The organism is Paenibacillus salivarius (genome assembly GCF_051307165.1).
Lineage (GTDB): Bacteria > Bacillota > Bacilli > Paenibacillales > Paenibacillaceae > Fontibacillus.
In genome coordinates, this window is record NZ_CP195592.1 from 4,940,001 (window position 1) to 4,997,671 (window position 57,671).

Consider the following 57,671-nt stretch of genomic DNA (forward strand, 5'->3'; position numbering starts at 1 on the left):
TACCGAACCCGTAAATTCTGGATTTCTCGTCCCCGTCCGTCGGGAACCGCCGGGCCAAGTCAAGAATATCCTGCCATGTCATGCCGTCATGAGGCAGTTCGACGCCGTGCTTTTTGAACAAGTCCGCATTGTAAAATATCGTATTCCCGTAAAAAGTCGGGCTTAATCCATAGAGCTTCCCGCCGCCTTTTTCTTTTAGCATTTCAATAAGCGCAGGATAAATGTTGTCGATTTTATATTTGTCCTGTTCGATGAGGGAATCCAATTCCATCAGCTTGCCGTCTCCCGCCATTTTTGCGTAATTGTCGGTCCCCAGCATCACGACATCCGGTTGTTCCTTATCGATAAAATCGCGAACCGCCTTGTTATAATCGATAACTTCTCCGTTATTTCCGCTATAGATGGAATTCGTGCTGACGATTTCCACATCGATATCCGGGTGCTGCATGGCAAACAAATCACCATACTGGCTGAAAAAATAACTTTCGTCATAAAACATGACTTTGAGCGACCGCTGTACATTTGCTTCCTTCTTCGGTCCGGCGGTACAGCCCGTTAAAAGCACCGTGCCTGCGATTGCCGCTAAGGTTAACTTGCGAATCATTTTTCCCTTGAACATAAAATCCCTCCAAATTAATGACTGTCTACTCCTTGCCGGATGTTCCGTCCTCTTTCTTGTTCGCCTGCTCCTTCACCAGCTTATCCAGCAGCGCCTGACCTTCCTGCTCGATCGTCTGCAGTGCCTCGTCGATGGATTTGCTCTTCTTTTCCACAAGTCCAAGTTCTCTGGAACTGAGCTCGTAATATTGCATGTAGAAATCGCTCGGAATTTTGTCCGCATTTTTCGGAGCGTTATCAAACACCGGTTTCAACTTATAAAAAGGCTCAAGGCTTACGCCGTTATATTCCCTTGACGCGCCCATCCGGCTTAGCAAGCCGTCGTTCAGCGTTCTGGACTTAATTTTGGCGAATTCGTCGCCGCTCACAAATTTGATGAACTCCCACGCGGCATCCGCATTCGGCGAACCCGCCCGGATCGAGAAAATCCGGTTCATATACGCATCCCGTGTTTGATCCGGCGTCGCCGGATCGACCGGCCCTGCCACGATACCGATCTGGAACGGCTTGTAATCCTTGATTGAGCTTGAGGCTTCTTTCAGGTTTTGCAGCATATACGGGCCGTTAACGGTCATTGCCATCCGCCCCATCAAAAACGGCTGGGACTTATAATATTCTTCCATTGTGCCCCCCTGGAACCCGCCGTCCTTCGGACTATACAGGGCGTTCGATTCCAGGCCGTCCAGCGCTAACTTATAGGCCCTTTTCCAAGCGTCCGTGTTTACCGTAATTTTCATCGTATCCGGATTAATCGATTGGAGCCCTTCGGTACCTGCGATTCTGGAGGCCAGATTTTCCAGGGTCGTCCCCCCGTATTGCTCTCCGAACCCGTAGACCCGGGTCTTCTCATCCCCGTCGGTAGGAAATCTGCGGGCCAAATCCAGCACGCCTTGCCAGGTAATTCCGTCCTGCGGCACTTCAATTCCGTATTTGGCAAACAAATCCGCATTGTAAAAGAGCGCATTGCCATAGAAGGAAGGGGCCAATCCGTACAGTTTCCCGCCGCCTTTTTCCTTGAGCATGTCGATCAAGCCCGGATAAATCGTGTCCGTGTTGTACTTGTCCCCGCTGATAAGCGAATCCAATTCCAACAGTCGGCCGTCATTCACAAAGGTTTCATAGTTGCTTGAATCCAGCATCAGGATGTCCGGCTGTTCCTTCTCGACAAAATCCTTATATGCCTTCTCGTAGTCTGTCACTTCTCCGTTATAGATGCTCTGAGTGCTTACGACTTCGATCTCCACATTCGGATTTCTCATCGTGAATAGGTCGCCGTACAATTGATAGAAATAACCTTCATCCGAAAACATCACTTTCAAAGTTTGCTGTTCGTTGCTTTCCTTTTTGGCCGGACCGGCACTGCAGCCCGCAATCAGCAGCATGCTGACCGCCAGAAGCAGCGAAATACGCCGCGCCAGCTTCGATTGGATCTTCATCATGACCTCCCAAAGATTAAATAAATTAATATGCTCTAGACGTATAACGCAGGAAGCAACTGGAAAGTTACAAAAATTTGCGCAGGGGTGGTTTCGGCTCTCTACATCGAGGCGTCCAATGCGGCTTGTCCCGCCTTTTGAATCGCCCTCAAGGCCTCCTCTAATGTCTTGTCACCTTCCCGGACTTTTTCGATTTCCCTGTTACGAATTTCCTCAAAAAGGGAATAAAAGGATGAGGGAATCCGATCAGAGCGCGTCCCCGACAGGTTAAGCTTGGGTTTCAGACGATAGAACGCATCCAAGGAAATTCCGGCATAATCCCTTTTTCCGTCCATACGCGACGGTAAACTGTACAGCGTTTTGGATCTGATTTTGGCATATTGGCCCCCGTTAACGAATTTGAAAAACTCCCAGGCGGCTTCGCTATTCTCCGAACCTGCACGGATTGCAACGATCTCATCCAGCGTGATCTCTCTGGTGGCACCGGGGTTGGCCGGGTCCACTGGGCCGGACACGATGCCGATTTCAAAAGAAGGGCTTTTCGTAAGTACGTCTTGAGCTTCCTTCCATCTTTGCAAAAGCAATGCCCCATTTACCGTCAATGCGCTGCGACCCGTCAAAAACGGATCGTTTTGGATCGACTCGGCTACCGTGCGGCTTTGAGCAGTCTCATCCCCCTGTGCCGGATTATAAAGCGCACCCGAAGCATCGGCTTTCAACGCAAGCTCATACACGTTAAACCAGGCTTCCGTGTCGATGGTCACCTGCATCGAGTCCGGATTTATGTAAGTTAATCCTTCGGAAAGCGAAAACAGGAGTACCATATAGTCGAAAGACATCGCATAGTCTCCTCCAAAGCCGTAGTTTCGTGAAGAACCCTCCCCCTCCGCGGGAAACCTCATCGCAAGGTCCATAATCTCCTGCCAGGTCATATTGTCATGAGGCGGTTCGACGCCATGTTTTTCGAATAGATTCTTGTTGTAATAGACGGCGCTCCCGTAAAAGAAGGGATTCAATCCGTACAGTTTGCCGCTTCCCAACTCCCGCAAGGTCTCCTCAAGCCCCGGAAGAACCCCCTCCAGGCTATATTTGTCACTCTCCAACAGCGGGTCAAGCTCCATCAACTGACCAGCTTCGGCAAAGCTCCGGAAATCCGATGTCCCTAAAAATAAAACATCCGGCCGTTCCGTTTCTACCAATTCCTTCAGAGCCTCCTCGTACGTTTTTCCGCCCAAATCGGCTTTCAACTTCCGGGTCGATACGACTTCAATATGCACATTTCCCTGACTCATGGTGAACAAGTCGCCATACTTTCGATAGAAACCGTCTTCATCCGAATACAATACCTTCAAGCTCACCGCCGGATGATCCGCTTCATTCACCGGAGTTGCCGTACAACCTGCAGCCAGAAAACAGATGATCAGGACTAGCGCGACAAATCGGAACATTTCCCCCTTCACGAGCCACTACCTCCAAAAATTGGATTCTTCTTCACATCAACTACGTTTGATAGAAATGGAAAGTTACGGTTCTCATCCCCGTCACATAATTCCAGAAAACAACTGAAAGTTACAAAAAAATAATTGACCAGTTATCAAAACTCATTTATATTTGTAACATATTAACTCAACTTTCGCACCTTGAAAATTAGTGTTAAGCCTTGATATGACTAGGATTTCTTATTGAAAAATCTCGTTCTTGACAGAAAAACACCTTTCCGTTTGGTAAAATGGAAGTAGCTAAACAAACCATTCCAAACAGAAAGGTGCGTAACTCTATGGTACAACACAACTTCCTGTCTGAAAAGGGCCAAGAACGAATCTCGACTTTATTTTCCGCTTTGCAAATCGGACAACTGTTGCGCAAAGCCGGCATTTCCAAGTCGTTCGGATTGTCCAGTCTTGCCATCTTTCAGCTGATCTTTACGCTCGTGTTTGAAGGGCGCAATTGGTTTCGTCTTCTGCATAGCGACCGCCGCCAGTCGTTGCCTGGCAAAGATGTAGTCTATCGATTCTTAAACCATCCACGCTTTGCCTGGCGACGATTTTTGCATGCCTTGAGTCTGAAGGTCGTTCAGCATTTTGATTCCTTAACCTCTTCGTCCCGCGTTCGGACGTTCATCATTGATGATTCGGTTCTTCGCAGGGATCGCAGCAAGAAAGCCGAGTTGCTTGCCCGCATCTTCGATCATACGACGGGGAGATATGCTCGCGGCTACAACATGCTCACGCTCGGATGGTCGGATGGCTTCAGCTTTGCGCCCATCGATTTTGTCATGCTCAGCTCGGCCAAGCTGACGAATCGCTTTTGCGAGATGAAGGAACGTCTGTCCAAGCGTACCCAAGGCTACAAACGCCGCATCGAGGCGCTTTCACGCAAACCGGATGCCGTGGCGGCTCTGCTTGATCGAGCGATTCAGGCTGGATTTAGCGCTGACTTTGTCCTGATGGACAGTTGGTTTACCCAAGCGCCTCTGTTGCGTGAACTGATGGCGAAAGGTCTGCATGTCATTGGGATGGTCAAGGCGATGAAACAACGATACCGGTTCGACGGAAAAAGCCTGACGCTCCATGAACTGTATGCCCTGTTGCCAAAGCAGAAAAACAAAGAAATCCTTGGCTCGGTCATCGTTCAAACCGCCTGCGGTTTGCCGATCAAATTGGTCTTTGTGCAAAACCGCCATCGGCGGCGGGATTGGCTGGTTCTGCTCAGCACCGATTTGGCGTTGGAAGAGGCTGAAATCGTTCGCATCTACGGCATGCGTTGGAGCATTGAGACGTTCTTCAAATTTGCCAAATCGTACCTGAAGCTGGGAACGGAGTTTCAAGGTCGTTCGTTTGATATGCTCATCAGCCACACCACGATCGTGTTTACCCGTTATCTCGTAATGGAATGGGAACGCCGTCACAACAACGACGCGCGGTCGTTGGGCGGTCTGTTTTTCCTGTTTTCCGACGAAGTTCGAGACCTGGATCTCAAAACGGCTTTGCAGCATCTGATCGCATTTTTCATGGCGTTCACGGAAGCGAAATCCAAACGGGATCAGTCTGCCGTTGTATGTCAACTCCAGCAATGGATTGCGAGTTTGCCCAATTATATCAAGGCTTTGTTCGGAAAATTAAGCTGCGAAAGTTGAGATATTAACATTTTTTGTACTTAGTAGGTTCTTTTAATTAATGAGCAAAGGTGATTTGTATGACCTGTACAACCCCGATTCTCGAGCAGTTGGACAACTTCATGCAGCAAGAGCAAATCAACTTACGAAAATTGGCTCAACGCGCCGATCTGAACGCGGGCACGCTGAGCTCGATTTTTAATCACCAAAAAAGACTCACCGTCGACCATCTCGATCGCCTTACTTCGGTCATGAGTTTGCCGGAGGGTCATTTTTACGAACAGTACGTAGAAGATTTCTTGTTGAACACGACACCGGATTGGCGCAGAATCCGGCCTTTTTTGTACCGTTGCGCGGCTCTCGGCAAAGCGGATCTCATCCGCAAGGTCGTCGGGCTGCTGCTCGACCATCTCATGTATTCCCCGCTCTTGTTCGACCTTGCGGAGGAATTTTACCAGAACGGCAACCACGAGGCCGCAGCCATCCTGTTCGAAAACGTCGCCGCAAGCGAGAAGCACCAGCATTCGGAACGGCTGGCCTTTTGCCATTACCGGATGTTCCTGATTAAGCAGGGCGATGATTTGGAGCAGAACCGGTATGCCGCGATTCAGTTTGAGCCGTATGTGGATCGGCTGGATGAGTTTGATCAGTTGGATGCGCTGCGGAGTTTGTTGATTACTTACCGGACTATACGCGATTGGAATAGAGTGGAGAAAATTTCATTAAGGTTAAATTACCTTGCTACAATCGTTTATAATAATTTCCATTCCAAAAAAAGGAAAGAGGGCAAGCCTCTTAGACAGCTTGGCAGACCCCTGTTTTTTTATATAGCACATAGTAAACTCTTACTGGCGGCCTCTTATTATGAAAACGAACATTATGAACAAGCCTTGAAGCATGTTTATGAAGTCACTAATCTGGACTGGGTAAAGGAAAAAGATGAACATACCCAGCATTGGAAAGTTTTATTTCTAAGATGGGCTAAGGCAAATATCTTGTTAACAAGGCTCATGGCTGGCGAAACGAACATTCTTGAAGAATACGTAAGTTTCTTTGAACCAATTGAAGATGAAATTATTACAGGATTGTGGAATATAACTAAAGCAGCTAATAAGTTTGATTTAGACATTGATCATCATCTTTACAAATTTGAACAACATATCATGTCATATAAGAAAGAGTTAAGAAATACAATCATTAATGGAATTAATGTAGATTATAAGCGGATTGGTTTGATGTATGAATTGTCTATGTACTTTTTAAGGAGAGGGAGATATGACAGAGGATTTCGGGAATTAGTAGACGGATTGGGAGAATCTGCTATAATGAATGATGAGAGCTCGATCCTGAGGTTTATGCGGTTATTCGAAACATATAGGGAGTTTGCGTCGCCGCTATATCAGGAAGAGTATCACCTATTAGCGAAAATAGGAGGCTAAAGTATGAAGAAAAAAATCAAGCAGTTGTATGTATTGGGTTTCTTGTTGGCCTTTGTACTAGTTTCATCCCCCGTAATTAAATTATTTGATTTTCATGCTGGCGGTTAAATACACAATAACTCACCTACCAAGATACATAGTATGTTAATTTCTTGACCATGAAGAACAGCCCCCACCGGGTAGATAGTATATCTGTCCGGTGGGGGTTTCCTATTGTAAATAATCAGAAAATGTGTATGAAAATTCGACCATAACATGCCACAAAACCGCTGTATTACTGATTCTGTACGAAAAATCATACAGAAAATGCCCTAAATCAGGAAAAACACCTGAATGTGTATGATTTATCGTACAGAAATGCTCAGAAAACGTCCAAAGCTTAATTTATGTATGAAAAATCATATAGGATCCAATCCTGAAGGTTGGAACTGACTAAAAAAATCCCCGAAGCTCCGCTTCGAGGATTTAGTTCTGAATTGGCATTAGCTCAAATTGCCTGGGACCGATTTGGAGACACGGCCCGTGTTCACCTTGGCAGCTTGGGCTGCGGAGCGGATAACTTTCATTCCTTTCACCTCCTTACATAATGAAAAGCAAATTCTTAGACTTCGGTCGTTTCGTTTTGCAGCCATATCGTTCTCAGCGTTTGTTTGATTTGGCGTTTCTCGTAAGAACAAGGTCTCTGGCCGGTGCGCATGCGGTATAGCGGGCAATGATTGCCTTGGCAGGCCGGGCGGAAAAAACAGGCTTGGCAATTCGAATCCGTTTCTTCGCCGGAAGTAGTCCAGAGCGCCAGCTTGTCGTAATCAAGGTCCAGCGTGCCGTCCCGATGAATGAAGCCCAGCCGATTGTTATCCTGTTCCAGGGCCACCGAGCATTTGTACAGCCGGCCATCCGAACCGATCACCAGGGAATTCGGCTTCGCTGCATAGCATACCGCCCCCGTAGGGAGCAAAATATCGGAGATAAAAGAACTGACGGTGAGCCCCGCCGCGATTGCCCGTTCGTTGAATTCCCAAATTTTGATGTCCTTGGTCCGGTCGTCGCACACTGGAAGGGTCAAGTCGTTTTCGCCGCCCATGCAGCCGACGGGACGGAAATACACTTTAAAACGGGGATCATTGCCGAACAAATCCCGCAAAACAGGAATAAACGCGGTAACGGCGTCCAGATTGCTGTTGTCAAAATTAACGCGCAGGTTGATTTCGAAGGGGCGGTCTACCTCTTTTAACGTTAATAGATTGTTTACGATCGTTTGGTAGGTACCTCCCCCGCCGTGTAGACCGCGCCGAGCGTCATGCACTTCGCCTTCGCCGTCCAGGGTGACCATGAAGCGTTCCACGTTCAAGTCAAGCATCTGTTCGAAACGCTCCCGGGTCAAATAGTAGCCGTTGGTGGACATTTCGGCACCGTATACGGCCCCGCTCCGCTCACAGGATGCCATAAACGAACGGGAAAGCCGTTCGATAATATGCGGAACAAGCAGCGGCTCTCCCCCATGCCAGCTGATCGTCAGCCGTTTCATGGTTTTGGCCCGCTCGTCAATATAAGCTTCCAGCCCCTCGATCACTTCCGGGCGCATCGAAGCCCGCGGGAAGTATTCATAGCAATAGTTGCAGCGGAAATTGCAGGCCTCGGTCACGAGAAGAACGAGGTGCATGGAATCCTGTGCGTGCATCGATTGGTGTAAAAATAATGCCCGTCTCAGCTCATCGGTGCTTTCATGAACGAGAAAACCGTGCTCGACCAGTCCGGCATACAGCGGCGGGGCAGGATCAGGTGCAGGCGTCCCGGCCTTTAACCATTCAAGTACCTGATTTCGCTCTTCCGGAGAAAATGAGGCGATCGCGCCTGTATAGCTGTTATACAGCACCAATCCGCCGTCATCACTCTCGCTCTGCGCGTTAAAACGCGAAGGCTTCCGCAGCAATCCGTGTTGATTCATCGATTTTTCCCATCCTTTTGTTCAATTCGGGTGTTCACCATAACATCATGCAGGGAAAACAACCCGCGGTTCAATGACGACGGTCACTCTCCTCGCACAAAAAAATCCCCGGACAGACGCCACAATGACTGCGCCTACCCGGGGACGGTGAAATGTTCTATTCGATTTGGCCGATATGATTATGCCGGCCTACTGGCCGTTTAACAATTTGATGAACTCGTCTTCGTCCTCGATGACCGGGATGCCGAGCTGCTGGGCTTTGGCCAGCTTGCTGCCGGCTTTCTCGCCGGCAATGACGAGATCGGTCTTCTTCGACACGCTGCCGGTGACTTTGGCGCCAAGGGCTTCAAGCCGGGCCGTCGCCTCGTCGCGGCCGAGCTGGTGCAAGGTGCCCGTCAGGACGACCGTCTTGCCGGAGAAGAAGGAGTCGGTAACCGGGGCCGCCGGTGCTTCAGGCGCTTTCGCTTCGACGCCGAGCGAAAGCATTTTGTTGATGGCGGCCTGCATGAACGGATCGGCGAAGAACGAGACGATGCTTTCGGCGACGATCAGTCCGATGTCCGGCAGCTCCGTGAGCTCCTCCACGGTAGCGGACATGATCCGGGACAGATCGCGGAAATGATCGGCCAGCACCTTGGTGGTCGATTTGCCGGTGTTCGGGATGCCGAGCGCGAACAGGAAGCTGGCGAGATCCCGCCCTTTGCTCTCCTCGATCGCGCGGAGCAAATTGTTCGCCTTTTTCTCGCCGAAGCGGTCCAGCTTGATCAGATCCTCGAAGGTGAGCGTATACAGCTCCGCCGCCTCGCGGACGTTCAGCTCGTCGTAGAGCTGTTCGGCCGTTTTTTCGCTGAACGTTTCGATGTCCATCGCGTCGCGGGAAGCAAAATGCGTAATCCGGCTGACGATTTGCGGCTTGCATTCAAACCGGTTGTTGCAGAACAGATGCGCGCCGCGCTGCTCAAGCGGGAATCCGCAGGACGGACAATTCACGGGATAAACAATCTCCCCGCCGTCTTGCTCCTCCGTCACTTTACCGAGAATTTCCGGAATGACGTCGTTGGAGCGGCGTATAAAGACGCGGGTGCCGAGCGCGAATTTCAGGTTTTTGCGTTCGATATCCCCGATATTATTGAGCGTGCAATTTTGGACCGTAACCCCGGCCAGCTCGACAGCCTCCACTTTAGCCAATGGCGTGATTTTGCCGGTGCGGCCGACGTTCCAGGAAACCGATTCCAGCACGGTCGTCGTTTCTTCGGCCTCGAATTTGAACGCGACCGCCCAGCGCGGGAATTTGTCGGTATACCCGAGCGCCTCGCGGGTGCGCATATCGGTAAGCTTGATAACCGCCCCGTCGATCAGGTAATCGAGGGTGGAGCGTTTTTCCACGATCTCGTGAAGCGTCTCGATCACTTTATCAAAGCTGTCGTGGTACGTCACATAAGGATTCACCTTGAAACGGTTGTCCTTGAGGAAGGCCATCATTTCCCGATGATCGGAGAAGCGGATGTTGTCCGAATACCCCACATTATAGAAAAAAGCGCTCAGCTTCCGCTCCGCGGTCGTCCGCGGATTCAGGTTGCGCAGAGCCCCGGCAGCGGCGTTACGGGCATTTTTGAGCGGCTCGGCGGCCGTCTCGTTATACTTGGCAAGAACGGAAAGGTTCATAATGCCCTCGCCTTGCACCTCGATTGTCCCATCCTTGTAAGGAATGGTGAGCGGGACGGATTTGATCGTCTTGACCTGGGCGAGAATGCCTTCGCCGACGGCACCGTTCCCCCGCGTGGAAGCTTGAACCAGCTCCCCGTCCGTATAGGTCAGATTCAGCGTCAGGCCGTCGAACTTCAGTTCCACGACGTACGTGGGCGCCGGGAGAGGGTTGCCTGGATTTTTGGAGTTGTAATCCGCGATCAGCTTCAAAGCCCGGTTGTTCCAGTTCAACAGCTGCTCCTCGTTCTGCGCCTTATCAAGGCTCCAAAGCGGAGCCAAATGCCGGTGCGGCTTGAAGCCCTCGAGCAATTCGCCGCCCACCCTTTGCGTCGGAGAACCCGGCAGCGTTGTTCCCGTCTCCGCTTCCAGGGCGACCAGTTCATCGTACAACAGGTCATACTCCTTGTCGCTTACCAGCGGTTGGTCCAACGTGTAATAGTGGTAATTAAACTGATTCAGCTGCTCGATCAGCTGCTCCATGCGCTGCATTTTATCCATGCGGGGACAACCCTCCTTTGTATGTATGGAAACGGAAGGGCTAGACGTGCCAGTTATCGTGGCTGTGCTCTTCCGTTTCAGTTTTGCGGTTTTTGGATGCGTTCCGATTGATGCGATCGTTTTGACGCGGCAGTTTGGTGGATCAATAAGGGTAAATTTAGGCCTTATTCTCGCCATTTAGCGCTCGCGGTCAAAAATAACGCCTAAAAATGGTCTTATTTGCTTAAATTGATGCGAAAACCAACCAATTTGGCGCATTCGGGCCAGAATAGCGGTAAAAATGGTCCTTATTTCAGTGCCATAAACTCAAACAGGCCGAATAAGAACCAAAAAGGGCGCTATTTGTGCGGTGCGGCACCATTGTGCTGAAGTTGAGTTACTTGGGCGATTGGTGCCGTACCGTGTATGGTAAGTAACTTAACTGGTGCTATAGCGTCGTTTGGTGCGTGATTAGATGACTGGTGCAACTCCGTGCAAGATGAGTAACTTAGATGATTAATGTGACAACGCGGCTTGGTTAGTTACTCCAGCTAATGTTGCCACACTCCTAGGACAAGTTACTTGGATCATTGGTGCGACAGCGTCGCTTGGTGAGTTACTGAGACGGCCTGGCGCGACGCCGTGCAAGGCGAGCGGATGGCTCCCAACGGAGCAATAGGGACCCGGCTTACTCCACTTTGGTGATCGGGGCGAAGCCTGCGAGCAGGCGTTTCACGCCGACCGGCGCCGGAAAAGCGATCTGCAGCTCCGTGTCGTTACCGGAGCCTTTGACCGCCACGACGGTGCCGATCCCCCATTTGCCGTGCGACACCTTGTCGCCGGCCTGGAATGCGCCGCCGGTGCCTCCGGCTCCCGGCGTCTTTTTGACAGGCGCGCCGGCTGCGCCCGGAGCGCCCACGGTTACCGTGACGCCGCTGCTGCCGGCGCCACCGGTGCTGCGGCCGCCTGCGGCCGGCCGCGGAGTTTCGGCCACGCTGCCGCGGTGGCCGAAGTTGCTGCCGCCGCTGGCGCCGAAGCCGCGGCGGCCGTACACGCCGCCGATGCCCGCACCGCGGCGGTAACGATCACGGGCGACGCCCGTGTCTTCCTTGAGATCCTCCGGGATCTCGTCAAGGAAGCGGGACGGCGCGTTCGCCGTGGTCCGACCGAACAGCGTGCGCATCTGCGCGCAGCTGAGGTAGAGCTTCTCTTCCGCGCGCGTGATGCCTACATAAGCGAGGCGACGTTCCTCCTCCAGCTCTTCATTATCCAGGAAGGCCCGGCTGTGAGGGAACACGCCTTCCTCCATCCCGATGATGAAAACGACCGGGAACTCCAGCCCCTTGGCACTGTGCATCGTCATCAGCACGACCGCGTCGTCGTTCGCTTTTTCCGCGTCGCCGTTATCGTTCATGCTGTCGATGTCCGCAATCAGCGCCAGATCCGTGAGAAAGGATACTAACGACTTATCTTCATTATTATTCTCAAATTCCATCGTTACTGACAGGAACTCGTCGATATTTTCCAGGCGGGCGCGCGACTCAAGCGTATTCTCGTTCTGCAGCTCCAGCCGGTATTGCGTCATTTCCAGCAACTTTTCGGTCAGCTCGGTGACGGACAAAAACTCCACCATCTGATGCAGCGCAGCGATCATATCATAAAACTCCACCAGCGCATTGCGCGTCCGGCCTGCAAAGCCGAGATCGTCGACCGTCTGCAGCACTTTGTAAATCGACGTCCCGCGTTCCGCCGCCGCATCCGCCAGCTTTCCGACCGTCGTGTCGCCGATGCCTCTTTTCGGCACGTTAATGATCCGCGTCAGGCTGATATCGTCATCCGGGTTCGACAACAGGCGCAAATAGCCGAGCAAATCCTTGATTTCTTTACGATCATAGAACTTGATGCCGCCGACGATTTGATAAGGAATATCCGACTTGATCAAAATTTCCTCGATCACCCGGGACTGGGCATTGGTACGGTACAAAATCGCGTGATCGCGATAGGCTCTGCCGTTTTTCACATGTTGCGAAATTTCCGAAGTGATAAAATACCCTTCATCATGCTCCGAATCCGCCCGGTACACCTGAATTTTATCGCCGTCACCTTTGTCGGTCCAAAGGTTTTTCGGCTTGCGGCCGGTATTCCGGCCGATCACGCCGTTGGCGGCATTCAAAATCGTCGAGGTCGAACGGTAGTTTTGCTCCAGCATGATCGTGGTCGCTTCGGGATAATCTTTTTCAAAGTTGAGAATATTGCTGATATCCGCGCCGCGCCACCGGTAAATCGACTGGTCGCTATCGCCCACCACGCAGATGCGGTGATGCTTGTCCGCCAGCATGCGGCACAGCATGTACTGCGCCCGGTTCGTATCCTGGTATTCGTCGACGTGGATGTATGAGAACTTTTTCTGATAAAAATCGAGCACCTGCGGCTCATTGTTGAACAGCTCGATCGTCTTCATAATCAGGTCGTCAAAATCAAGCGAGTTGTTGTTGCGCAGCTTTCTCTGATAGAGGTCATAGACTTTGGCAACGATGCCCTCAAAATAATCTCCAACCTTCTGCTCATACTGCTTCGGCGTGACAAGCTCGTTCTTCGCCGTGCTGATCATCGACTGAACCGCCTTCGGCTCGAACTTCTTGGTGTCGATGTTCAATTCTTTCATGCAGTTGCGAATGACGGAAAGCTGGTCCCCGGAATCAAGAATGGAAAAATTCGACGTAAATCCGATCCGCTCGATATCTCTGCGGAGAATGCGCACGCACATGGAGTGGAAGGTGGACACCCAAATGTCCCGCCCTTCCGAACCGCCCACGAGCCGGGACACCCGGTCCTGCATTTCGCGGGCCGCTTTATTCGTAAACGTGATGGCCAAAATCGCCCACGGCGGCGCTTTCCGCGTCGCGATCAGGTAAGCGATCCGGTGCGTCAGCACGCGGGTCTTACCGCTGCCTGCGCCGGCCATGATGAGCAGCGGGCCTTCCGTCGTTTCGACGGCTTTGCGCTGCTCCGGGTTAAGACGGGCCACCGCCTCTTGTATATTCACAGGTTGCATAGAAATGCTCCTCTCTCATTGCTCGGGTACTTTTCTTTTTATGGATAACGGGAAAAGCTCCCGTTAATTTCGACTTGTTTGTGTTCATCTTCCAATTAAGCGGAAAACTTCCCGCTAATTTCTCGAATTTGGGCTGATGTCCAGGAATTCTGCTGAATTAGATGGATGTTTTCCCGTTATTTCGCATGCTGCGGGACTTACGAGAAAAATAGCTGGAGAATTCCCGGTAAACATGGGCGATAGGCCGCGGATGATGCATGTATGGGCACTTGAGTACATTGTAACTTTGGCGGTTCAGCAGTTGAGTACTTTCAGCACTTCGGCGCTTCATCACACTTAGTAACTTTGGCACTTCGACAACTCTGACTCACTGAGACTGTTGGCTCTCAGGTCTCAGGTTTGTAACTTTGGCACTTTGAGTACTTTAAGCATCTTTGTCACTAAAACCCTGCAGCCCTTCGGTACTTCGGCAATTCGCCCTAATCCCCCGTCCCTACGCAATGACTCAACAGCTAACGCTTACCATGGGCGTTAATTCGTCGAAAAGCAGCTATTTGGTTTTCTAACGCTTGCCTTAGCGGTTGTTGTTCCATTTAGGCCTTTTTTTGACCAATGATGGGGAAATAAGAGCGCCTATAACCGTTAGATTTCAAAAACCGCCGATTTGGAGCAATTAGCGGCTGTGGCAAGCGTTACGCGGATGTGCCAGGGAACTCGAAAAGACGATCGCGGCCATGGAGCGGTCAGGCCCTTCCCGACAAATGCCCCTTTACCGCCTGGACGGTGTCGAGCGCACTCTGAAGGTTGCTGTAGATGACGTTACCGACGACAATCGTATCGCAAACCGCAGAGGCCCGTCTGGCCATCTCGGCATCCGCAATGCCCCCGCCGTAAAAAAGCTGCGCGGCGCCAAGCGATCTGCGCACATCCGCGACCAGCTCCATATCGCCGAACATGCCGCTATATTCAACGTAAACGATAGGCATCCTTAGAAGCTTGTCCGCGACCTGCGCATAAGCGGAGGCGGCGGAAGGCTCGAGCCCGGTAACCGCATCCGTTAGCTTCGCCACAGTGGAATCGGGGTTCAGCACAATATACCCTTCCGGCACCAGCATGTCCCATGGAATCATGTATCCGTACTGTTCGACCGCGCGGGCGTGATGCCCGATCAACCAATCCGTTCGTGCCGTATTCAGCACCATCGGGATCAGATACAGATCGAACCCCGGCACTACGGCTTCCAGATCGGAAACCTCCAGCACGCACGGGATTTCAAACTGGCGAACGCGGGACAGTAACTCCACCGTATTGTCATAAGTCACTCCGCTGGAGCCGCCGACGATGACGGCATCGCTTCCTGACATGCATACGGCTTCCAACGCTTCATCGCTAAGGCTTTTGTCCGGATCCAATTTGAACACATGCCGCCAGGACTGCAAACACTGCTTCAACACCGATTCCCCCATGCTATTGTTCTGTCTGTTCGGTTCGGGCCACCCCGATCCGTCACGAAAAACGGGGCCACTCTTTTATGCCCCGCGTGTTCTTGCTTGTATTTTACGAACGGTTTATCTCATAGCCACTTCTAGTCTAAGTTACTGTAAGAATGCTGTCAATGTTCGCATCGGAGGGGAACAGAATCTTCCTGCAAACGCAAAAGATCCCCCTCTTCACAACAGAGGAGGCTCTTTTGTTACAACCCCAAAATATTCAATAGACTAGCCCTTCCCGCATCTTCTTCACCCAGAAAATCCGTGTAGAAACCGTAGACGCCCATGCGTTTGAATTTAAGCACCTTTTCTTTGTCGTTAATCGTGTGCACGTACGACGGGATGCCGATCTTCGCCAATTCGGAAACCAAGTTTTCGTTTGCCCGGGTCTCCGACATGGTGATGGCGGCCAGGCTTTTTTCCTTGGCAAACCGGATCACCTTCTCGTCGGAATCATGCGTCTGATACAGCGTATAAATAACCGACTTGAACGGGTATATCGCTTCAATCGCATCCCACATCGACTCATAGTAAATTTGCGGCACAATCCGGTCCAGCAGGGCCGGGTCGCGCTTCTTGGCGGTATCCGCAATAATATTGAAGATTTCGTCGATCTCCTCCGGCTCGATCTGCTTCGTATCGGTGACCAGATACATATCCGGATGCTGCTCCATTAAGTCGAGAATATCTTCCCAACTGAGCGGCTCGTACTGCCCCTTGATTTTAGCCGCCTTAAATTCTTCAAATGTCCACACCGCCGGATGCGTGGCCGGATCCATCGCGTCTTCCTGCCCCATCATTTTGGTGAAGCTTTCTCCCCATTCATGGCGGGCAATGAGCTGGCCGTCCTTGCTGAGCAGAAGGTCCGCTTCGAAAACCCTGAGGCCTTTTTCATAGTTTGCGGTAAAAGCTTCATAGCTGTTGGAATACGTGAGATCCCCGATTCCTCCCATCGCATGCGCTATCATCCGGTGGGCCAAAAATCCTTCGCGCGGAAACCGGTCCTGCGGCCGGTATAGTGTCGTGACGAGCAGAATCACAAGCGCAAGAAGGAGAAGCGAGCTATAGAGCAGTTTCTTTTTATTAATACGCATTTTTGTTTATAAACCCGTTAACCATCGTTTTAAATATAATTTTGATGTCCAGCAGGATGGACCAGTTCTCGATGTAAAAAATATCATGCTCTATCCGCTCCTCTATCGATGTATCCCCACGTAAGCCATGGGCTTGCGCATATCCGGTAATGCCGGGACGGACATGGTGCTTGACCATGTATTTCGGAACCTCCTCGCGGAATTGTTCCACGAAGTACGGACGCTCCGGACGCGGTCCCACCACGCTCATATGACCGGCAAGCACATTGAAAAATTGCGGCAGTTCGTCGAGGCTTGTTTTGCGAAGGAAAGTACCGAATTTGGTTCGCCTCGGATCGTTTTCGGTCGTCCAGCCCGTATCCTCCATTCCTTCGGGTAAGGCCCGCATCGAGCGGAACTTGTACATATGGAACCGGCGCCGGTTGAGACCGACCCGCTCCTGTTTGAAAATAACCGGACCTTTGGAAGTCAGCTTGACCCCGATCGCGATCAGCAGCATCAGCGGCGAAGTGATCACAATGGCAAAGGAGCTGAACACGATATCGAACAGCCGCTTCGCAAGCCGATTCCCGGCCAGATCCAGCGGAATGTCGCGGACATTGATCATCGGCATGCCGGCAAAGTTGTCGAACACCGGGCGGGCCGGTAAATAATCGAAAAAGTCCGGGATGATCAGCGTACGGACACCGGCTTTTTCACAAATGGCAATGATTCTTGCGTACTTGGAATGTGCCGTTAGCGGCAGCGCAAGTACCACTTCATCAATCAACTTGGATTCCAGAATTTCTTGCAGCTGATCCACGGTCCCGTGAATCGGTTTGTATCTGGATCTTTCCTCTGGCCCCCATTCCCGGTGGTCATCGAGAAAGCCGACGATTTCGTAACCGAGCTCCGGATATTGACGGAGGTTATCGTGGAACTTCTGCCCAAGCGATCCCGCGCCTAAAATAAGCACAAACTGCTTGTTGAAGCCCTTTTTACGAAGCTGTTTAAGCGAGCTCTTGAGGAAATACCGGTAGACCATAATGAACAACAGGTTGAAAATCATATATATCGCCAGATACATCCGCGAAATATCGACCTGTTTGACGAAGAACATTGCGCCAAGCAGGATAAACAAGCTCAGAAAATGCACCTGAGCCAGTTTCAGCACTTCGTCGGAAAACCTCTTTTTCCGTTTGGGAGAATAAAGAGAGATCAGAATCCCGACAAAGACGGCAATGGCCCCGTACACGATACTCCAAAATGCGTAAATCTCCACCGGTAAAGGCTGCTCGTAGCGAATCAAGCCGCTCTCGAATTTAAGCCACCAGGCGAAGAGGAAAGAGATCTGGATGACCACGAAATCCGCCAAAATATACAGTTGCGTCAAAAATCGCTGATTTTTGCGAATCATGATCTCACCTCCACATTCGTACCGGATTGGCCTGCGGGTTGAGGCGTTTTTGTTGCGCCGCCCCGCGGAAGAAGTTTGTTTTTGGCCAAGGATATAGTAAATTTGAGCGCAATTCCGCAATAGACCGCCGCATTGGTGATCCAGGAATATTTCCGCTTATAGTGCTTGCGGTGAAACACCCACATGGCGCGGTGGAATTCGTAAATGATCTTGAACGGCTTTCGGCGGCTGCTGGCCCCTTTATAATGAACAATGTATGTGGCCGGATGGTAATGAATGCCCCACCCCGCCTGCTTGATCCGATAGCACCAGTCGATATCCTCGCCGTACATAAAAAAGGTTTCGTCCAGGCGGCCCACTTGCCGGATCGTCTCCTGCCGCACCAGCATAAACGCGCCGACAAGGCAATCGATCGGATATGTCTCATTCGGATCCTTGTACCCAAGCTGATACTGGTTAAAACGCGGATTGGCAGGAAACAGTTTGGAAAATCCGAAAGCATAGTAAAAAGATGCCGACGGCGTCGGAAACCCGCGTCTGCACGCCTTATCCAGCGTCCCGTCCGGTAAAATGATTTTGCAGCCCGCCGCTCCGAGGTCTGGATGCCCATCCATATAGGCAATCATCGTTTGAAACGTATCCTTTTGCACGATCGTATCCGAGTTGAGCAGCAGGACATAGCGGCCTTGGGCGATTTCCATCGCCTGGTTATTTGCCTTCGCAAAACCGGTGTTGTCATTGTTGGCGATGAGGCGAACCTGCGGGAAGCTTTCCTGTATCGCTTGTACAGAGTCGTCCTTTGACGCATTGTCAACGACAATGACCTCGTACGAATAGACCGTCTCCGAACCGTACACCGATTCCAGGCAGTCCACCGTCAAACGGCATGTATTGTAACTGACAATGATGATGCTCAAGTCCATTTTCGCTAAGGCTCCTTATTTATTGCTCCTGACAAAACTAGTAATCTATCGACATTATAGCATATCGGGATTGGGAGATGGAGGTAAAAGCAAGGGAATGGATGGGAGTAGAAATATGAATAGCTATAAATATCCTATTATTGACAATTATAGTATTTTAAAATAGAATTAAGAAAATTGTTACATTCAACCCACTTAACTTTCTCCCTTTCATTCCCCTAACCGTCGTACTTAAAACTCTCTTTCCTGTATTCTTCGTAATCAAGTCCTGTTAGAACAACTCTATAATTATGCCTTCATCTTCAGGAATTGATAATATGGCACAAATGAAGGAGGTGGCATGTCCGTCCGAAAAAAAACGCTGCGAAAGTGTCATGAAGGATGCATTGTCGGAGCATGAGGTATTTTCAATTTTATAATCAAAGGAGGATCACCAATGGGAGTTCAAGGGACAATTCAACGGACAAGTTCAAGGATGAGGACATTTCTCGTAGGTGCAGGCACTGTATTGATCATGATGGCATGTTCTTTGCTTCTATCTGAAAGCGCTTCCGCTCATGGGAGCGTTGAGGGCAGCCGGGCGGAATTGTGCGCAACGGGCGAAAACGTCAATTGTGGGAGAGTCATGTACGAGCCATTTAGCGTAGAGGGGCGGGGAGACTTTCCCGAATTCGGCGTCCCTGACGGACAAATCGCCAGCGGCGGAAAGTTCTTCGAATTGGACGAGCAGAGCCAGACGCGCTGGACGAAAGTCGATTTGCAAGGCGGGGATTATACCTTCCATTGGAAGATCGTGGCCAACCACAGCACGAACACCTGGGATTACTATATTACGAGAAAAGGCTGGGACCCTAACTCCCCGTTAAAACGGGAAGATTTGGAGCTGTTCTGCAGATACATCGATGACGGCGCCATCCCGCCGAACGATGTATACCATGAGTGCTCCATTCCGAATGACCGCGAAGGATACTATGTCATCGTCGCGGTATGGGATATTGCCGACACGCCAAATGCATTCTATCAAGTTATTGATGCGAACCTGAGCCGGAACCCATCGGCACCCGAGGTTCCCGAGCCGGGATTCCCTGGGGATCCGAATCGTTTTGGGGAGTACCTGATCTGGAACTCGATCCGCATTTACAATGAAGGCGAAGTTGTTTTCCATAACGGACTGTTCTGGGAAGCTTTGTGGTGGACCCAAGGACAGGAACCGGGGACTACCGGACAATGGGGTCCGTGGAGACTGATCGGGGAGACACCGCCGGAGTGAGACGTATTAATTATTGCGTTGGCAGAAACAAGGGATCGGCTGCAACCGATCCCTCTACAATTTATTTCGATTCGTAGTATTCTACCTCATGCTGTTTCATTTTTTCACGAAGTTCCGCCCGCTTCACCCGCAGTTCAGGCAGCTTCCTCCAATAATCCAACCAGGCGGCCAGCACCTTCGGTTCTTTCAATAACATAAAGCCGTGAACAGCAATCTCATATGCCAAGAACTGCGGCAAGCTTTTCAACCACCGCCATCCAGTCAAATTTTTATATATCATTTTATAACGGTTGATGAATGAATGCTTGCGGACGAACAAGGGGATCGAGCTTCTGCCGCCCTTCTTCCAGCCTCGTTTGTGAAAGCCGACAGCCTCAGCGCAATAATACGCCTTCCACCCCAACAGTCCCGCTCTCCAGGCGACATCCACATCTTCTTTATACGCAAAAAAATCCTCGTCAAAAAACTCGCCTTGAAGCGAAATATTATCGATCATTCTTCTAGAGTACATAGCCGCTGCGCCCGATACGCCAAATACCTCAGCGGATTGGTTCCATTGGTGCACCGGTTCGCCCGCCCCCCTATCGAAGGCTCTCCAAATCCGATTCATGACCAGACCGGTACTGTCAATGACTTCAGGGGCACTTTGAAAGACAAGCTTCCCTGTTGCACTCCCAATCTCACGGTTTAATTCCATGACTTCGACCAATAACTGAATATATCGGGAATCCAGAATGACATCAGGATTCAGCACTAAAACATAATCGGAATCAGACTCCCTTATGGCTTGATTGTGAGCCGGAGCAAACCCGGTATTCGCCTGGTTTTCAATCAGACAGATTACGGCTTTAGTCCTTGCGCGATAGGAACGCACTCGTTCTAATGTATCATCGGATGAAGCATTATCCACAACGATAATTTCTTTAACTTGATAACTCTGTAAACAAACAGCTTCAAGACACGCCTCTATATCTTTGGCGCTGTTATAGGTAACGATCTGAACGCTAACCGTTGGAGACATGGGCAAACATCCTTTGCATGGCTACTTGATTCCAAAGAAAAGAGCACCATTATTCAACAGTGCCCTAAACTGCCCTTATTATATCAAACAAGTATTAGCATCTCCATAAAGTGAATCCATTTATTTTTCAAATAGGTACTCCATCAAAAAATCCCGAAGTCCCTCCCGCCAGGGTCTCAAATCCGTAAATCCGTTCGTCCGGATCGATAAATGCTCCATCCTTGAATTGCGGGGCCGAGGCGCAGGTAAAGGGAATTCTTCGGTCGTGCATGGACGGACATTTACCGAATAACTCCTCCCCGTAATGGACTGAGCCTCTGCAAAAATCGCTTCAGCAAACTCATACCAGGTGCATGCTTGGGTATTGGAAGCGTGGTAGATTCCGTATTTTTCCGTCACGACTAATTCCAAAAGGAACTTTGCCAAATCAACGGTATAGGTAGGAGATCCATGCTGATCGTTCACCACTTTGATTTCCGGTCTTTCCTCGGCAAGGCGCAGCATGGTTTTAACAAAGTTTTTGCCATGCAAGCCATACACCCAGGAGGTCCTTACAATAAAATATGAAGAAGACAAGCTTTGAACCATAATCTCGCCTGCGCGCTTCGATTTCCCGTAAATCGTCTGCGGGTTGGTATTGTCGTATTCGTGATAAGGGTCCTCTGAGGAACCGTCAAAGACGTAATCGGTGCTGATGTAACAAAACTTAGCCCCGACTCGTTCGCTGGCAAGCACCATGTTTCGTGTTCCCACGGCATTAACCTTATACGCTGCGTCCACCTCTTGTTCTGCCAGGTCAACTGCCGTAAAAGCAGCACAGTGGATAACCGCATCCGGTTTATATTCGTTTAATGTCGTTAAACAAGCAGATTGATCCGTGATATCCAACGTATCCCGATCACAGGCAATTACCGTATGTCCTGTCTCCCGAAAAAGAGACACCACATCCGTCCCCAACTGTCCGGCTGCCCCGGTCACCAACACTTTCATCCCTTTTGATCACCCAGCCGTTCGCCATATTGCTTTGCATAATACTCTTGATAAACCCCTGATTGAATTCGAGTCCACCAGTCTTTGTTGTCCAAATACCATTGAATCGTCTCTTTAATCCCGGTCTCAAAGGAATGCTTCGGCTTCCAGCCAAGCTCGGTCATCGTCTTGGTCGGATCGATTCCGTAACGGCGGTCATGGCCCGGGCGGTCCTTAACATGGGTAATAAGGGTTTCCGGCTTTCCGAGTTCATGCAAAATCGTTTTGACAATCTGCATATTGGTACGTTCATTGTTTCCACCGATATTGTAGACCTCACCATTTTGTCCCTGATGGATTACAAGGTCAATCGCACTGCAATGATCCTCGACGTATAGCCAGTCGCGAATATTCAATCCGTCACCGTACACAGGGAGCTGCTCATCGGCCAATGCTTTGGAGATCATTAATGGAATTAATTTTTCCGGAAATTGATACGGGCCATAGTTATTCGAGCAGCGGGTAATGTTGACAGGCAGGCCGAATGTTTCATGGTAGGCCCGGACCAACAGGTCCCCGCCTGCTTTACTTGCTGAGTATGGGCTGTTCGGTGCCAGTGGCGTCTCTTCCGTGAACAGGCCGGTTTCCCCGAGTGTGCCGTATACTTCATCTGTAGAAACTTGAACAAACTTTTTGATGTTATACTTTCGTGCAGCGTCCAACAAAACCTGAGTTCCGAGCACATTTGTCTTTACAAAAATATCAGGTTCAAGGATACTGCGGTCCACATGGGACTCGGCAGCAAAGTTGACGACCACGTCAACTCCCTGACCGATCAAATCATCGATTGCTTTTGCGTCCCTAATGTCCGCCTTTACGAACGTGTGATTCGGATTGCTTTCGATCGATTTCAGGTTTTCAAGGTTCCCGGCGTAGGTCAGCGCGTCCACATTAATAATTTGGTAATCCGGATGCTGTTGAAGCATATATAATACAAAGTTACTGCCGATAAACCCGGCACCGCCGGTGACGAGTAATTTCATGAATGTGTGTCCTCCCAGTCAAAGTTCATTTCTGCTTCCGCCAATGTCGGATGCTTCCGATCCTTATCCGAAAGCAACGGCTCATTTACCGGCCAATCAATATTCAAAGCCGGGTCATTCCATTGTATTCCCCGATCATGTTCCGGGGAGTAGTATTCATCTACTTTATAGAGTACCTGAGTATTCGGCACTAATGTGCAGAAGCCGTGAGCAAAGCCTTTAGGCACCAGCAGTTGACGCTTGTTGTATTCACTCAGGATCACCCCAACCCATTGACCGAAGGTAGGGGAGTTGCGTCGGATGTCCAAGATAACGTCATAGATTGCCCCGGTTAATACCCGGACTAGCTTAGTCTGAGCCTTCGGATTTAATTGGTAGTGCAATCCACGTAAGACACCCGGTTCAGCGGACAAGGATTGATTGTCTTGAATAAAATTATAGTGAATACCGAGTTTATGGAGTAATTCCTCATTATAACTTTCCATAAAAAAACCCCGGTGGTCCCCATGAACCACCGGTTCAAGAATAGCTGCACCTTCCAATTTCAGAGGAGTTAATTTCATAATCCAATACCCTCACTCTCAATGTAGATTATAGTTTGAGTTTGCCAAACTCTTCACCAAACACTATGTCTTTAGCCATTTCATTAGCACGAGCCAAAGAAGCATGTGTACCCGCATCCGTCCACCAACCTTGAAGTATATCAAAGGTCAGTTGACCATTCTTAATATATGCATTATTTACATCAGTGATCTCTAATTCACCGCGTGCTGATGGCTTTAGTGTCTTAACAATTTCAAACACCTTATGATCAAACATATATATCCCTGTAACTGCATAATTGGACTTCGGCTGTTGTGGCTTCTCTTCAATAGAAACAATCCGATTTCCATCTAATTCCGGTACACCAAACCGCTTAGGATCAGGAACCTTTTGAATTAATATTTTTGCTCCATTCTCTTGTTTTTGGAAATTGGATACATACGGAGTTATATCATCAGCAAAAACGTTATCTCCTAAGATAACGACCATTTGGTCATCACCAACAAAGTGCTCCGCTAAATCAAGAGCTTGGGCAATCCCACCGGCCTCATCCTGTACTTTATAAGTAAACATCACTCCCATCTCTCGACCGCTACCCAAGAGATTGACTACATCTCCCATGTGCTCTTTACCCGTAACGATAAGAATATCTTTAATACCTGCCTGTTTGAGCTTAAACACACTATGAAAAATCATTGGATACTTGCCTACTGGCAATAGATGCTTATTCGTTACTTTGGTCAAAGGATAGAGACGTGAACCTGTACCACCTGCTAGAATTATGCCCTTCATATTAATATCTCCTTATCAATCAAATTTGAATTCATTTTACATGAAGGCTGCTCCAGCATTGCAGCCAATTGATTGCGTCTTCTTCAGTAAGTCGGTTGCCCATTGGGATGGTTCAATATTCCAATACAACAAGTGCCTGAGCATGATAACTTTGCCAATGGGTTCTGTAAAGTATTTTATTTGATTTTGTGGAAATGTAGGAGGATAGTGTAATCCCCGTCCTCTTTCAAAGCAATCCCCTCATGACATACTTCTTTATATCTTTTTCACGTCTTTAAATACCCATTTCTTAGTCAGAGTAAAGTTAAATATAGGAACTATAATAATTGAAGAAAACTGGGCTAATAAGTACCACATTTTGAAGATATCCACTATAACATACATTATGACTACATTGATCAGCAATCCCATAGAACAAGTTAAAGCATACTTAACAAAATTCAAATTACTACCTGCAACATTGGAAAAAGTCCAGCTAGTGTTTAACTTAAAGGACACAATCAATGAAAAAATAAAGCCAATAATAGTTCCCAATACGGCTGGACATGCAAAAAATTCAACACACAATGTTAATACCAAAGTGTGTGTTAAAGTTCCTAGCACTCCAACTAAACCATACTTAATAAATTTACTAAATGTCGACTCCTTCTTGATTATGTTCAATAAGTTTCTGATTTTTTTCATCCCTCTGTTTAATTTCATTTTTAAGTAATCCAATTTCTTGGGTTAATCGCTTAGTCTGATTCGTTAATTTAGAAATAACAACGGTGAAATTATAAAGTATGATAAATACGATAATAAAAGAAACTAAGTAAAGAGCATTAACTGGTGTTTCAATAAATATATTATTAGAAATGTAATATAGTAACCTAGGATAAATAGCGAGTATAAGAGTTACTACAATCATAATGATCCAAAGCAATGCATATTTCAATTCTAATTTATATTTCCTGATATTATTAACAAGAAAATATAACAATCCCATAATAATAACAATCAGTAACACTTGCAAATTGATCGGAATCATATTTTTTGAAAGATCTCCTTATTGTTTTCCCTAAAGTAGTCAATCAATATAGCTAAAGAGACTTTTATCATATAATAAACAGCTTTTATCTTATTTATTGAAGAAACACCATTTTCCCTACTATTCATAATAACCGGAACCTCAACTACTTTCAGTTCATTCCTTAACAATGTTACTATTGTTTCTGGTTCTGGATAATCTGTAGGATATTTTTCCGAGAAAAATTGTATCACTCTTCTATTGCATGCACGGAAGCCTGAGGTAGGATCAGTAATATTTTGTTTTAGCAATAATTTAATAAGTCGTGTAAAATGTTTAATCCCTACTCTTCGAATAAAGCTAGATTGAAATCCCTCTTTAGCAATATATCTTGAACCAATAACCATATCCGCTTGTTCATTTATTATAGGGTCTATTAACTCATTAATATAATGTGGATTATGTTGCCCATCTCCATCAATTTGAATGGCTATGTCGTAATTGTTATTAGCCGCGTATTTATATCCTGTTTGTACTGCTCCTCCAATCCCCAAATTACACGGCAAATCAATGTGCTTTATGCCATATCTTTCGCATACCTCAGCCGTTCGATCCGACGAACAATCATTGATTACAAGTATATCAACATTAATATCTCGAAACTTTTCAATTAGCGTCCCTAAATTGCCTTCTTCATTAAAAGCAGGGATAATGACCAAAATTCTCATCATCAATCTCCTAATCCATCCTTTTTAGTATATCAATCTAAAAACAAGGTCATCGTCTCTGGTTTCATTATTAAGCACCAGTACACCATCATGATATATATTTTTGTCAGCAATTTGAATAGTCATAGGATTTTCAACTTCACCTTCGGCTTTAACAGTAAAGTAATACTGTTTGCCTTTTGAGTTTTCTACTGGCTTAAATTCAATAGGGAAAAATTGATTATCATTAATACTTTTTACATCTAAAGGAATTCTGCGCACAATTTCTTTGTTATGATCCAACAAGAAGAACACATAATCTGTGTTAATCTCTCTTTGATAAGTAGAAAAATAAATATTTACACCTTTAAGATTATTTTTATCCGAAGTAAAACTCTGCTCAAAGGATGTATCACTCTGTATACCATCGACAATATGTTTGTTTTCATAGGTTTCTAGAAGATTATATTCTGGCCCAAAATAATAATATCTTTGAATAAGACAGTAACTACTAGACAACAAAATACAACTTATAAAGATAACGATAACCAATCTAGAATACTTTCTAATAAGTGGATATAAAAAATATATTGATACTATAAACAGCATTATTATTGGGATGAAATATCTTCCTTGAACACCGTTAATAAAATCTTGACTGGGTTGTGGCCAGTTCAAAAACAACGCTGACTCAATAATAAACACGCATCCTATAAACAATACTAGTAGGTAAATGCCAATTCGTATATTAACAGCAGATACTTCTAATTTATCTTTAATGGAGTCTAAGATAATTACTAGAAGTAATATTGCATAAAAAACGTAACTAAATACTACTGGTAACGGAGTATCTAACCATCCAAACACACCAAAAAATTGTGTATATAAACTATTATTATAGAAGAAACTCTTTATTAGTAGTATGAAATAATCGAATGGAGCGTTCAGAATAATCTTCAACTGTTCCACAGGATCAACAGGAAAAACCAAATTAATTTTTCTTGTCAACAACATCCAGAAACCAGCAAATATAAAACTACTAATCACTACTATAATGAGATACAAATAATATGTCTTTGTTGTCTTATATTTAGTTTTTGGTAAAAGTAAGAATAGAAGTGCCAAGGGGAAATATGTGATTTTTAACAAACCTAGCAAAGCCGATAATACCACTAACAAAGTATTCTCTTTTTTATTAATAGCCCCTTCTTTATACCTGAGATACAAAATATACGCCACGTAAAATAAACATATTGAGATTGTTAAGGCATCAGCACTTAATGATCCCGCTTGATGTAGACTCATGGGCATTAACAATAATAAGAACAAAGCTCTCTTTAGGACTGGAGACAACTTAATTGCAAAATAAGAAATGACTATGTATGCCATAAGGTTAAAGATTCTTCCTGCATACAAAGTTACCAACCACGGCATTCCCACTAATTTAGCAAGTAAAATACCAATCGACTGTGGTATATATGGCACCGGACTATATGCACAACTTCCTGGAAACTCGATAAATTCTTTTTCCTTGTTCGGAAAATATTCTAAAGAATCCTTCAAAGTGCCTAAATTTTGTTTTTTTTCTGGATGAAAACTAATATTTTCTGCTTTAAGTTTATTTAAAAATTCACCCATACTAGTCGGGAGATACCCTCCCGCATTGGATCCATTGTTGTTAACGCACTGAAGATCACCGTTAGATGTTATATACGCCCGAAAAAAGTGTACAGTTTCATCTGGAGATTGAAATGGAGGTAGAATAAAAGTCCATAACACTCCAAAGATTAATGATATAAATAAAAACGTATGTTCTATTTTCAACCTTTTTATCATGAGCTTTTCGTAACCCCTTGTATGTTTGATTAAGAATTAGGTAAATAATTAAATTACTATATTCTTGGAAAATATCACCTAAATATGGTAGTGTTTGGTTAGATAGAACATTTTCGCTCTTGAAAACAAATGAGGACACATTACCTTTCAACGAGAAACTAAGGTTCCCGCCCCTAATAAAAGGGATTTACCAAAAACCATGGTAATTCGCACGTAGTAATCGTCACGTTCATTTCATTTCAACCCGGTTTTAAAAACTCAGATGAAGCATTTGATTCCAAGCTGAACAGAGATCATCCTTTGGGAAAACCGCGAGAATATCATTCAAATTTCACTTACAACTTGTAATGATCCCTTTTTCAGAACACAATTCTCGGTTAATCAATTGTATTTCTTCTCAAATGCTTTTACCATTCGAAAATAGTAAACTTTCCATTGATATTTTCTTTGTACTACCTAAATCTTAATCGCATACCCACTATCAAGTGAGAGATTAGGATTATAGTAAATATCGTTAGTAAGTATCTCTCCCCACTTTTCTTTAAGAAGATGTGCTTCCTTGTTGAGTCTATCCAATTTTTCACTAGTATTGTCATAACCTCTTGATTTTGATTCATGATGTATCAACTTCACATATGGGAGCCAAATATTTAGATAACCTTGTTTTCTAATAGAAAGACAAAGATCCACATCGTTATAAGCAACAGAAAGTTGCTCATCAAAGCCTCCTGCTTCTTCAAATACACCTTTTCTCACCATAAGACATGCTGCTGTGACTGCGGATACATTTTTAACAGAAATAAGAGCTCCAAAATAACCAGGATCATGAATAGGACGATTGTGGTGTCCATCTCCAGCGGCTCTCTGGACCCCCAAACCCAATGTTAAACCCGAATGTTGTACTGTTTTATCAGGATACATCAAATATGCGCCTACGGCCCCGATCTCTTTTCTCTGAGCTGCGCCAATCATATCGTCAAGCCAATTTTCCTCTATCACCTCAATATCATTATTAAGAAATAGAAGAAGATCTCCATTAGAATGCTTGACTGCTTCATTGTTTAAAGCTGAGTAATTAAATGGAGAATCAATATGAATCACTTTAAATCTTTCATTCAATTTGTTGCTCCAATAATCGAAAAGATGAAAGGTCTCCTTTTCCACGCTTCCATTATTTACTACAATTACTTCATAATTTTGATATTTGCTAACTTCAACCAAAGAGATTAAACATTTCGACAATAAACTTGAATTGTCTTTAGTTGGTATTATTATACTAACCAGAGGATTTCCCACAGGATTATAATGAACCCTATAAAAATTTGCATATCCGTCCAGTTCTTCAATCCAACCGTCAATTCCTCTTCTCTTAACTGCATCCTTCATAGCTGTTAACCCGGCATAATGGGTATAATTTTTCGCTCCAGACCCTGATGCCGTAGACTCAGGAATTGTTCTCCAATGATACAACACCTTAGGGATGTGGAATATATGTTTTGTTTCTTCTGTTATCCTTAACGCTAAATCAAAGTCTTGGCTACCTTCTACACCTTTACGGAAACGTCCGACTTTATCCACCAGCGACTTTCTATATATCCCTAAGTGACAAGTGTACATATGGGTAAAATGCAAGTCCGGAGACCAATCTGGTTTAAAGAAAGGAGAGTGTCTAACCCCGTCGACACCAATTTTGTCCTCATCACTGTAGATCATATCAGCCTCAGGATGACTATTTAGTAGCTTCACAACTTCATATAAAGCATCTTCTGTCATTTCATCATCATGATCTAATAATGCGATAAACTCTCCTTTTGCAATTTCCAGGCAAGAATTTGAGGATTCAGAAATATGACCATTTTTCTCCCTGAAAACAACCTTTATCCTTTGGTCAAGATTCATGTATTCATTTAATACTCGTGCAATATGCTCTTTCGTAGAAGCATCATCAGAAATGCACAACTCCCAGTTTGAATATAATTGATTTCTGACCGAATCAATACACTTTCTTAGCCATTTTTCATCTACATTGTAAACAGGCAGTATAACAGAAATTAGTGGTTTATAACTGAAGTTCATCGCCTGCCGAGAAATTTCTGACCTTTGTTGGTCATTTAAAGTATTCTTTGCAATCCACAGCGAATAATTATCGATAAGATCACTATTATTGATTCCCCTTACTTTCTTTACCTTTAACCAAAGAGATTTTATCCCTTCTTCTTTAATTGTAAGAACACTTTTTTTAATCAAACCTTTAATCGATCCGCGTTGTCTATTAAATGTAATTAATGCACCGAATAAAATATTGAGTTTTGTGATTTTTTTAAACTTAAGATTTCTGAAAACAAAATCCGTTTTCTTCTCTCCTGGATCAAGCCTTAGTCTGAGTGCATCCTCTGGAATATATAGGATTGTTTTATGATCATCAATACCTTTAGAGATAGAATCAAAAACGAAACTATTATTTTCGGAAAAGCCGCTTCCATTATCCCAATATAATTTCAAAGGTATATATTCGTCTGATTCGGAATACCAGCTTATCTCATTCCAACCATTATAGAAATTTCCTTTTAATAAAAAGGCGGGGTCCGAACCTAATGAAATCCACCTTCCATTTTCGTTTTTCAAGTCGGAAATAGCGTCTAACTCGAGATTAGAAGTTAAATTTAATATCCCCGCTATAGTTGTTTTTATTTTTCTCCAAACATTTCTAGCTGACAAACTAAATCCCTCTTTTCTAATAATTACTTTGTAAAAGCCTATCTATTGATTATCGATTTTACTTTGTTTATAATCCTCCATGATTTCGAAGTTTTTATATTTAATAGCTCTTCACCTAGTTGCTTTTCTTTCATAGATAAATACTGATTTCTTTCTTCTTCTCGAGTTAGTTTTTCCTTTAATATTTGAATATCGTTTTCTTGCATTAACAGAAATGAATCTTTATCCTTGATTTGATTTCTTAATTCCGCTTCCTGACTTTTCATTTCATATAAACAATTATTCATCTCATTAATTTCTTGCTTCAAGCTGTCGTTAAGTTCTTTGGTTTTATTTACTTCTTCTAAAATACTATAATAATTCTTACGCAAGCTTTTTAGCTCATTAACTAGCAGTACATCGTTTATCCGTTCGCTCTCAAATTCAAAGCATGATATCTTTTCCTTGTTATCAAAGTTAATAAGAATACAGGGGTCATCCTTATCAAAGGCATATATTTCATTATTCAACTCTAAAACGTAATTCCCCTGTATATTAGCTTTAGATATTGTTCCGTCAACTTTTATATTTCTTACTCTAAAAACACCTGAATACCTAGATGGATCAATTCTCACAGATGCAATATCGCCAAAAGAGGTTAAATTAAACAAATAGTTTGAGCTATTATGATCACACATCTTAACCTTGAGGCTATTCTCCTCAGAATAACCACTCCCCGTGTCAATATAAATCTGAACCCAATCGGAGGTTCTTTGTTCTTTTTCAGTAATATTGGATAATTGATTACTTAAATCAAATTTATTTTGAATAAGAATTTGTTTCGTAGACTCCATGTTTTTGTATGTCAGAAGTTCAAAAAATCCCCGTTCCAGTTCTTCTAATTTATTTATTAAGGATTCTGGAATACCTGTATTTATTTTACTTTCCACCATATCTAAATCTAATTCCAGGTTTTCAGAACCAATTATTATTTTCCTATAGGAATTATCAGTATAGTCATAGTCAAATATATGGGAGTTATAATACAAATCAATCTCTTCCCTATAATTAATTAACTCAGGGTTCTTGGCTGCAAAGAAATGTATCCCCATAATTTTTTCCCATATATCAATACTTCCATGGGGAATTACTTTGAATTTCCTCTGATTTAGAGTTAAGTACTCCTCAATTTCCGATAAATCAGGAAGGCCGTTAGTTGCATGCTCCTCAAGCCAAATAAATCTTTCCTTAAATAGATTGAAGTATAGTGTCTCTAATCTATGTTCAGCCTCTTTGACTTGGTCAGAAGAAAATGGTGCTGTAATAACAAAATATCGCGAGCTGACTCTGCTTAACTCATCTATGAATTTTTTTCTCTTATCTGCAGGAATATGTTCAAACACATCTAATGCTACAACAATATCATATGTGTTATCTTCAAACTCCATTTGTGTTGCATCACCAAGGATATATTTAGGATTAGTCCGTAATTCTTCTGGAAGGTTTATATCCAAATATGTGATAACATCCGTAGGAAGAAACTTTTCCAAATTCTGATGCTCGTTTGCACCAACCTCTAATATCTTTAATTTTTCGTCTCGAATTCTCAAATCATTTATAATTTTCTGTACATTATTATACCTCTGAAATTGATCAAAAGGGATACGGTTCATTTTAACACTTCCCATCTATGCGTCATATATACAATACCTTCAGAAAAGTACTTATTCGTTATATTAAAATCTACAACGTTTTCTCTGTAGTGCAGACACACAATCCCCTCATTATTAAACAAACCGACATCAATACAATACGTTCCACTGAGCAAAGGCATCCTAGGAATAATATATTTTACTCGATGCCTTCCAAACTTATTCGGAATATCAATCTTCTCCAAATGTGTATTGGGTCCAAATATATATTCCCGATCCGGTGTATAAATTGCAACCCCTAATAATAAATCATCAATAATATCCTCATACACTTCATATTCAATCTCAACTTCAAGTTCATCAAAGGTCTGGTAGTTTGATTTGTTAAGTTGAACGGAGGTAACTGTTGTTAAAATATCAGGATTCTCTGGTTTAACAATATCCACCGGCTGTACGATACTCGGATCCCCTATGGCATTATGATGCTCTTCATTCAACTTTTGCTCGGAGTTATACTTCATGAAGTCTTCATACAAATCTGCAACTTCGGATGATTCTCCAATTGCTTGTATTTCACCGTCCTTAAGCCATATGGCTTTATTGCAAAATCTCTTTACCTGTTCCGTTGCATGGGATACGAAAAGAATCGTTGTACCATTATTTTTTAATTCCTTCATTTTATCGATACATTTTGTTTGAAATCTCACATCCCCCACCGCAAGTGCTTCATCTACAATCAGTATATCCGGTTCAACATTAATAGATACGGCAAAAGCAAGTCTAGCAAACATACCACTGGAGTAAATTTTAACCGGTTGCTCGATAAAATCTCCAATATCGGCAAAATTAATAATATCGTCCATTTTCTCTTCGATTTCTGCACGAGAAAGTCCCATCATAAGACCATTTAAATAAATATTTTCTTTTCCGGTATATTCCGCATTAAACCCTGCGCCTAATTCCAAAATAGCAGATATTTTCCCATTAACTTGAATCGTCCCGCTAGTAGGAGATAGGACACCTGTTATCAGTTTTAATAAAGTAGACTTTCCGGACCCATTTTTCCCTAGAATTCCAAGCGCATCACCTTTTTTAATACTAAAGGAAATGCCATCAAGTGCTATAAAATCTTTATGATATACTTTATGGGTTGGAGAAAGTGCTTCTTTAAGCCTATCTATTGGTTTTTCATATAATTTGTAAGTTTTAACCACATTATGAATTTCAATTATATCTTCCAAACTTTACTCCACCTTTTACCTCTTATATTACATCAGCAAAATGAGGCTTTAACTTTTTAAAACTATTGACTCCTATAACAAGTGCCGCTAAGCAGAACATCCAAAAATAGAATGTATAGTACGGATGGTTCCAGAAAGGAACGTTACCAATAAATGTATCCCTATACCCTTCTATAATATAGAACATTGGGTTCAATTTAAAAGTTAAACTCCACGAATCCGAGATCATAGTGTATGACCATCCAATAGGCGTAAACCAAAAGCCAATTTGCAAAACAATAATTATAATTTGATTCAAATCCTTAAAGAAGAGCACAATAGCAGATGTAATTACTGAGATTGATAAGGTAAGGACAATAGTACAAACCAAATAATAAAGTAGCTGCAAATTAAAAATACTAGGATAGTATCCATAGACAGAGTAAATAATAAATATAAACACAATAAAAAATAGATGTACGAACAATGCAGATGCGATCTTAACAATGGGTAATAGCTCAATCTTGAAGACAACCTTTTTTACTAGATAACTATACTCTGCATATACATTCGTTGCGCTTGATAGTCCTTCCGAAAAGAAAAACCAGGGAATAATCGCAACGATAAACCAGAGTATAAACGGAACATCAGCGACACTACCGCTTCGCAACCCTACCTGAAAAACAAACCAGTAAGTTACAATAGTAAGTAACGGTTGTATAAAGCCCCATACGATACCCAAATATGAAGATGCATACTTCGTTTTAAAATCATTTTTCGCTAAACTAACAATTAACTTTCTGCCTTTACATATCTCTTTTAAATATATATATATATTCTTTATAGACTTAATAATATATAAGCTCATAATAGTAGCTAGCACACTCAAAAAAGAGACAAGTAATATGCTAAAATTGCTCATTCTGCTCATTGCTATGTCACGATACAACTCAATATCTAACACTAGGTAAGGGTCAACATCAATTGCCTGTATCTCTAACGGCTGCTTTTCCCCGTGATTCAATAATTCAACATGTTGCTTTTGTTTAGTAACTTCACCCAAGGAAATGTTTACCTTAGAACTTCCCACTAAGCTTACATTTTTAATATCGATCTTTGCTTTCTGATTTCCTAAATCTAATCTAAGTGAATATACATTATCGGGTATTTTGAATTTAATTTTCTGCCATGTTCCCGGCTGATCGTAAGGTTTGTGTAGAGAATATTCCTCCGCCCAGTCCTGATCTTCTTTTGTAACATAAAAAAGCTGATATTCATCTGGATGGTCAGATTTCAGCTGGAATTCAAAAGCGAGATTCGATTCACTTTTTTGATATTGAGAAAACATATTAAAATATAGAACCAAAAATACTAGCCCAAGTAAAATATAAGCGATTTTTTTAAACTTCATTTTTTACGTACCCCTATCAATAAAAGCTATGGTTGAATAATTATTATTCAGTACAGAAAGTTTTAATATAGATAATAAGTTATAGATAGCAAGTTGGATTATGCTTATTCATAGAACCTATGCTAAAATAATTCACGTATCAAACGCAAAGGAGATAAAAACGTGTCGAATCCAGTATACGGGAAAAAAGCCACAGCGTCGAGGACGAGGGAAAATTTCCCGACGGCGTTGTGGGTGTTAGTCGTAGGATTGATTTTGTTTCTGGTATGGGCACCATTCCAGGCCGGATTGTTTAATGGTCTTGTGATGAATTTCGAGAAGCCTATCTATTGGGCGGTATTAGTAGTTTCGATATTGATGCTTGCCTGGGTGGCGGCATTCTTTAAGCGAATAAAGCTTGAAGACCAGCGGGACTGGCTGGCCGTCTGGGTACTGTTAATTCCAGTTACCTATTTACTCGGCTTGATTTCTGCGGCTAGCCAGTATTTTGCGACAAATGCCGTTTTGATTCAGTGCCTCTATGCAATCCTGTTTGTTATCGGGCTGTATCTGCTTCAAAACCGGCAAGCGAATAAGATTATTGAAACTTCTGTGATCACGGTGGCTTATATCGTTGTCATGTTCGGTCTGTTGAACTGGCTGGGCCAAGGCAAGACCGCTTCCGCCGTCGTCGGCTGGTTTACCAAAACCGTTATTAACGGACAGTATAATCAAGCCGTCTGGATTGACTCCAATGGTCCGCGTTTGGCTTCCGTGTTCCAGTATCCGAATACGTATGCGGCATTTTTGATGGCATTCCTGTTTGTAGCGATATTTGCGATTACACGTTCGACAAAATGGTACAGTCAGGCGATCCATGCTTTCATGCTTGTTCCGATGATTTTGTCGATTCTGCTGACTTTATCGCGCGGCGGGCTTGTGTTCCTGCCTGTAGTCTTCATCATCTTGTTGTTGTTTATCAAACCTGCAAAACAAATTTTATGGATTGTATACTGCCTCATTTCCGGTGTAGCGACGCTGGCCATTGCGAAGCCGGTTACCAATCTGGGACAGCAATTCCATCTCGGCCAAATCGGAGATCCCGCCAAGGGTTGGGGCTATGTGCTCGGAGCCTCCATTGTTCTCGCCTTGCTCGCGGTGTTGATCCAACGTTTTGTTGCCCCATGGCTGGAACGCCGTACCGAAGGCTGGGCGGCCAAGAAACTGGCTAACCTTTGGCTGCCGCTCGTTTCGGTAGTTGTCGTCATCATCCTGGTAGTGCTCCTGTTGGGAACGAATCTCAAGCACGTCCTGCCGGGGAACATCGGTGCGCGCCTGGAAAATATCAATATGCAGCAGCACAGTGTGCTCGAACGTCTGACATTCTACAAAGATGCCGTGAAGGTTCTCAAGGATTATCCGGTATTTGGTGCAGGCGGAGGAGCATGGGCTGCTTTTTACGAAAAGTATCAAAACAACCCTTACACCAGCCGTCAGGCACACAGTTTTATCATGCAATATCTGGTTGAAGTCGGGATTCTTGGCTTCCTTGTTCTCGTCGCTTTCCTTGGATTTATTTTTTACAAGTATATTCGCGGGTTTATCCGTTCCGATGAGGAGAAGCGCAATTCGTATTTTATCTATTTCATTATCGTACTTTCGATTCTGATCCATAGTTTGATGGATTTTAACATGAGTTACGTGTTTATCGGCCTCCTCGTATTCCTGGGTCTTGGCGGTATGGCCGCAGCGATGGAGGATCAGCCGGTCAAACGGTTCGCTATGAAGGCATCCGGCTTCCGGCTTCTATACAGCGCGGTCGCGGTGATCGGTTCTCTGGTATTGATTTTTACGGCAATCCGTTATATTCAGGCCAACAATGCAGCACTTGAGGGGCAAGAAGCCATGGCTACCAGCGGTGACTTCCAAGTCATTCAGGCTCCGTTTGTTAAGGCATTGGATAAACGCAGTACTCAACCGGATGCGATTCTGAACTATAACGTTCTGCTCAGAGCCGCATATGAACAAACTCAAAACGAAAGCTTCTATAATGAAAATCTGAAGCTATTGACGGATGCAGCCAAGAAAGATGCGTATAACAAAAATATATACAACCAGCTCATTGCACTGTATCAGCTCAAAGGAGAACGGGAAAAGGCTTACGATGTCTTGAAGGATAACGCCGACCGTTACGCGTACGACCAAAACTGGTACGAGAAGCTGATTGTTCAATCGTACGACATCGGTTACGAATCGCTTGGCAGCGGAGCAAAGGAACAGATGGAGAAGTACTTCTTCACTGGCCTGCAAGCTTACGACCATGTCGTTCGCGGTGTAGAACATTTAAAGACGCTTCCTGAGGGGCAATTGCAAGGGAACCCGTTTGCGGTGACTCAACCGATGGCGCTTCATGCTGGAAAAATGCAGTTTATGTTGAACAAGCCTGCTGAGGCTGCAGCTATTTTCAAACAAGGACTCGGCCCGGATCTAAATGATCCGACCAACCGGGAGATCGCCCGTTGGTATTTGGCAGCCTTACAGAAAGCAGGCCAAGCCGATCAGGCGGTTTATGATCAACTGATTCAAATTGATCCGAACGAAAAAGCATCGATTGATCAGCTTGCGGATTTGACATTCTAATCCTAAATAAAATCGGCTTCTCAGTCAGGAGAGGCCGATTTTTTTCTTTCGACTAACCCAAAATAGTTACAACTCCAACTTAACAGGCGTATCTGGAAAATAGGTTAACTTGTTTTCATTGGTCCGACTTAATTGTGCCCTATAGCGGCGAGCAAACAACTACAATTCCGAATCAAGAATATATCTTTTTTTCAATTTGTTTTGTTCATCGAATACATAAATGGTTTCACAATTTGGACAACGCCATACACTGTTTCTTGGGTTAGGTAAATCCTTAATTTCTGTAATTCCAGTTGTAATCTCATCCCACTCACGATCCGTATAAGCCCAAATAGTTACATCATCTGGTGCTTGACTATTTGATAGTACATATCCACATTTGCATTGAAAAGATGCCACTTTAACCTATCCCTTCATTCACTGCCGTTTGACACATCTTTCGACACTGGGTGGAATCTATTTCATCTACCAGCATTCATATCAGAGGATAAAAAAATACCACAACACGAGTGGCTAGCTTGCATTGTGGTATTGCTGGTGGTATTGTACGATCGTATTGTTAGGATTGTAAACATAAAAATTGACATTTCATTTACTCTCTTTTATCAACGCTATCTAAATTTTCGTCTGAAATATCAACAGCATGTAATTTTGAATATCGTTCACGCCAATTATCTATAGGAAATGCACCGAAACCATAGTCCAAATAGATACCCTGATCAAGTCTAAGAGTCCCCCCCCTTTCAAAATACTTAATCAATGGCTCATAAATATCTTGATATTCACCATTAATTATTTTTCCTTCCCCAACTAAAGAGACCCATTCAAGATAACGTAAACATATTGTTTTACATAATAGATTTGGTTTACCTGTTTCAGAAAAAATACTAGTGATAATATCCTCTAAATCCAGATTAGAACCCAACACTTTTGCAGGACTAAAGAAAGGTCCCGAATCAATGGAGTACCCCTCCAAAAACAGTGAGCTTCTCCTCAAATACTCGGCTATTAAAAGTTCGCTGGATTTCTTTTTTGTTTCAGAAGTACCCCAAGAAATTTTTGAGATACGTGTTATTGCCTTTTCCAAGAAATCAATCATACAGTTCACTCCATTTAAGATTATAAAACTTAGCGACATTTTCCTCATACCCTGGGAATGAGCCAAAATCGGGTTGCTTAGGTGCCAAGTCATGAGCGCCAGGTGGAACATTCGTAAATTTCGTTCCATCCCATGAGTCGGGATGTCGGTAGCTTAGGCCACCCTCCATTAGTTTTTTTTCAGCTAATTCATGTGCTGCTAGCTGTTTGAACCATTCCTTACCTTGAGGAGTTAATTCTCCAGTTTGCGCTTTAGTAAATGCATATACAACTTCTGAGTCAGGGGTGAGTCTTGATTTATAATAATAAAGCCCTTGTTGATCATAATGACACAATTCATATTCATTTAAAAACATATGGGATTTTAGATTTTTAGATTCTTCAATACTAAGGCCTGTGTTTTTAGCAAATTCCTCTATATTATCCAATCCATTTGCCCTTATCATTTCTGCCTTTTTTTCTGTCGCTACATCAATTTTCAGTTTTACTTTAACAGGAGGCTCCCCAAATCTTTTAGGAGCTTGTCCCGTCCCCCCAACCTCCCCCTCCCGCTGAAACCTAAGAAAATTCTCCTGCGCCGGGGTCCTCGGGACAACCAAATCGCCGCCGTTCTGGGTTCCTGTAACAGGCACCTTAACTCCTTCAGGTGTGGTCAGAACGGATGGGGTAGTCAACTCATCGCCCAGTTTGGACATGGCTTCGCTAATTTGCTTGGAAGCTTTTGCTGATACTTTAGCTCCGGCCTTGGCGGCCGCGGTGACGAGAGAGACGACTTGAACCGCTTTGGCCAGCGCCCGCCCGTATCGTTGACTCTCCTCGTAAGTAGCTTTACCGCTGAATACTTTACCGGAAAGTTTTTCGATTTCCTGGAAGGGAACGACAAATTCCGCGGCAGCGGCCTCACCGATAATGTTTTTGACTTCATCAAAGGTAATATCGCCGTTTGTAACCGCCTTGCCAAAATCGTAATATGCCGGGATGGTTTCTGTCCAGAATTTGATGGACGCCGGGTTGGCGCCGTTCACCAACTCCACCAAGTCCCGGGTATCGTCCCAAAGCTGGCTGACGACGCCATCGCCTACGCCTACCAGGGTAATGGAGGTTATAAGTCCTCCGGTTTTCAGATCCGGGTTGTTTTTAATCCCTAGTCCTCTTTCTGCAGCTGCCAAATCCAGCAATTCCTTTGTAATCTTTCCGTCCACTTCGAATTGGTATGCATCCAATTTAAACAGGTCCCGCCGGACCGCCGCAACGGAACTTACCGAATTTGCGATATGCTGATACCCCGCAACAGCAACCAGGAACTCCTGGTTATATGTTCCCGTGACCTCGCCCTGGTACAAATTCATATCTTTCAAATATTGCTGCATTTTCCGAATATCTTCGGTAGACGCCGATCGGTTGTATTCGTCCAGCAGTTTCTCCAATTGCTTGCGCTGCTCCGCCGCCTTACGGACGGCCGCTTCAATTTGATCGTAGCTTGATATCGCCCAAAGAAGATACGTCGGGTTGAACAATCCGACCGCGATCATGAACCTTAGCTCGCTCTCTTCAGGCATACGGGAGAAGTCCGTTTTTAGCGGATTATACTCGCAGGCGTCTAGAGGAGAGCCTTTGTAAAAAGCGGACAAGCTCAGTCCTTCCTTAAACCACTCCTCAGATACGCCTAAATCGGCCAGTATATCCCTCTGTCGGTTAGCTAAATTATGTATGTATTCCTTGTACTTATCGTTATTGTAGATGTCGTAAATCCGGTAAGCCGACTGACTTCGGGCAATACCTTCGAAAGCGCGGGCGATCTTCTCCAATTCCTCCCTTGACCACTGCTGGGCTTCAGGAGAACCGTAATCCAGCATTTGCAGCAAGGACGCTATTCGCTCATCTTCTTTCACCGATGACAAGCGGCTTTCCAGAGTGATGTCCTTGGCTTCCAACAATACGCCCTTCAAGATTTGAAGCGGGGACAGCTGAGAACCTGGATCTTCGGTGACGTTATTCCACAAGTTGTTGTTGAAACGACTCATCCAATCCGTAGCGGATGTTTTCCATTTGAAAACGGGTTCCTTTTTTGCTTGAGCGAGCGTCAAAATTTTCTGCTCCGTCTGCAAGTACTGACCTGCAGCAAAATTAAGCGCACTCACCTTGTCTCGAAGTCGGTCATCCACATGCTCCGCCAATTTCATGATTTCACCAAGCTGCATGGTCACATGCCGCACGGCTTCCCGAACAGCAGGCTCGGGATAGGATGACTCCACATTGCTGATCAAGCGGCTTAGCTCTTTGGCGAGGCCGGTCACGGAGTACTCCATCGACTGCCTGAAACGATTGAGGTTATGAGACAATTGCTCGATTTTCCCGGTGTCCGTTTTTTGCAACCAAATACCTCCCTACTTGTAAACCACACCCAATTTGAACTATTTTACATAAATATTCCATTGGTTAAAATAGGAATTTAGTACAGGTTTCCACGGACTTCCATACTAAAAAATCGGCTTCTCCATCAGGAGAGACCGATTTTATGATCTTTCAGTATATTCGCCATATAATTCAACAAGTCTTCCCGGAGTTCCGGCCTTTGCAATGCGTAGTGAATGGTTGTCTCGATGAACCCACGCTTCTCCCCGACGTCATGCCGGTGTCCCTCAAAATGGTAAGCGACGATCCGCTCCGTTTCCTTGAGTCTGGAGATGGCATCGGTGAGTTGGATTTCTCCGTTCACGCCCTCGTGCTGTTCATCAAGGATATCAAAAATCGCCGGCGTAAGAATGTATCTGCCCATGATGGCCAGATTGGACGGCGCTTTATCGGCAGGCGGTTTCTCAACTAGCTGGATAGCCTGGTATGTACGCTCCCCGATCTCATTCCCTTCCACGATCCCATAACGGGACACTTCCTCCCTCGGAACAGGTTGGACGCCTACGATAGAAGCCTTTTGAAAGTTGTACACGTCGATCATCTGCTTCAGGCACGGTACTTCGGATTCCACAATATCATCACCCAGCAAGACAGCGAATGGCTCATTGCCGATAAATTTCCGGGCACACCAAATTGCATGGCCCAGACCCTTCGGCTCTTTTTGCCGGATGTAATGGATGTCCGCCATCTCGGATGATCTGCGAACCTCGTTCAGCAGCTCCCATTTGCCTTTTTCGGATAAATTTTGTTCAAGTTCAAAAGAGCTGTCAAAATGATCCTCGATTGCACGCTTTCCTTTCCCTGTAACGATAATGATGTCCTCGATGCCGGAAGCAACGGCCTCCTCCACAATATACTGGATCGTCGGCTTGTCCACGATCGGCAGCATTTCCTTGGGCATGGCCTTCGTGGCTGGAAGAAAGCGGGTCCCTAGACCGGCGGCAGGTATAATCGCTTTACGGATTTTCATGGATAAGTTCTTCCTTTCCACGTTTTCGAGCTTCATAATGGGGTTATTATAACACAGCCTAGGCAAAAAAAGAGACAGACGAGCAATGCTTTTTAGCCGCTCATCTGTCTTCTACTCCTACCTACGATGCTACTCCGTCAATTTAACGCTTATCGAATGTCCGCCCCATACATGCAGGGAATAATCGCCCGGCGACAAATCCGCCGTTGAGATCGTGACAGGCTGCCCTATCTGAGCCTCCGTGATTTCAACCTTTTTCCCGAAGCCTTCGTCGACCTTCTTATCGAAGGTATCCTGCGATCCGGATAACATACTAGGGATCAGGTAAATAGTTGCCGCATCTTCCACGGAAAATTGGATTTCTTCTCCCGCTTTAACGGTAGCGGAATATCCGCCGCCATGGGACAAGAGCGTGATTTTAACAAATGAATCGATCGGTCCCGTTCCGTACTCCACATTGCTCTGACCGTCGGAGGTGACCACTGAGCCGGCGAGCAGGCGGAATTTAAAGTCTTTTCCTAGACGGGACTGAGCCGGACGAATGATGACCCGGTTATTTCTTACCTCTACCGTACCTAAGGAAGCTGTAAACGGCTCGAAGGTATCCGTTCCGTTCAAGGCTAGCTCGACGATTGCTTCAGTCGTTTGGCCGGGAGCCAACTGAAGGAGCCGGTTATAATCCATCGAAAAATATTCCGGATCCGTTCCGTAATGGGTCAGCACCGGGTTCTCCGTCAAGCTTTCGCTCTCATCCAGAATGACAAGCTCTTCCGCGCCATAACTTCCGCTACCGTTGTAAACGGCGATGTTGAATTCGTAGTTGCGCGGGAAACCTACATTATTTAACAAAGTGGTATCAAAATAACTCCGCTTTCCTGCTTGCACTTCGAGTTTCAGGGCCTCGCCGCTTTCTACTGCAAGCTGCAACGTCGGCAGTTGATAATAGGCGATATCCGCGCTTGCAAGATATGCCGTCCCGTTCTGGCTGCTTGTAAAGTAAACCGCTTCACCGACGGAAACGGCTTCCCTTTCCAAACTCAAACTTGGCCGCCCGGATGGATCGGACGGAACGTTACCGCCGTTGTTGCCGCTACTGCCGCCTCCGCCGGTACTGCCGGAATTGCTGCCGCCCGACCCCGAGGAGCTTCCGCCGCCCGGCGTACCACTGCTTGGCGTACCTGAGGATGCCGAAGTCGTGCTTGTTTGCTTCGCTGCTTCCTCCGCCTTCATTTCCTTGCCGCCGATCGTGATTGCGGCATCGCCCGCTACCTGCTCACCGACTTTAACCTGCGCCGGCGCCTTGTCAAAAGAGCTTCCCGCTGCATTGACCGTAGCATTTTGAATCGTGCCTAGCCCCGTAATTTTGGCGACAGCATTCAGAATAATCGACTCGATCGTCGCTTTTTCTCCGGTATCGACCGCAACCCCATTCGCATCCGGAGCGACGTTCATTTCCCCGATGGCGCCTTCCGGAATATCGATAGCGAGGCTGTAAGCCTCCACGTTTACGGTATCAAAATACCCGGCCAGACGGATTTGGGAATTGGCCGGCAATTCCTTGGAGAGAGATACCTTGCTGACATGAACGCCTTTTTCCGTCTCCAGGTTCGCTCCCGTCTGAACGACGACTTCTTGAATCGCTGTGCTTCCCTTCGCCACCAAGCGGACGCTTCCGTCCTGTTTGTTGACGATAATATTGACCAGTACGGAATTTTCGAGATGAATACTGTGTTCTCCGCCGCCATAGACGTAAGTGTTGCCATGTACCGTCACATTGGAGAGCGTCACGTCTCCTTCGCCTACGCCTTTTCCGATGATGAGGTCACCGGCAATATCCATGTTGCGCAGCGTGACGCCAGCGGCATTGACGATGACGTTCCCTGGCTGCTTGTCAAGCTGTTCCGCGATTTCCGGACCGTATACTCCAGCTTCACCGTACCAGGAACCGTTAACCTGTGCAGCCCGATCCAACAGCGTGACCGCTTCGGCGCGGGTCAGCGCCGTATCCGGACGGAAAGTGTGGTCCTCATATCCTTTGATGATCCCTTGATTCACGGCCGCATACACGCTTTGCTTGCTCCAACCTCCAAGCGCTGCTTCGTCTTTGAACGCTTCAGCTGCTTGATCCTCGACTTGGAGCTTCAACAGCTTGGTGAGCGTAACGGCAGCCTGCTCCCGGGTTAAAGGAGCGCCCGGTTTGAAGGAGCCGTCCTCGAACCCCTGGATATAGCCGGATGCTTGTGCGGCCAGCACATCATCCGCAAACCAATCGCCGCTTTTTACATCGGAGAATGCAGCGTCCCCCTGCTTCTGGAGCTGAAACGTCCGGTTAACCAACGCAACCCATTCGCTCCGGGTCAATTCACGGTTCGGTTCAAACTTGCCGTTACCCGATCCTTGAACAATCCCCCGGGCCTGCCACTTGGCTACAGCGTCATCCGCCCAATGTCCCGGCATATCGGTAAAGGCCGCGATTCCATTGTTCGCGGGACTTTGCGGTTCCGCCGCCGCATATGTACTGCCGATCCCTGCCCCGGACCATAGCGCTCCTCCCAATACCAGGGAAGATAGCATCAAATTCATCCACTTCTTCTTCATCTCTTGTCCCCTCTCCCGTCTCTCAGAGGCCTTTGGTCCCTCAGGCCGCCTCTCCGCCAGTTTTATAGTCTTGTTGCACTAGGACAAATTTCGCTATAATTCTACATTATTTTTACATTTTTGAAAAAACAGTTCTTTCCTGATTTGATAGGGGAAAAGCAATTTTTGTCATGGTAAATTGTGGGGGGTGGTCGCTCGAGGATAAAAAAAGCCGCCCCTCGCAGTCCATGCCTGCAAGAAGCGGTCTATCGGAAATAGGCAAACCTTATGTTTCGTCGTCTGACCGTAGTTGGATCAATGCACCCAGAATTTAAACCGCGACAGTAGTGGCTGAGGCGCTTCCTCGCAGCGGTTCCGGCTACCGGGTTCCGGAGTATGGAGATGGCGTTCGGTTCCGTATTCGATTTTCCGGTACTCCTGATCGCCGCCGATCTCCAGCCGTCCATGAACTTTGGTGACCACCGTTTGCATTTCGAGGAATCCTTCAAACATCACTTTCACCCTCCTGGATAATGGACTTTTCCGCATGAAGCATCAACTTTGTTTACGCTTTCATTATACCATATCAAGGAAAGTTTACTGAGTGATAAATATGGTTTATCACATCTTTTTTAAACCTTTTCACAAATTATCCATAGCTAAAATACGCCTTAACGGCGCAGGTTACAAGCGTGTACTCGCAATGCAAACAGATGTCCTTCCAGGAGTAACAATAAAACATGGCGCGCGTTCAACCCAAAAAAAGAGCCTGGAGCATAGCTCCAGGCCCATTTGTACTATTTCACCAATTGTCCGCGCGTTACGCCAAGTTGGTTCGTCGCTTTCAGCGTTCTCCACACCTGGGTTCCGCTAATCTCTCCGCGAATGGCCCGGTTATACAGGTCGATGACCTGATGTACCTGCTCCGGAGTTTCCTCCAGGAATTCGACCCGGTAGTTCGCGACGCCGAGCTCCATAAAGTTGCTCAAGTACTCCGCGCCCGATTGCTCGATCGCGTTATATACCGTGTTGCGGCATCCCTCGTCGACACGGACGGGATGGCTCATGCCGACGCGGTCCTGAAGTGAGGCGCGGTGCTCCTCGCAGGGACGGCCGCAGTTGGTGTAATCCGTGCCTTCGCTCAGGAAGGTGCAGTACACGCAGTGTTCCGTATGGAACATCGGCAGATGCTGGTGAATGACGACTTCCAGCTTGTCCGACTGCGTTTTGCCGAGCAGGTCGACCATCTGTTGGACGTTCAGGTCGTAGGACGGCGTCACGAGATCGCAGCCCGCCTCGAGGAACAGCTCCACGGTCTTGTGATTGGCGATGTTCAGCGAGAAATCGCCGATCAGCCGCGGATGCGCGGCGGCCGGGTTCATTTGCCGGTGGCGCAGGTAGTAATACAGCGCACCGGTATTGCGCACCAACACCGCGTCGGGTTCCAGACGCAGAATGTTGTTATGGTAGCCGTTCTCGCCCGGCATATGGATGCGCGGCGTCGCCAGCGCGATTTGCTTGCCGGCCGCCCGAACGGCTTCCACTGCTGCCGGGAATTGCTTGATGAACTCGAAGTCGGCGTAGATCATCTCCACGCCGGCTTCGAGCGCAGCCTGCACCTGCGGCAGGCTGCGGCACAGCGCGGTGAGCTTCGCCTCACCGCGAGCCACCGGCGCCCCGCCCCGCCGTATCGCGGGGGCGGTGGCGCCCAAGGCCGCCCGTGGCGCACGCGTCCACACGGGCGGCTTCGGCCGTTCGCCGGCGAGCAGCTCCACCGCGCGCCGGCGCAACCCGTTCAGCTCTCGCATAGGCAGGATCACGTCGCCTTCCAGCGACGTTTCCAGCTGCTCGAGCTGATACACCGTGCCGCCGAGACGGCCAAGCTGCTCTTCGAGCAGGGCGCCGTCCATCGGCCGCTTCAGCGCGGTCTCGAGCGGAAGCTCCGAGTCCACGCGCACGGTCGTTCCCTTCTGGACATCCGTCCAGAAGGTTACCAGCGGCTCGCCGGCGCGGCCGACCGCCCGTACATGTACCGGGAATACCCGGTACGGCTTGTCGGTCTCGAACGTCTGGCGCAGCCGCTTGTCCAGGGCCTGGTCGCTCGTCTTCCAGATCTTGTCCCCGACATGTACCCGGCGCAAATCCACATCATTGCGACCCGGCACGATGTCGACGATCCACGTCTCGTCGGCCTCGCCCTCCAGCTTCACGCCCTTGCGCCGCAAATCGTAAACGCGTCCGCCTTCTTCTTTTTTCGTCGGATCGCCCGCATCAAAAACAATCCCGTCCCCGCGCTTCAGCGGCGCTTCCAGCTTGCACACCACGCCGTCGCGCAGGATTTTCTCGACCCGGCCGAGATAAACGCCACGGCTTTTCGGAAACGTGCCGTCGACCAGCTTTTTATTGTTCGTGCCTTCCAGGAAGCCGTGCGTAAAGCCGCGCGAAAAACTCTGTTGCAGCTCGCGGATTTCCTCCTTGGACGCCCGGGTGTCATCCCCGTCAAAATACCGGTCGATCGCCTTCCGGTACTTGCTCACCACATTGGCCACATACTCAGGGCTCTTCAATCGGCCTTCAATCTTAAACGATGTAACCCCCGCCTCAATCAGCTCAGGCATAATGTCGATGGCGGCAAGATCCTTCGGCGACAGCAAATACGTTACATCCCCCATAGGCTTGTGTTCCCCATCAACCATCAAATCGTAAGGCAAACGGCAAGCCTGCGCGCATTCCCCGCGGTTGGCCGATCGGCCGCCCCACATCTCCGAAGTCAGGCACTGGCCGGAATAGGAAACGCATAGCGCGCCATGCACGAAAACCTCCATCGGCAATCTTGCCTGCTCTCCGATTTTTTGAATTTGCTTTAAATTATTTTCGCGGCCGAGCACGACCCGTTCCATATTCCAAGGCTTCGTAAATTCCACCGCCTCTGGCGACGTGATCGTCATTTGCGTCGACCCGTGGATCGGAAAATCCGGCGACAGCTCGCGAATCAGCTTGACCAGGCCCAAATCCTGCACAATCACCGCGTCCACCCCGGCATCGATGCACGCTTCGATCAACTCCTGCGCTTCCGCAATCTCGTTTTCAAACACCAAAATATTGAACGTGAGAAATCCCTTTACCCCATAGCTATGCAAAAACGCCATAATTTCAGGCAGCTCGTCCATCCGGAAATTGTTCGCCCGCGCCCGGGCATTAAACTTCTCCACGCCAAAAAACACCGCATCCGCGCCGTTCGCCACCGCAGCCCGCATGCAATCCCAATCCCCGGCCGGGGCCAGCAGCTCCACATCTTGTCTCGTTAACGTTGTTGTTGCGTTACTCATCTATATCCTCCCAAATGCCCGCTTTGACCGCGAAACATTGCAATGTATTCTTTGATCTGCAATAACCTATCTATTTTAGCAGACATCGCCCCAACACTCTAGCAATTCAGCCTCGGTAACCTTATCCATACACGCAAAAAGACACCCCATCCCTCCATCCGGAACAAAGTGCCTTTCATTCATCATCTTGTTCGTTTCATCCAATCAGCTGAACCAGGCGCCGATCATAGCCGCATCGGAAGCCAGGAATATGAGCAAACTGAACAGTCCGAAACCGATCGCAAAGTAATTCTTCTTGGGCTCCTTCACCAATCTTATTACCCCAATGAGAATGATGATCGTAAACAAAATCATAAAAATATCAAACCCGTTAAAGGTCGACGTCACTTCCCCCGCCGCAGCGAGCAACATGGCAAGCCCTCCTCCATAAGTACACGAAATTTCCATCTTCCTATATGTTATCTTCTCATTAAAGCGGATGCAAGAGAAAAAAACAAAATATTGTTGATTTTTTCCTCGTTTTCGTTAAAAAAATCATATACCGATATAACACTGCATTTTCATATTCCACTTAGTCCTCTAAGGATAAACAATCCGATAAAATGTCCGCCGAAAAGTGGACAAAATGAAATGAGGTCATTTCAGTTCCTTTTCTTAAACATCCGCCAATATATTGGAACTAACCATGCATATTTCACAACATATTGTGTATCTTCGTCCCATGTGCAGGATATCTCTTTTCCAAAAACCTGTCCACTCTTTAAAAGACAAAACAAGGAACAGTCCTCCTCAAGAGGACTCTTTATTATTGAGATTATTCCCCTATCTTAAAAATATATACGGAAGGTCCCTTTGTCCCACAACAGCTCCATGGTTGCTACGATTTGCAAAAAGCTTACTCTGTTTTTTTCAAGCGGATTTATCAAACCTACCCGTCCACTGATTGCGGACAATAAAGAAAATTGTCCACCTTAAGGTGGACAACAGGATGTTATTGTTCGCTTACCGAATTCATCTATATATCGTAAAATCACAAGCCATTAAGCACAAGATCTGGCATTAAACTTGATTTCCCTCGAATTCCTCAGGGTCTCAACCGTGTCCACTTTTCAGTGGACATTCCTCAAAAACGTCCACTCCCTGAGGAGTCAATCACGAGCGGATGGGTTACGCCTTCGCCCTAAGCGCTTCGGTGCGTTTGGTATCGCGCTCCAGGATCGGAGCGAGGTATCGGCCGGTATATGACTCCTCGACCTTCACGATATCCTCCGGCGTGCCGGTAGCGATGATGGTGCCGCCGCCGCTTCCGCCTTCCGGGCCGAGGTCGATCAGATAGTCCGCTGTTTTGATCACGTCCAGGTTATGCTCGATGACGAGCACGGTTTCCCCGGAATCGACCAGCCGGTGCAAGACGTTCAGCAGGCGGTCGATATCGTCCACATGGAGGCCGGTTGTCGGCTCGTCCAAAATGTAAATCGTCTTGCCGGTACTGCGGCGGTACAGCTCGGAGGCCAGCTTCACGCGCTGGGCTTCACCGCCCGACAGCGTGGTTGCCGGCTGCCCCAGCGTGACATAACCGAGACCCACATCAAGCAGCGTTTGCAGCTTGCGATGGATACGCGGAAGGTTCTCGAAGAACTTCGTTGCGTCTTCAACGGTCATCTCAAGCACATCGGCGATGCTCTTGCCTTTATATTTTACGTCCAGCGTTTCGCGGTTATAGCGTTTACCCTTACATACCTCGCACGGCACGTACACGTCCGGCAAGAAGTGCATTTCGATCTTGATGATGCCGTCGCCTTTGCAGGCCTCACAGCGTCCGCCCTTGATGTTGAAGCTGAAGCGCCCTTTCTTGTATCCCCGGACCTTCGCCTCATTCGTTTGCGAGTACAAGTCGCGGATATCATCGAACACCCCGGTATAAGTCGCAGGATTGGAGCGCGGCGTGCGGCCGATCGGAGATTGGTCGATATCGACGACCTTATCGATTTGCTCCAGACCCTTCATTTCCTTGTATTGTCCCGGACGAACCCGGGCACGGTTCAAATCCCGCGCCAGCGTCTTGTACAGAATTTCGTTGACCAACGACGACTTCCCTGAGCCCGATACGCCCGTCACCGCCGTGAATACGCCAAGCGGGAACTTCACGTTGACGTTTTTGAGGTTATTCTCCTTGGCACCCTTCACCTCGATCCACCGTCCGTCCGGTTTGCGGCGTTCCAGGGGCACTTCGATAAATTTCCGGCCGCTTAAATATTGACCGGTCAGCGAGTTCGGATCGTCCATTACTTCCTGCGGCGTCCCTTGCGAAACGACCTGTCCGCCGTGAATGCCCGCGCCCGGCCCGATATCGATAATATAATCGGCAGCCATCATCGTATCCTCGTCGTGCTCTACCACGATCAGCGTGTTGCCCAAATCGCGCATATGCGCCAGGGTGGAAATGAGTCGGTCATTGTCCCGCTGATGGAGACCGATACTTGGCTCGTCGAGAATATAGAGCACGCCCATCAGACTCGAGCCGATTTGGGTCGCCAGCCGGATGCGCTGCGCTTCCCCGCCGGACAGGGTGCCCGCCGCGCGGCTCAGCGTCAAATATTCCAAACCGACATTCACAAGGAAGCCGAGCCGGCTGTTGATTTCTTTCAAAATCATGTGAGCGATCGCCGTTTCTTTTTCGGACAGCTCCAGGCCTTCAAAGAACTTCATCGCTTCCCCGATCGACAAGCTGGTCACGTATGCCATATTCTGTCCGTTCACCGTAACCGCAAGAATCTCCTTCTTCAACCGATGGCCATGGCATGTTCCGCACGGCTTGGAGCCCATAAATCCCTCGATGAATTCCCGGATGCCTTCCGAGCTGGTTTCCCGGTAACGGCGCTCCAGGTTGGGGATGATCCCCTCAAAGGTGACATGGGCATCCCTGCTCACGCCGAAATCGTTCTCGTACCGGAACCGTACCTTGGTCGTGCCCGTGCCGTAAAGCAGCTTGTCCATATGATCCTTGCTCAAGTCCGAAACGGGAACATCCTGCGGAATGTCGAAATGCTCGCACACCGACCGCAAAAATTGCGGATAATAGTTGGAGGTGCCTCCTGCCCATGCTTCAAACGCGCCTTGTTCAATGCTTTTGGAACGGTCGGGAATGAGCAGATCCGGGTCGATGATCATTTTCACGCCGAGACCGTCGCATTCCGGACATGCCCCGAACGGGCTATTGAAAGAGAACATCCGCGGCGACAGTTCCTCGATGCTAAATCCGCAGATCGGGCACGCATAGTTCGAGCTGAAGCGCAGCTCCTCTTGTCCGATAATGTCGACAAGCAGCTGCCCGCCGGACATCTTCAATGCGGTCTCGATCGAATCCGCCAGCCGGCTCCGTACATCCTCCTTGATGACGATCCGGTCGACGACGACCTCGATCGAATGCTTCTTGTTTTTTTCCAGTTCGATGTTTTCCGAAAGATCCCGCATTTCTCCGTCCACGCGAACCCGGACAAAGCCCTGCTTGGAAATTTCGCTGAACAAACTCTTATGCTCGCCCTTCTTGCCGGAGATGACCGGGGCCAAAATTTGAAGCCTCGTCTTCTCGGGATATTGCATGATCCGGTCCACCATCTGTTCGACCGATTGCGAAGTGATCTCGATGCCGTGCTCCGGGCAATGCGGATGGCCCACCCGCGCAAACAGCAACCGCAAATAATCGTAAATCTCCGTAACGGTACCGACCGTGGACCGCGGGTTACGGCTTGTCGTCTTCTGGTCGATGGAAATCGCCGGGGACAAACCCTCAATCGAATCCACGTCCGGCTTCTCCATTTGGCCCAGGAACTGGCGGGCATACGCCGACAAAGACTCGACGTAACGGCGCTGCCCTTCCGCGTAAATGGTATCGAAGGCCAGCGAGGATTTCCCCGATCCGCTAAGTCCGGTCAATACGACGAATCGGTCGCGCGGAATCGTAATATTAATATTTTTCAAATTGTGCGCTCTGGCACCTTTGATCACGATATTTTCAATAGCCAAAAGGTTTCATCTCCCGTTTCTCTAATTGCGCTATTCCGCGCGCAGCTCCAAGATCGCGTCACGCAGCTCCGCGGCCCGTTCGAATTGCAGGTTCTTCGCGGCATCCTTCATTTCGGCCTCCAGACGCTTGATCATCGCCTCACGGTCGCGTTTGGACATCTTGCCTTTGGCCGCATCGGTCAAATAATCCGCCTTGCTCTCGGCGACGCGGGTCGCTTCGATGACGTCGCGAACCTTCTTGCGGATCGTCTGCGGCGTGATGCCATGCTTTTCGTTATAAGCGATCTGGATGCTCCGGCGGCGTTCGGTTTCCTTGATTGCTTTATCCATCGAATCCGTAATACGGTCGCCGTACATCAGCACGCGTCCTTCGGAGTTCCGCGCCGCCCGGCCGATCGTCTGTATCAGCGAGCGTTCGGAGCGCAGGAAGCCTTCCTTGTCCGCATCCAAAATCGCCACCAGCGACACTTCCGGCAAGTCCAAGCCTTCGCGCAGCAGGTTAATCCCGATCAGGACGTGGAAGGTGCCGAGCCGCAGGTCGCGCAGAATGCTCATCCGCTCCAGCGTCTTGATGTCGGAGTGCAGGTAACGCACTTTGATGCCGATTTCCTTCAGGTAGTCGGTCAAGTCTTCGGCCATCTTCTTCGTCAAGGTAGTAACCAAGACGCGTTCATCCTTGGCGATCCGGTCCTGAATCTCGACGATCAGGTCATCGATCTGGCCTTTCGTCGGGCGCACTTCGATGATCGGATCCAGCAGCCCGGTCGGCCGGATAATCTGTTGCACCATCGTTTCGCAATGCTCAAGCTCATAAGGCCCCGGGGTCGCGGAGACGAAAATCATCTGTCCCGCTTTTTCCTCGAACTCCTCGAAGCGGAGCGGCCGGTTGTCCAGCGCCGACGGCAGGCGGAAGCCATGGTCGACGAGCACGTTTTTGCGCGCCTGGTCCCCGTTGTACATCGCGCGGATTTGCGGGAGCGTCACATGGGATTCGTCAATCACGATCAAGAAGTCGTCGGGAAAATAGTCCAGCAGCGTGTACGGCGTTGCCCCGCGTTCCCGGAACGTCAGCGGACCCGAGTAGTTCTCGATCCCCGAACAGAAGCCGACTTCCTTCATCATTTCGATGTCGTAACGGGTACGTTGTTCAAGCCGCTGCGCCTCCAGCAGCTTGCCTTCGGAACGGAACTGCTCCAGCCGCTCTTCCAGCTCGCGTTCGATATTTTGCAAAGCAACCCGCATCGTCTCTTCCTGCGTCACAAAGTGGGATGCCGGGAAAATCGCCACATGTTCGCGCTCCCCGATGAGTTCGCCGGTCAGTACGTCGATTTCGGTAATCCGTTCGATTTCGTCGCCGAAAAACTCGACCCGTACCGCCTGTTCCCCTTGGGATGCCGGAAAAATCTCCAGCACATCGCCGCGAACGCGGAACGTCCCGCGCACGAAGTTGATGTCGTTCCGCTGGTACTGGATATCCACCAATCGACTCAAAATCTGGTTCCGCGGCTTCTCCATCCCGACCCGCAGCGACAAAACGAGGTCGCGGTATTCCATCGGCGAACCGAGACCATAGATGCACGACACGCTCGCCACGATGATGACGTCGCGCCGCTCGAACAGCGAACTGGTCGCGGAGTGTCTCAATTTATCGATTTCTTCGTTGATGCTGGAGTCTTTTTCGATATAAGTGTCGGAGGATGGGATGTAGGCTTCCGGTTGGTAGTAGTCATAGTAGCTGACGAAGTAGTCTACGGAGTTGTTCGGAAAAAATTCCTTGAATTCACTGGCCAATTGAGCAGCCAGCGTCTTGTTATGGGCGATCACCAGCGTCGGTCTTCCAAGCTTGGCGATGGTATGGGCGATCGTGAACGTCTTCCCCGTGCCGGTTGCGCCGAGAAGCGTCTGGTACTTCTCGCCGTTCTTGACGCCTTCCACCAATTCTTCTATAGCGGCTGGCTGGTCTCCTTGCGGCGAAAATTCGGAAACGAGCTCGAATTTATTATTACTAAAGACAATATCAGTCATTGTCCAACATCACCCTTATCGTCTAAAATGGAAACAGCGCATTGCTTTTGTCTCTATATGTCATTTTATGAAACGTCTAACGACGACTTGCACTCCTCGAATAGGAATAGGTGTTCCCATAGATTATACCTTTTTTATATATAGGATGCAAACCATACCTACAAGATTTGGAACGGGAGTTGTGAAGCAGAAAATGGATATCACTACTATTATAGGCATAATTATCGGACTAGCCGCACTGATAGGTGGTTTTTTATGGGAAGGGGGACAGGTCGGCGGTTTGATGCAGGCGGCCGCAGCCTTGATCGTGTTCGGCGGAACGATCGCCGCGGTCATGATCAGCTTCCCGCTCGCCAAATTGAAAACCGTACCGAAGGCGCTGGCCTTGGCCTTTACTTCGGGAAAGCAGCAATCTGACGAACTGATCGAAGAGATTTCGGATATGGCGATGACCGCCCGGCGTAAAGGAGTTTTGGCCCTGGAGGAAAAAGCGGCGGCTCATACGGATCCCTTTTTGCGCGAAGGCATCCAACTGATCGTCGACGGTACGGAGCAAAGCATGGTCAAACAAATCATGGACCTTGAAATCGACGCGGTACACCATAAATATGAGAACTACGCGAAAATATTCGAATCCGCAGGCGGCTATGCGCCGACGATGGGGATTATCGGGACGGTCATGGGCTTGATTCACGTGTTGGGAAGCCTGACCGAACCGACAGCGCTCGGGCCGTCGATCGCCCTGGCTTTTACCGCCACTCTTTATGGCGTAGCCAGCGCCAACTTGATTTTCCTGCCTATCGCCTCCAAGCTGCGCGCGCGGGGAGAAGACGAAACCGGCCGCATGGAAATGATGCTCGAAGGCATTCTCTCCTTGCAAAACGGCGATCACCCCATGCTGGTCCGCCGCAAGCTGGAGTCGTTCACGGCCGATGTCCGGCGGGATCTGCCGCAGCCATCCGGGGAGTCTGAGACCCTATGAGCCGGAGAGACAAGCCGGAACGGGGGAAACGCCACCGCCACGACACGAAAGACCGGTGGTTAATCACCTATGCCGATTTAATTACGCTGTTGTTGATCTTTTTCGTGGTAATGTACGCCATGAGCCGTCTGGATGTGGAAAAATACGAAATCGTTACGCAATCCCTCCAGCATACGTTTAAAAGCGGAGACTCCGTGCTGGAGCAGGGCGCCGGGATTCTCGGGGGAGACAAGAACGACACCAAAAACGCCGGTCAGGGAGGCGCGACGGACAACGGTACGAAAACCGGTGGAGCAAACGGACAAGGACAAGAAGGTTCTTCCGATCTCGGCCAAAAACCTTTGACCGAGCGGGAGCTTGCGTTCCGCAAACAGGAAGAAGAGCTGCAAAACCTGATGAGCCGGATCGAGGCCTATATCAAGGAAAATCAGCTTGAGGACCAGATCAATGTGGCCGATTTGCCCAAAGGCATCTCGATTACGCTCAGCGACCGCTTTATGTTCGATACCGGCAGGGCGGACTTGAAGCAGGATGCCGCCAAAACGCTGTCCAAGCTGGCCAGCCTGTTCAGCGATTTGAACACCGTCGTCAGCATCGAGGGGCATACGGATAATATGCCGATCGGCCGCGGCTCCGCGTTCAAGGACAATTGGGAGCTGTCGGGGGCCCGCGCATTGTCGGTGTTGAGATATTTTATCGACAAGGAAAAACTCGATCCCGAGGGCTTCCAGTACGCCGGTTACGCGGATACCCGTCCGGCTGCCGATAACTCGACCGCGGCCGGACGGCAAAAAAACCGCCGCGTCGAAATCACCGTGTTGCGCCAGCTTCAGCAGTAATATAAGGATGAATGGGGAATCGGATGCATTGGGTCCAGGTTCCCCTTATCTTTTACGAGGGTTTTAGAGGCTTCCGCCCACACCGGTCGAATCCGGCCATGTCAGTCATATTAATAATCTGTTTGGAGTTGATCCGGATGAAAAGCAGGTCTCTGATCAAAAAATGGCTGGTTAAGATTTTTGTCTTCGCCGGCCTGTTCCGCATTCTTCTGTACTTGGTTAAAGACATCCTTTTTACGTATGTAACTATCCCCGCGCCTTATGACCTTCCCATACAAATCGCCGTTATGGCACTTGTCCTTCTCTTGTCGCTCATTTTCACCGTAGTCTTGACGAAAAGCGGCCATGAAGAAATGCCGAAGTAGATCTAAGTAGATCTAAGTAGCTTGCCTTCTTCGCCTCCGCCGTCTCCCGTATACCCTGCTGCTCTCTCTACTTCACCTCGCTCGCCTAAGCGTCTTGATTGGAAAAAATCCAATCATTCGCCTCGGATTTGGTTAAATCCCATCGCCTCGTTGGAATTTTTCCAACAAAAAAGGCCGGATGTCCCCATCCGCGCCTAAATTACATATGATTCGTGCGGCCACGGCACCGCGCCGGGTTCCCGTTCGCGGAGCCGCAGGCCCGCGCAGGCGGTCGGCCCGCCGGCGGTGCCGGGCGGGGCCGCTCTTCGCCCGCGCGCGCACGCTAGCGCGCGGCATCGCCCACGCCCGGCGCGTCGCCGCCGGCGGGCGTGCCTGTACCCGCGCCGCGCCGCACGCTGTGCGCGCCACGGCGCGGCCGCAGCAGCTGCAGCAGCGACAGCGGCTGCAGCCGGACCGCCACCGGCGCCTGCTCGTCAGGCGCCAGAATCGCGCCGAGCTGATGGTGCTCGCCGGCGTAGATCGCGCGCTGGAGGAACTTACTCTCGCCCGCGAGATTGCGCACCTCCAGCTTGCAAAAGGCCGATTGGATGCGCAGCGCGGCGTGCAGCTCCTCTTTCGTCGGAACGGGCACCCCATTCACGCGGACGATCGTTTCCCCGGGACGGATGCCCAGCTCCTCCGCCGGACTGCCCGGCAGCACGGCCAGCACTTTCACCCCGTCCACCGGATGGACGAACAACGGGCTCCGCTGCTGTTCCTCGAACCGGCTGTACCAGACAAGGCCTTCGTGCAGCAGGAAGGCGGCCAGCGCCGCCAAAAGCGTCAGCGGCGACCACCAGTGCGCAAGCAGCGCCAGCGCAATAATCAACACGCCGTATCCCAGCAGCCTGGCCGACGTAATCCGAGCCTTCACTTTCGGCAGCAGGCCTGTCGTGGACTCCGAAAAACCGATCACGATCGGAAGCGCCATCAGCGCAAATCCGCCCTGCCAAGCGTCACCGCCAAACAGCGGCGTCCACGGCAGCACTCCGCCCGTCGTTTGGGCGGGAATCAGCAGGAGAAGCGGAACCGGCCACAGGCTTTGCATCTGATATCCGCCGACCAGCTTCCCTCGCTTGCCCTCAAAAAAGAGCGGTCCGGCAAAAGCCGCCCCCTGCCACCGAACGAGCAGCCCTTCGGCCACATGGAGCAGGCCCACGAGACAAAGCAGTGCGGGAATGTTCAGTTCCCTCACCGCACGCACCATCTCAGCCGTCCACCCGGCGCCTTCGAACGAGGGAAACAGGTTCAGCGCGAATTGAACCACGCCAAGCAATCCGGCCGAGTAGGCCAAACACAAATAGCGGACCCGGAAAAGCAGCAGCACAACGGTTACGACCCAGATACAAACAACGCCTTCCACCGTCAGCGTCATGCCGACAAAGGCGGAAACGAGCGAAATGGCCAATCCTGCCGCAAGACCCCCGAGCACCGTCCGCCACGTTTGGGCCAGCCAACTGTGCAGCCTGACATGGAACAGCTTGCGCTCGAGCAGAACCTGACGACGGTACAACAACATAATGAG

At 47.8% G+C, this 57,671-nt stretch carries 41 protein-coding genes (2 of these 41 cut by a window edge); 7 read left to right on the forward strand and 34 right to left on the reverse strand.

What is annotated here, in order from left to right:
- The 3 genes from ACSFXJ_RS23065 to ACSFXJ_RS23075 form a co-directional block, all read right to left on the reverse strand.
- Positions 1 to 619 carry the 5' portion of an ABC transporter substrate-binding protein gene (locus ACSFXJ_RS23065; RefSeq protein ID WP_435922645.1) on the reverse strand. The gene continues 836 nt to the left of window position 1, outside the view, so the window shows 619 of its 1,455 coding nt (coding positions 1–619); the start codon lies at positions 617 to 619; its stop codon lies beyond the left edge, outside the window.
- Between the two features lie 25 nt (positions 620 to 644).
- Positions 645 to 2,057 carry an ABC transporter substrate-binding protein gene (locus ACSFXJ_RS23070; RefSeq protein WP_435922646.1) on the reverse strand — a complete coding sequence of 471 codons (1,413 nt, stop codon included), beginning with the start codon at positions 2,055 to 2,057 and terminating at the stop codon, positions 645 to 647.
- 98 nt (positions 2,058 to 2,155) lie between these two features.
- Positions 2,156 to 3,514: an ABC transporter substrate-binding protein gene (locus tag ACSFXJ_RS23075; protein WP_435922647.1), complete on the reverse strand. Its 1,359-nt coding sequence runs from the start codon at positions 3,512 to 3,514 to the stop codon at positions 2,156 to 2,158.
- 317 nt (positions 3,515 to 3,831) lie between these two features.
- Here ACSFXJ_RS23075 and ACSFXJ_RS23080 point away from each other — a divergent pair, with 317 nt between their 5' ends.
- Both ACSFXJ_RS23080 and ACSFXJ_RS23085 read left to right on the forward strand, forming a co-directional pair.
- The gene (locus tag ACSFXJ_RS23080) at positions 3,832 to 5,190 is read left to right on the forward strand and encodes an IS4 family transposase (RefSeq protein WP_435922015.1); all 1,359 of its coding nucleotides are present in this window, start codon (positions 3,832 to 3,834) and stop codon (positions 5,188 to 5,190) included.
- A gap of 101 nt (positions 5,191 to 5,291) precedes the next feature.
- Positions 5,292 to 6,608, forward strand: a complete 1,317-nt coding sequence (locus ACSFXJ_RS23085; protein WP_435922648.1) for a transcriptional regulator — start codon at positions 5,292 to 5,294, stop codon at positions 6,606 to 6,608.
- Positions 6,609 to 7,209: 601 nt separating this feature from the next.
- Here ACSFXJ_RS23085 and ACSFXJ_RS23090 read toward each other — a convergent pair.
- From ACSFXJ_RS23090 to ACSFXJ_RS23120, 7 genes are all read right to left on the reverse strand, one after another.
- On the reverse strand, positions 7,210 to 8,553 hold the full coding sequence (locus tag ACSFXJ_RS23090) for a radical SAM protein (protein WP_435922649.1): 1,344 nt from the start codon (positions 8,551 to 8,553) through the stop codon (positions 7,210 to 7,212).
- Between the two features lie 189 nt (positions 8,554 to 8,742).
- Positions 8,743 to 10,758 carry an NAD-dependent DNA ligase LigA gene (gene ligA, locus ACSFXJ_RS23095; protein ID WP_435922650.1) on the reverse strand — a complete coding sequence of 672 codons (2,016 nt, stop codon included), beginning with the start codon at positions 10,756 to 10,758 and terminating at the stop codon, positions 8,743 to 8,745.
- A 667-nt stretch (positions 10,759 to 11,425) separates the two neighbouring features.
- Positions 11,426 to 13,792 carry a DNA helicase PcrA gene (gene pcrA, locus ACSFXJ_RS23100; protein ID WP_435922651.1) on the reverse strand — a complete coding sequence of 789 codons (2,367 nt, stop codon included), beginning with the start codon at positions 13,790 to 13,792 and terminating at the stop codon, positions 11,426 to 11,428.
- A gap of 743 nt (positions 13,793 to 14,535) precedes the next feature.
- A complete protein-coding gene (locus ACSFXJ_RS23105) occupies positions 14,536 to 15,258 on the reverse strand; it encodes a heptaprenylglyceryl phosphate synthase (protein ID WP_435922652.1) in 723 nt (240 codons plus the stop codon).
- A gap of 227 nt (positions 15,259 to 15,485) precedes the next feature.
- Positions 15,486 to 16,376, reverse strand: coding sequence for a phosphatidylinositol-specific phospholipase C/glycerophosphodiester phosphodiesterase family protein (locus tag ACSFXJ_RS23110; protein ID WP_435922653.1), 891 nt, complete (start codon positions 16,374 to 16,376; stop codon positions 15,486 to 15,488).
- Complete coding sequence (locus tag ACSFXJ_RS23115; RefSeq protein ID WP_435922654.1) at positions 16,366 to 17,772, reverse strand: undecaprenyl-phosphate glucose phosphotransferase; 1,407 nt, start codon at positions 17,770 to 17,772, stop codon at positions 16,366 to 16,368. Before ACSFXJ_RS23115 ends, ACSFXJ_RS23110 begins: the two co-directional genes overlap by 11 nt.
- Positions 17,769 to 18,695: a glycosyltransferase family 2 protein gene (locus tag ACSFXJ_RS23120; RefSeq protein ID WP_435922655.1), complete on the reverse strand. Its 927-nt coding sequence runs from the start codon at positions 18,693 to 18,695 to the stop codon at positions 17,769 to 17,771. The genes ACSFXJ_RS23115 and ACSFXJ_RS23120 overlap by 4 nt, the downstream gene beginning before the upstream one ends.
- Positions 18,696 to 19,320: 625 nt before the next feature.
- Here ACSFXJ_RS23120 and ACSFXJ_RS23125 point away from each other — a divergent pair.
- Positions 19,321 to 19,965 (forward strand): lytic polysaccharide monooxygenase, encoded by a 645-nt coding sequence (locus ACSFXJ_RS23125; RefSeq protein WP_435922656.1) that lies wholly within the window; start codon positions 19,321 to 19,323, stop codon positions 19,963 to 19,965.
- Between the two features lie 61 nt (positions 19,966 to 20,026).
- Here the strand turns inward: ACSFXJ_RS23125 and ACSFXJ_RS23130 are convergent, their stop codons facing one another.
- The 13 genes from ACSFXJ_RS23130 to ACSFXJ_RS23190 all read right to left on the reverse strand — a co-directional run bounded on the left by ACSFXJ_RS23130 (position 20,027) and on the right by ACSFXJ_RS23190 (position 34,862).
- Positions 20,027 to 20,986: a glycosyltransferase family 2 protein gene (locus ACSFXJ_RS23130; RefSeq protein ID WP_435922657.1), complete on the reverse strand. Its 960-nt coding sequence runs from the start codon at positions 20,984 to 20,986 to the stop codon at positions 20,027 to 20,029.
- A 120-nt stretch (positions 20,987 to 21,106) separates the two neighbouring features.
- A complete protein-coding gene (gene rfbD, locus ACSFXJ_RS23135) occupies positions 21,107 to 21,976 on the reverse strand; it encodes a dTDP-4-dehydrorhamnose reductase (protein ID WP_435922658.1) in 870 nt (289 codons plus the stop codon).
- Entirely contained in the window at positions 21,973 to 22,998 is a 1,026-nt protein-coding gene (gene rfbB, locus ACSFXJ_RS23140) for a dTDP-glucose 4,6-dehydratase (protein WP_435922659.1), read from the reverse strand. The genes rfbD and rfbB overlap by 4 nt, the downstream gene beginning before the upstream one ends.
- The gene (rfbC, locus tag ACSFXJ_RS23145) at positions 22,995 to 23,561 is read right to left on the reverse strand and encodes a dTDP-4-dehydrorhamnose 3,5-epimerase (protein ID WP_435922660.1); all 567 of its coding nucleotides are present in this window, start codon (positions 23,559 to 23,561) and stop codon (positions 22,995 to 22,997) included. Before rfbC ends, rfbB begins: the two co-directional genes overlap by 4 nt.
- A gap of 28 nt (positions 23,562 to 23,589) precedes the next feature.
- Positions 23,590 to 24,333, reverse strand: a complete 744-nt coding sequence (locus ACSFXJ_RS23150) for a sugar phosphate nucleotidyltransferase (RefSeq protein WP_435922661.1) — start codon at positions 24,331 to 24,333, stop codon at positions 23,590 to 23,592.
- Positions 24,334 to 24,588: 255 nt separating this feature from the next.
- Positions 24,589 to 25,035, reverse strand: a complete 447-nt coding sequence (locus tag ACSFXJ_RS23155; RefSeq protein WP_435922662.1) for a GtrA family protein — start codon at positions 25,033 to 25,035, stop codon at positions 24,589 to 24,591.
- Positions 24,965 to 25,360, reverse strand: a complete 396-nt coding sequence (locus tag ACSFXJ_RS23160; RefSeq protein WP_435922663.1) for a DUF2304 domain-containing protein — start codon at positions 25,358 to 25,360, stop codon at positions 24,965 to 24,967. The genes ACSFXJ_RS23155 and ACSFXJ_RS23160 overlap by 71 nt, the downstream gene beginning before the upstream one ends.
- Positions 25,357 to 26,070 carry a glycosyltransferase family 2 protein gene (locus ACSFXJ_RS23165; protein WP_435925838.1) on the reverse strand — a complete coding sequence of 238 codons (714 nt, stop codon included), beginning with the start codon at positions 26,068 to 26,070 and terminating at the stop codon, positions 25,357 to 25,359. Before ACSFXJ_RS23165 ends, ACSFXJ_RS23160 begins: the two co-directional genes overlap by 4 nt.
- A gap of 21 nt (positions 26,071 to 26,091) precedes the next feature.
- Positions 26,092 to 27,882 carry a DUF2142 domain-containing protein gene (locus ACSFXJ_RS23170; protein ID WP_435922664.1) on the reverse strand — a complete coding sequence of 597 codons (1,791 nt, stop codon included), beginning with the start codon at positions 27,880 to 27,882 and terminating at the stop codon, positions 26,092 to 26,094.
- A gap of 456 nt (positions 27,883 to 28,338) precedes the next feature.
- Positions 28,339 to 30,600: a glycosyltransferase family 2 protein gene (locus tag ACSFXJ_RS23175; protein WP_435922665.1), complete on the reverse strand. Its 2,262-nt coding sequence runs from the start codon at positions 30,598 to 30,600 to the stop codon at positions 28,339 to 28,341.
- A gap of 38 nt (positions 30,601 to 30,638) precedes the next feature.
- Positions 30,639 to 32,252: a methyltransferase domain-containing protein gene (locus ACSFXJ_RS23180; RefSeq protein WP_435922666.1), complete on the reverse strand. Its 1,614-nt coding sequence runs from the start codon at positions 32,250 to 32,252 to the stop codon at positions 30,639 to 30,641.
- Positions 32,249 to 33,472, reverse strand: coding sequence for an ABC transporter ATP-binding protein (locus tag ACSFXJ_RS23185; protein WP_435922667.1), 1,224 nt, complete (start codon positions 33,470 to 33,472; stop codon positions 32,249 to 32,251). Before ACSFXJ_RS23185 ends, ACSFXJ_RS23180 begins: the two co-directional genes overlap by 4 nt.
- A gap of 22 nt (positions 33,473 to 33,494) precedes the next feature.
- Entirely contained in the window at positions 33,495 to 34,862 is a 1,368-nt protein-coding gene (locus ACSFXJ_RS23190; RefSeq protein WP_435922668.1) for an ABC transporter permease, read from the reverse strand.
- A gap of 162 nt (positions 34,863 to 35,024) precedes the next feature.
- On the opposite strand from ACSFXJ_RS23190, the gene ACSFXJ_RS23195 reads away from it, so the two are divergent.
- Positions 35,025 to 37,481: an O-antigen ligase family protein gene (locus tag ACSFXJ_RS23195; RefSeq protein WP_435922669.1), complete on the forward strand. Its 2,457-nt coding sequence runs from the start codon at positions 35,025 to 35,027 to the stop codon at positions 37,479 to 37,481.
- A gap of 159 nt (positions 37,482 to 37,640) precedes the next feature.
- Here ACSFXJ_RS23195 and ACSFXJ_RS23200 read toward each other — a convergent pair whose 3' ends face one another.
- The 10 genes from ACSFXJ_RS23200 to uvrB form a co-directional block, all read right to left on the reverse strand.
- Positions 37,641 to 37,880 carry a hypothetical protein gene (locus tag ACSFXJ_RS23200; protein ID WP_435922670.1) on the reverse strand — a complete coding sequence of 80 codons (240 nt, stop codon included), beginning with the start codon at positions 37,878 to 37,880 and terminating at the stop codon, positions 37,641 to 37,643.
- 193 nt (positions 37,881 to 38,073) lie between these two features.
- Positions 38,074 to 38,580 carry a hypothetical protein gene (locus ACSFXJ_RS23205; RefSeq protein WP_435922671.1) on the reverse strand — a complete coding sequence of 169 codons (507 nt, stop codon included), beginning with the start codon at positions 38,578 to 38,580 and terminating at the stop codon, positions 38,074 to 38,076.
- Entirely contained in the window at positions 38,573 to 40,954 is a 2,382-nt protein-coding gene (locus tag ACSFXJ_RS23210; RefSeq protein ID WP_435922672.1) for a hypothetical protein, read from the reverse strand. The genes ACSFXJ_RS23205 and ACSFXJ_RS23210 overlap by 8 nt, the downstream gene beginning before the upstream one ends.
- A gap of 125 nt (positions 40,955 to 41,079) precedes the next feature.
- Positions 41,080 to 41,964 (reverse strand): UTP--glucose-1-phosphate uridylyltransferase GalU, encoded by an 885-nt coding sequence (galU, locus tag ACSFXJ_RS23215; RefSeq protein WP_435922673.1) that lies wholly within the window; start codon positions 41,962 to 41,964, stop codon positions 41,080 to 41,082.
- A gap of 129 nt (positions 41,965 to 42,093) precedes the next feature.
- Entirely contained in the window at positions 42,094 to 44,562 is a 2,469-nt protein-coding gene (locus ACSFXJ_RS23220; RefSeq protein ID WP_435922674.1) for an S-layer homology domain-containing protein, read from the reverse strand.
- 294 nt (positions 44,563 to 44,856) lie between these two features.
- A complete protein-coding gene (locus ACSFXJ_RS23225; protein WP_435922675.1) occupies positions 44,857 to 45,054 on the reverse strand; it encodes a hypothetical protein in 198 nt (65 codons plus the stop codon).
- A gap of 284 nt (positions 45,055 to 45,338) precedes the next feature.
- The gene (locus ACSFXJ_RS23230; RefSeq protein ID WP_435922676.1) at positions 45,339 to 47,870 is read right to left on the reverse strand and encodes a DUF3656 domain-containing U32 family peptidase; all 2,532 of its coding nucleotides are present in this window, start codon (positions 47,868 to 47,870) and stop codon (positions 45,339 to 45,341) included.
- A gap of 204 nt (positions 47,871 to 48,074) precedes the next feature.
- Positions 48,075 to 48,281: a hypothetical protein gene (locus ACSFXJ_RS23235; RefSeq protein ID WP_435922677.1), complete on the reverse strand. Its 207-nt coding sequence runs from the start codon at positions 48,279 to 48,281 to the stop codon at positions 48,075 to 48,077.
- A 756-nt stretch (positions 48,282 to 49,037) separates the two neighbouring features.
- Positions 49,038 to 51,896, reverse strand: a complete 2,859-nt coding sequence (gene uvrA, locus ACSFXJ_RS23240) for an excinuclease ABC subunit UvrA (protein WP_435922678.1) — start codon at positions 51,894 to 51,896, stop codon at positions 49,038 to 49,040.
- Positions 51,897 to 51,926: 30 nt separating this feature from the next.
- Positions 51,927 to 53,921 carry an excinuclease ABC subunit UvrB gene (gene uvrB / locus ACSFXJ_RS23245; protein WP_435922679.1) on the reverse strand — a complete coding sequence of 665 codons (1,995 nt, stop codon included), beginning with the start codon at positions 53,919 to 53,921 and terminating at the stop codon, positions 51,927 to 51,929.
- A 193-nt stretch (positions 53,922 to 54,114) separates the two neighbouring features.
- On the opposite strand from uvrB, the gene ACSFXJ_RS23250 reads away from it, so the two are divergent.
- The 3 genes from ACSFXJ_RS23250 (at position 54,115) to ACSFXJ_RS23260 (ending at position 56,107) form a co-directional block, all read left to right on the forward strand.
- On the forward strand, positions 54,115 to 54,903 hold the full coding sequence (locus ACSFXJ_RS23250; RefSeq protein ID WP_435922680.1) for a flagellar motor protein: 789 nt from the start codon (positions 54,115 to 54,117) through the stop codon (positions 54,901 to 54,903).
- Entirely contained in the window at positions 54,900 to 55,742 is an 843-nt protein-coding gene (locus tag ACSFXJ_RS23255; RefSeq protein ID WP_435922681.1) for a flagellar motor protein MotB, read from the forward strand. Before ACSFXJ_RS23250 ends, ACSFXJ_RS23255 begins: the two co-directional genes overlap by 4 nt.
- 137 nt (positions 55,743 to 55,879) lie before the next feature.
- On the forward strand, positions 55,880 to 56,107 hold the full coding sequence (locus ACSFXJ_RS23260) for a hypothetical protein (RefSeq protein WP_435922682.1): 228 nt from the start codon (positions 55,880 to 55,882) through the stop codon (positions 56,105 to 56,107).
- Positions 56,108 to 56,429: 322 nt separating this feature from the next.
- On the opposite strand, the gene ACSFXJ_RS23265 is transcribed toward ACSFXJ_RS23260, so the two are convergent.
- A protein-coding gene (locus ACSFXJ_RS23265) for a PDZ domain-containing protein (protein WP_435922683.1) crosses the window boundary here: on the reverse strand, positions 56,430 to 57,671 show its 3' portion. It continues 87 nt past the right edge of the window; the window shows 1,242 of its 1,329 coding nt (coding positions 88–1,329); its start codon lies beyond the right edge, outside the window; the stop codon is at positions 56,430 to 56,432.

Excerpts from the sequence above, each read along its gene's own strand:
- ACSFXJ_RS23070 (WP_435922646.1), bottom strand. The coding sequence starts at position 2,057 with ATGATGAAGATCCAATCGAAGCTGGCGCGGCGTATTTCGCTGCTTCTG.
- ACSFXJ_RS23080 (WP_435922015.1), top strand. The coding sequence starts at position 3,832 with ATGGTACAACACAACTTCCTGTCTGAAAAGGGCCAAGAACGAATCTCG.
- ACSFXJ_RS23085 (WP_435922648.1), top strand. The coding sequence starts at position 5,292 with ATGCAGCAAGAGCAAATCAACTTACGAAAATTGGCTCAACGCGCCGAT.
- ACSFXJ_RS23090 (WP_435922649.1), bottom strand. The coding sequence starts at position 8,553 with ATGAATCAACACGGATTGCTGCGGAAGCCTTCGCGTTTTAACGCGCAG.
- ligA (WP_435922650.1), bottom strand. The coding sequence starts at position 10,758 with ATGGATAAAATGCAGCGCATGGAGCAGCTGATCGAGCAGCTGAATCAG.
- pcrA (WP_435922651.1), bottom strand. The coding sequence starts at position 13,792 with ATGCAACCTGTGAATATACAAGAGGCGGTGGCCCGTCTTAACCCGGAG.
- ACSFXJ_RS23105 (WP_435922652.1), bottom strand. The coding sequence starts at position 15,258 with ATGGGGGAATCGGTGTTGAAGCAGTGTTTGCAGTCCTGGCGGCATGTG.
- ACSFXJ_RS23110 (WP_435922653.1), bottom strand. The coding sequence starts at position 16,376 with ATGCGTATTAATAAAAAGAAACTGCTCTATAGCTCGCTTCTCCTTCTT.
- ACSFXJ_RS23115 (WP_435922654.1), bottom strand. The coding sequence starts at position 17,772 with ATGATTCGCAAAAATCAGCGATTTTTGACGCAACTGTATATTTTGGCG.
- ACSFXJ_RS23120 (WP_435922655.1), bottom strand. The coding sequence starts at position 18,695 with ATGGACTTGAGCATCATCATTGTCAGTTACAATACATGCCGTTTGACG.
- ACSFXJ_RS23125 (WP_435922656.1), top strand. The coding sequence starts at position 19,321 with ATGTACGAGCCATTTAGCGTAGAGGGGCGGGGAGACTTTCCCGAATTC.
- ACSFXJ_RS23130 (WP_435922657.1), bottom strand. The coding sequence starts at position 20,986 with ATGTCTCCAACGGTTAGCGTTCAGATCGTTACCTATAACAGCGCCAAA.
- rfbD (WP_435922658.1), bottom strand. The coding sequence starts at position 21,976 with ATGAAAGTGTTGGTGACCGGGGCAGCCGGACAGTTGGGGACGGATGTG.
- rfbB (WP_435922659.1), bottom strand. The coding sequence starts at position 22,998 with ATGAAATTACTCGTCACCGGCGGTGCCGGGTTTATCGGCAGTAACTTT.
- rfbC (WP_435922660.1), bottom strand. The coding sequence starts at position 23,561 with ATGAAATTAACTCCTCTGAAATTGGAAGGTGCAGCTATTCTTGAACCG.
- ACSFXJ_RS23150 (WP_435922661.1), bottom strand. The coding sequence starts at position 24,333 with ATGAAGGGCATAATTCTAGCAGGTGGTACAGGTTCACGTCTCTATCCT.
- ACSFXJ_RS23155 (WP_435922662.1), bottom strand. The coding sequence starts at position 25,035 with ATGAAATTAAACAGAGGGATGAAAAAAATCAGAAACTTATTGAACATA.
- ACSFXJ_RS23160 (WP_435922663.1), bottom strand. The coding sequence starts at position 25,360 with ATGATTCCGATCAATTTGCAAGTGTTACTGATTGTTATTATTATGGGA.
- ACSFXJ_RS23165 (WP_435925838.1), bottom strand. The coding sequence starts at position 26,070 with ATGATGAGAATTTTGGTCATTATCCCTGCTTTTAATGAAGAAGGCAAT.
- ACSFXJ_RS23170 (WP_435922664.1), bottom strand. The coding sequence starts at position 27,882 with ATGATAAAAAGGTTGAAAATAGAACATACGTTTTTATTTATATCATTA.
- ACSFXJ_RS23180 (WP_435922666.1), bottom strand. The coding sequence starts at position 32,252 with ATGAACCGTATCCCTTTTGATCAATTTCAGAGGTATAATAATGTACAG.
- ACSFXJ_RS23190 (WP_435922668.1), bottom strand. The coding sequence starts at position 34,862 with ATGAAGTTTAAAAAAATCGCTTATATTTTACTTGGGCTAGTATTTTTG.
- ACSFXJ_RS23205 (WP_435922671.1), bottom strand. The coding sequence starts at position 38,580 with ATGATTGATTTCTTGGAAAAGGCAATAACACGTATCTCAAAAATTTCT.
- galU (WP_435922673.1), bottom strand. The coding sequence starts at position 41,964 with ATGAAAATCCGTAAAGCGATTATACCTGCCGCCGGTCTAGGGACCCGC.
- ACSFXJ_RS23220 (WP_435922674.1), bottom strand. The coding sequence starts at position 44,562 with ATGAAGAAGAAGTGGATGAATTTGATGCTATCTTCCCTGGTATTGGGA.
- ACSFXJ_RS23225 (WP_435922675.1), bottom strand. The coding sequence starts at position 45,054 with ATGTTTGAAGGATTCCTCGAAATGCAAACGGTGGTCACCAAAGTTCAT.
- ACSFXJ_RS23230 (WP_435922676.1), bottom strand. The coding sequence starts at position 47,870 with ATGAGTAACGCAACAACAACGTTAACGAGACAAGATGTGGAGCTGCTG.
- ACSFXJ_RS23235 (WP_435922677.1), bottom strand. The coding sequence starts at position 48,281 with ATGTTGCTCGCTGCGGCGGGGGAAGTGACGTCGACCTTTAACGGGTTT.
- uvrB (WP_435922679.1), bottom strand. The coding sequence starts at position 53,921 with ATGACTGATATTGTCTTTAGTAATAATAAATTCGAGCTCGTTTCCGAA.
- ACSFXJ_RS23250 (WP_435922680.1), top strand. The coding sequence starts at position 54,115 with ATGGATATCACTACTATTATAGGCATAATTATCGGACTAGCCGCACTG.
- ACSFXJ_RS23255 (WP_435922681.1), top strand. The coding sequence starts at position 54,900 with ATGAGCCGGAGAGACAAGCCGGAACGGGGGAAACGCCACCGCCACGAC.
- ACSFXJ_RS23260 (WP_435922682.1), top strand. The coding sequence starts at position 55,880 with ATGAAAAGCAGGTCTCTGATCAAAAAATGGCTGGTTAAGATTTTTGTC.